This window comes from Streptomyces sp. NBC_00457 (assembly GCF_036014015.1).
Lineage (GTDB): Bacteria > Actinomycetota > Actinomycetes > Streptomycetales > Streptomycetaceae > Streptomyces.
Genome location: NZ_CP107905.1, coordinates 7,268,026 through 7,323,862, shown reverse-complemented (window position 1 = coordinate 7,323,862; position 55,837 = coordinate 7,268,026). Strand labels below are relative to the sequence as shown.

Here is a 55,837-nt window from a genome sequence, read left to right as displayed (position 1 = left end):
CCTGCTGACCGGCATGCCGGAGATGAGCTTGCGGAACCGCTTGCGGCCGCCGTGCTTCTCGCGGGTCTTCTCCGCGGTGAAGTCGAGGTCCTCGACCGCGATGGACAGACCACGTCGTTTGGCCCAGTGCAGTAGGCGGATCAGTGCGTGGCGGACTTGCGCGTCGCGGTGGCCGGCGGTACCGGACAGGTCGTAGCCGAACCGGAGCGGTTCGCCGGTGGGGTTGCCGTGGTGGTCCAGGCGCCAGGCGGCGAGGTGGTCGGCGTTGGTGTCCACGCCGACCAGGCCGTGCGCGCGGGCCGCCTCCAGCGGCACGAGGGCCACGGGCCGGTTCGTCCATGACGCGGTCAGGTACCAGCGGCCCCGCACGGTGTCTTCGTGGATGCGGTAGGCGACGGCCCGGTTGGCGGCGACCCGGTCGGCCCACTGCTCGCCCCGGTGCGCGAAGCTCACCCGGGCGGTGAGCGCGTAGCGGCCGTGCGGCGCGTTCGCCAGGTGCGCCAGCGGCGCCGGGAGCTTGAGGGAGACCTCGCCGTCGGGCGTGACGCGGATGGTCTCGTTGCCGTACCGCTTGCCGGACTCGCCGTCCGCCTGCAGGAACCGCCGCCCCGCCTCCCACCGGGCACGCCATCCGGCCTCGGTGAGCTGGGCTTCCTGAAGGTGGTGCCGGGTGTTCAGCAGCCGCTTGCCGCCCCGCACCACGCGCACGATTCCGGCCTCGCGGTCGGCCCGCGCCGCGTCGAGCCGGTCTTCGAGTACGTGCAGGCGGCGGGACTTGGCGAACCACTCCTGCCGACTGCGGTACCCGCCCGGAGCGCGCTTGCTGCCCTTCTCACCGATGGGCCTCGACAGCCGGTGGGTGATCGTCTCGATCCCGGCTTGAAGGCTGTGGATGTGTGCGAGCTGGCCGCGGCGGGCGAGCGCCCACTGATCGTGGGTGGCCTTCGTGATCGCCCCGGCCCAGCGGGAGGAGGACTGCTTGGTGAGGGTGCGCTTGCGCTCGGCCCATCGCTCGGCGTCGTGATCCGTCCCGGCCGCACACCGCGCTTTGAGGTCGCGGGAGGCGAGCGTGCCGAGCAGATCACCGACCAGCCGAAGAACCTTCTCGTCCTCGGCGCTCAGGTGCTTGAACCGGGTACGGACCGCGACCCCTGAGGGACCGGGCACCACGAACGGCGCCGCCACCTCCCGCAACCCACCCACCCCGTTCCCCCCGCACTACACAAGCCGAAGAACCCACTGCCCCACCCAACGACCCACCGCCCGCAAGGGTCACGCATTCGATGTAGGAACCTTCGTTCCCATCCCGGACGCCCGCACCCGCCGCCAGGACACTCACTCATACACACCAGAACGCGCCCGTGCGCAGTCGATCGACAGCAGCTCATTACCCCCCAACCACCCCACTGGCCGGACCCGGCCGCCCCGCGCCGCCATCACCTGGAGTTCGCCGTCGACGAGGACATGCCCACGATCGAACGCCGCCTCCTCGAACTCGGCGCGACCATGCACGAACACCAGTCGGGCGCCGACCAGTTCCGGATGTTCACCGACCCCGCCGGTCACCTGTTCTGCCTGGCGCCGCGCGAGACGACGTATGTGCACGGGGAGTTGCTCGACGCCGAGCACTGAAGCGGGATCGGGCGGACGCCGACGCTCCGGGGCCAGGTGGCGTGGCCCAGCGCTGATCCAAACGAAAAGCCCTGGTGGGGTGTCTCCCCGATCGGTGCCGGTACGTTGGCCCGATGGACGAGGCATGGAGCGAGTTCCGTGACCGGCTGCGGGCGGAAGTGGCCGGTATGCGCGAGAGGGACACCCTGGTGGTCTCCGAGCCCGACCCCGAGCCGGCGCCCGATGCTCCGGGCCGGCACTGGTGGCAGCGGCGCCCCAAACCTCGGCAGGATACGGGGCGTTACGTGCAGTTCATGAGGTGGGACGACGGGTTCGGCGCCGAATGCGTCTCATTGGCGTACCGGAAAATGACCGAGGCACAGAAGCAGCGGCTGCTGTCGCTCGGCTGGTCCGACCCGGACGCCCACCCGCCGCGCAGCGGGCGCTCGGAGAATCACGAGATGTGGTTCGGCCTCGACGAGGTCGACCGACTTGCCCAGATCTCCACCGACTCGCTCCGGGTACTGGGCGAGGAGCCGCCCGACGCGCACTGGACCTGGCGGAAGGACCCGCCGGCGTGAGCGGCCGGACAGCACACCTAGTCGCGCTTGGGCCAGATGAGGCCCTGATCGGTCCAGATGACACCCTTGTTGCGGCAGAGGCAAAAGGGGTGGCCGATGGGGTCGGTGTAGACGCGGAAGCCGTAGCCGTCGGGGCCGACGCAGTCCCGCTCCAGGGTCGCGCCGAGGGCCAAGACCCGGCGCTGTTCGGCCTCGACGTCATCGACTTCGAAGTCGAGGTGGAACTGCTTGGGGTGCTCGCTGTCGGGCCACTGCGGGGCGCGGTAGTCCTCCACCCGAATGAAGGCCAGTTCGATCTCGCCGCACTTGATACCGGCCCAGTCCTCGTTACTGCCCTCCTTGACCGGGAGCCCGATCACCTCGGAGTAGAAGGCTGCCAGCTTCATCGTGTCCGGGCAATCGATGATGAAGTCGGTTAGTCGCAGCATCCGGCGATCTTGCCACAAGATCCGAGTGCTCGACTGCTTGCTCCGCCGGCGCGGCCGGTCTTGGCAGCGGGCAAGGTTATGCGAACGCCCAGCCGCTCCACCGCTCGACCCGAATGGCGGCCACGGGACCCTGGGGAGGAGAGTCCCGGTACTGGTCGTACTTGTCGCGCAGCAACTCCACCGCGCGATGCCGCTCTTGCCCGTCCTCCAGTACTTCCCCGCGGCCATCAGCACGAGCCCACCACAACGTCGACCAGTCCTCGGCGTAGTGGTCGACCAGGACCGTCACCGAGGGATTCTCCCGAATGTTGCGGAGCCGCCGCAGTTGCCATGTGCTCTTGGGTTTGTGGTCCACCGCGAAATACACGACGTCGTCCAGGACGGCGAAGGTCACCGGCACGGCGTGGGGCACTCCATTGGCGTCGGCGGTCGCCAGCCGTGCGACAGGTGATCCGGCAAAGCGTTCCCGGGCGACGAGCGGTGAGAGCTTCACGCATTCCACGGTAGAGCTGAAGCATCACCGGCTTTACAGAACGCCAAGCCATGAGCGGAGAGCTACCGTCCAGTCACGTCACGTTCGCATCACGTGTCCGGTGTTTCGCCGCGCCATCAGCAGCCCCCCAATACTTTCGTCACCTCATATCCGGCCGATTGCCTCTGTGTGATCAGGCGTATGGATACCCGCGCACATTGAGGGGGCTCCCCGTGAAGTCGTTCCGCAAGCCGGCCGCCGTGGCTGTCGTCGCGTTGGCACTGGCCGCTCTGCCTGTCACTGCCGAGGCGCATGACGGCAATCACCCGTTCGAGAACTGCTCCGAGGCGTACGAGAACGGGTACTCCAATATCAAGGAGGGCGACGAGCACTACGGGGAGCACCTGGACCGCGACCAGGACGGCATCGGCTGCGACAACCCGCCCGCCGGCTTCGTCCCCGCCGAGGACGAGGGCACCGACGGAGCCGAGGACACGGCGGGGCAGGAGGACACCGACCTCGCGGAGACCGGCGGCAACAGTGCCACGTCGTACATCGCGGGTGGCGGTGCCGCCGTTCTGCTCGCCGGGGGTGGGCTGCTGGTTGTGGTGCGTCGGCGTCGCGAGGTTCGCTGAGCCGCGGAATCGGCGGGTCTGTCGGCGAGTTGACGGGAACGTATCCGCGATCTTCAAGGAGCAGGCCGACATGTCCGACGAACCCGCCGTCCGTGAACTCCGTCTCGTCGTCACAGCGGACGACTACGACGCCGCCCTGCACTTCTACCGCGACGTTCTGGGCCTGACCGAACAGGCCGCGTTCTCCTCGCCCGGCGGGCGCGTCACGATCCTCGATGCCGGGCGGGCCACGCTGGAGCTGACCGATCCGCATCATGCGGCGTTCATTGATGACGTGGAGGTCGGGCGGCGGGTGGCCGGGCATATCCGGGTGGCGTTCCAGGTGGGTGACTCCGCCGCCGTCACGGCGAAGCTGGCCGCCGCCGGTGCCGAGGTGGTCGCCGAGCCGACGCGGACGCCGTGGAATTCGCTCAACTCCCGGCTGGAGGCGCCCGGTGCGCTCCAGCTGACCCTCTTCACCGAGCTGGGCGAAGGCGAATAGGAAGGGCGAGAGGGCGGCACCCCCCGCACGGGGTGCCGCCCTCTCGTCGTGCGCCGGAGCCGCCGCCCATCGGTGAGGGTCGGGGACGGACGACGGCTCCGGGGACTAATGGCTAGGCGGGTCGGGCTAAGTCAGCTGCGGTTCGGCAGCGCCCCGAAGGGGCGCGGGGCTGTGTCGATATGCGGCTCCGCCGCGTGGGCGCGACCAGCCACGACGGCGCCGCAGACGACCAATGGCACATCGCGGCATCCAGCGGGCGGCGCCTACCTGTGATCGCTCCCCTGCGACTGAGACGCCGCCCGGCCCGCCTCCAAGCGCGCCACCGGGATGCGGAACGGGGAGCAGGAGACGTAGTCCAGGCCCACCTCGTGGAAGAAGTGGACGGACTCCGGGTCGCCGCCGTGCTCGCCGCAGACGCCGAGCTTGAGGTCGGGGCGGGTCGCACGGCCCGCCTCGGCGGCCAGCTTCACCAGCGAGCCCACGCCGTCCCTGTCGATCGTCTCGAAGGGCGACACTCCGAAGATGCCCTTCTCCAGGTACGCGGTGAAGAACGAGGCCTCCACGTCGTCCCGGCTGAAGCCCCACACCGTCTGGGTCAGGTCGTTCGTGCCGAAGCTGAAGAACTCCGCCGCCTCCGCGATCTGCCCCGCCGTCAGTGCGGCGCGCGGCAGCTCGATCATCGTGCCGATCGCCAGCTTGAGGTCCGTACCCGTCGCCGCCTGCACCTCCGCGACGACCTGGTCGGCCTCCTCGCGGACGATCTCCAGCTCCTGGACCGTGCCGACGAGCGGGATCATGATCTCGGCGCGCGGGTCACCCTTGGCGTTCTTGCGCTCGGCGGCGGCCTCGGCGATCGCCCGTACCTGCATGGTGAAGAGGCCGGGGATCACCAGGCCCAGGCGCACACCGCGCAGGCCCAGCATCGGGTTCTGCTCGTGCAGGCGGTGGACGGCCTGGAGCAGGCGCAGTTCGTTCTCGTGCGGCTCCTGGCGGGACTCGGCGAGCGCCACGCGGACCGACAGCTCGGTGATGTCGGGGAGGAACTCGTGCAGCGGCGGGTCGAGGAGCCGGATCGTCACCGGGAGGCCGTCCATCGCCGAGAACAGCTCCACGAAGTCCTGCTTCTGGAGCGGGAGAAGGGCCTTCAGGGACTCCTCGCGCTCCGTCTCCGTGTCCGCGAGGATCAGCCGCTCGACCAGTTCGCGGCGGTCGCCCAGGAACATGTGCTCCGTACGGCAGAGTCCGATGCCCTGCGCGCCGAACCTCCGCGCCCGCAGCGCGTCCTCCGCGTTGTCCGCGTTGGCACGCACCCGCAGCCGGCGCTTGCGGTCGGCGAACGCCATGATCCGGTGTACGGCCTCGACCAGTTCGTCGGCGTCGTTGGCGCCGGCGTGCATCCGGCCCTCGAAGTACTCGACGACGGGAGACGGGACCACCGGCACCTCGCCCAGGTAGACCTTGCCGGACGAACCGTCGATCGAGATCACGTCGCCTTCCTCGACCACGTGACCACCCGGCACCGTCATCCGGCGCCGCTTGGTGTCGACCTCCAGCTCCTCCGCGCCGCACACACACGTCTTGCCCATGCCGCGCGCCACGACGGCCGCGTGGGACGTCTTGCCGCCGCGCGAGGTCAGAATGCCCTCGGCCGCGATCATGCCGTCCAGGTCGTCGGGGTTGGTCTCCCGGCGGACCAGGATCACCTTCTCGCCCGAACGCGACCACTTCACGGCGGTGTACGAGTCGAAGACCGCCTTGCCGACCGCCGCACCCGGCGACGCCGCGATGCCCCGGCCGACCGTCTGGACCTTCGTGTCCTCGTCGAAGCGGGGGAACATCAACTGGGCCAACTGGGCGCCGGTGACGCGCTGCAGCGCCTCGGCCTCGTCGATCAGCCCCTGGTCCACCAGCTGGGTCGCGATACGGAAGGCCGCGCCCGCCGTCCGCTTGCCGACGCGCGTCTGGAGCATCCACAGCTGGCCGCGCTCGATGGTGAACTCGATGTCGCAGAGATCCTTGTAGTGGTTCTCCAGGGTCTCCATGATCTGCATCAGCTGGTCGTACGACTTCTTGTCGATCGACTCCAGCTCCGCCAGCGGGACCGTGTTGCGGATGCCGGCGACCACGTCCTCGCCCTGCGCGTTCTGCAGGTAGTCGCCGTACACGCCCTGGTGGCCGCTGGCCGGGTCACGGGTGAAGGCGACGCCCGTACCCGAGTCCGGGCCCAGGTTGCCGAAGACCATCGAGCAGATGTTGACCGCGGTGCCGAGGTCGCCGGGGATGCGCTCCTGGCGGCGGTACAGCTTGGCCCGGTCGGTGTTCCAGGAGTCGAAGACGGCGTGGATGGCGAGGTCCATCTGCTCGCGCGGGTCCTGCGGGAAGTCCCGGCCGGCCTCGGTCTTGACGATCTTCTTGAAGCGGGTGACCAGCTTCTTGAGGTCGGCGGCCTCCAACTCGGTGTCGACCGTGACCTTCTTGGCCTCCTTGGCCTTCTCGAGCGCGTCCTCGAAGAGGTCGCCGTCGACGCCGAGGACGGTCTTGCCGAACATCTGGATGAGGCGGCGGTAGGAGTCCCAGGCGAACCGGTCGTCGCCGGCCTGCTTGGCGAGGCCTTGCACGGACTTGTCGGAGAGGCCGATGTTGAGGACCGTGTCCATCATGCCGGGCATCGAGAACTTCGCCCCGGAACGTACCGATACGAGGAGGGGGTTATCGGCCTGTCCGAGCTTCTTGCCCATGGTCGCTTCGAGGGCGTCGAGGTGCGCACTCACCTCGTCACGCAGTGCCACCGGCTCCTCGCCGCTGTCGAGGTAGACCTTGCAGGCCTCGGTGGTGATGGTGAAGCCCGGAGGGACCGGAAGGCCCAGATTGGTCATCTCGGCGAGGTTCGCACCCTTTCCGCCGAGGAGGTCCTTGAGTTCCTTGTTGCCCTCGGTGAAGTCGTAAACGAACTTTTGATTTTCCGACACGGGTCCCAACTCCTCGAGGACGCGGTGGCTGCCCTGACGGCGAGGAACATACCCAGTTCGAAGGCGCCTGGGTACGTCCACTTGTGCGTCATGAGCCTGTAACCAGCCGTCCGCCACAGGATCGAAAGTCAAAGCTTGGCAAGGAATAGCCCGGCCATGTGTTCACTTCTTGAACGGGCTCAGCCCCGCAGGCCGCCATTATCGCTCACCTGAGCGGCTCTCGGCACGTCTGATTTCGATCGATGAACGATCAAGGGGTGGCACTCAGTGCCACCCCTTGGAGAAGTGCAGTCGCCCAAGATCCGCTCATCTGAGCACAACCCTTATCAAGGGTGGCGAGAATCACGCTGCCACACGCGACGGAATTTCACCATGCGGACGACCCGCGGACAGGTATCCGGACCGAAACGTGCTGCTTACACACCCAGTGCCAGCAACCGCTCCTCCACCCGCTCCGGCGCATACAGGTACTCGACGACCAACGCCCCCGCCCCCACCAGCCCCGCCCGCTCACCGAGCCGCGAGGTCACGACCTCCAGATGAGCGGTGGAACGCGGCAGCGCCCGCTGGTACAGCAGCTCCCGTACGCCGGTGAGGAAGGGAGTTCCGGCCAGATCCCCGGCGATCATCAGAACCCCGGGGTTCAGCAGCGTCACGACGGTCGCCAGTACGTCTCCGACCGCCCGCCCTGCCTCCCGCGCCAGCGCCGCCGCCTCCGGATGCCCGGCCGCCAGCAGATCCCGTACGTCCGAGCCGGACGCGGCCGGCACCCCGGTCTGCGCCAGCCGCCGGGCCACGGCACCACCGCTGGCGACGGCGGCCAGACAGCCGTACGAACCGCACCGGCACAGCGCCTCCGCGCCCACCCGGATGTGCCCGAGGTCGCCCGCGCCCCCGTCGATGCCCCGGTAGACCGAGCCGTCGACCACGACGCCCGCGCCGATACCGGTGGACACCTTGACCAGCACGAAGGCCGAGCAGTCGGGGTGGCTGGTGCGCTGTTCGCCGTACGCCATGAGGTTCGCGTCGTTGTCGACGAGGACGGGGACGGGTGCGGCGCCCGTGTGCTCGGCGAAGGCCCTGGCGAGGCGGCCCCGTATGTCGTAGCCGTCCCAGCCGGGCATGATCGGCGGCTGGACGACGCGGCCGGTGTCGCGGTCGACGGGGCCGGGCACCGCGAGTCCGATGCCGCAGACCTCGTCGGCCCGGTGACCGGCCTTCTCCAGGAGCTCGGCGAACCAGTGGCCGAGGTCGCCGAGTACGGCGTCCGGGCCGTCCTCGACAACCAGCGTGCCGGAGTGCTCGGCGAGGATCTCGCCGGTGAGCGAGAGGACGGCGGCGCGGGCGTGCCGGGTGTCCAGGTCGGCGGCGAGGACGACGGCGTGCTCGTCGTCGAATTCCAGGGTGATCGAGGGGCGACCGCCGAGCGGGGACTCGACCCGGCCGCCGGCTCCCTCGCGCAGCCAGCCCGCGCGGAAGAGGCGGTCGAGACGCTGGCCGACGGTGGCGCGTGAGAGACCCGTCACTTGTTGGAGGGCACCACGAGTCGTCGCACGGCCGCTGCGCACCAGTTCCAGCAGCTCTCCGGCGCTCGCCTGAGTCCGACCGGCCATGCACACCCCCTTGTGTTTCTCAAGCCTGCATTACATATTGAGTTTTGCGTGTTAAATAGACGTAACTCTACGGTAGCCAGCGCCGAACCGATCGGCCGGACGTCTTCGGGGAGCCCCGAGTGGATCGCACTGCCCAACTCACAGCACGCCGCACCGAGCGTGAGCTCGTATACGATCCGCCCCGCACGAAACCTTCGCTGCACCTCAGGGCCGCGCGGGTGCTGGAGACCAACTGGACCGGCACCAACACGGTGCCCTCGCGCAGCCTGTATCCGCACCAGTGGTCGTGGGACTCCGCGTTCATCGCGATCGGTCTGCGGCACATCTCGCCGTTACGGGCGCAGACGGAGCTGGACACGCTGCTCGACGCCCAGTGGGGCGACGGCCGGATCCCGCACATCGTCTTCAACCCCTCCGTACCGCTCGATGCCTACTTCCCGAGCCCCGACTTCTGGCGCTCCTCGACCGCGGGGCGCGCTGCGGGCGCCCCGCGCACCGTACAGACGTCCGGCATCGTGCAGCCACCGGTGCACGCGCTGGCGGCCTGGCTGGTGCACTGCGCCGACCCCGGCTTGTCCCGCGCGCGCGGGTTCCTCTCCCGGGTGTATCCCCGGCTGGCCGCCTGGCACCGCTATCTGCTGCACCGGCGGGACCTGGGCGGCGGCGGTCTCGCGTCCGTCGTGCACCCGTGGGAGCAGGGCATGGACAACTCCCCCGCCTGGGACGCTCCGCTGAGCCGCATCACACCCGCCCCGGCCCGCTCCTTCCGCCGCGCCGACCTCGACCACGGGGCGGCCGAGGACCGGCCGACGGATCTGGACTACGGGCGGTATGTGCGCCTGGCGACGGACTACCGGGACCGGGGGTACGCAGACGGGGGCGGCGACTTCGCGGTGGAGGACCCTGCCTTCAACGCCCTGCTCATCGCCTCCGAACACGCCCTCGCCCGCATCGCCCACGAGCTGGGGGCGACAGGGACGGCCCGGCACGCGCGCGCGGAACGGCTGACGGCGGCGCTGGTGGAGCGGCTGTGGGACCCGGAGCGGGGCATGTTCTTCTGCCGGGATCTGCGGGGTGGGGAGTCCGGCCGTGACCTGCACGGCAGGGAGTCCGGCCGTGACCTGCAGGGCCGGGAGTCCGGCCGGGATCCGCACGGCGGCGTCCTGATCCCCGAGCGCACTGTCTCCGGCCTCGTCCCGCTCCTCCTGCCCGGCCTCCCGCGTGACATCGCCGCCGCCCTCGTGCGCACGGCGAGCGGCCCGCACTTCGGCCTGGGCGACACGACCCGCCTCATCCCGTCCTACGACCTCCTCGGCGAGGCCTTCGACCGGCACCGCTACTGGCGCGGCCCGGCGTGGTTCAACACGAGCTGGCTGCTGGAGCGCGGGCTGCGGATGTACGGCGAGCGGGAGCGCGCCGGTGCGCTGCGCGAGGCGGTGCTGGAGCTGGCCGACTCGTCCGATTTCGCGGAGTACGTCGACCCGTACACCGGCGAGGCCTGCGGAGCCACCGGCTTCGGCTGGACCGCCGCGCTCGCGCTCGACCTGCTGCACAGCGACACCTCAGTCAGCGGCACCTCAGTCAGCGATACCTCAGTGAGCGGCACCTCAGTGATGGCCGGCGCGGCGGCCAAGGGAGGGGACCAGGGATGACGGACCGGCATCATCTGCTCGTGCACGGCGGGACGTTCGCCGCCGTGGGCGACGGCGGCGACATCAGCGGCGTACGGGGCGGCAGTTCCCCGGACGGCTTGTTCGTGCGTGACGCCCGGCACCTCAGCCGCTGGCAGCTGACGGTCGACGGGGCCGTGCCCGAAGCCCTCAGTCCCGTCGCCGACGGGGACACCGCGCGCTGTGTCCTGGTCCCGCGCGGGGGCCGCCAGGAGCCACCGGCGTACACGATCTTCCGTGAACAGGCCGTAGGGGACGGCGCCTTCGTCGAGTTACTGCGGGTGACCAGCAACCGTGCGGTGCCGACCACGGTCCGCCTCGCGGTCACCGCGGACGCCGACTTCACCGACCAGTTCGAGCTGCGCTCCGACCACCGCACCTACACCAAGATCGGTGCCACCCGCACCCGCCAAGTCCTCGACGGCGGCGTGGAGTTCACCTACCGGCGCGGCGAGTGGCGCTCCCTGACGACGGTGACGGCCGAGCCGGTGCCGGACGGCGTCGAGGAGACGGGCACGGGCGCGCGCCGCCTCGTCTGGACCCTGGAACTGGCACCGCACGGCACGGCGGAGCTGTCCCTGCGGGTCATGGCCCGCCCGCACGGCGACAAGCGGGCCCTCCGGGTGCCCCGCTCCCCCGCCGCGCTGACCGACCAACTCCTGGCCATGGAGGGCGAATTCGTCGAAGGCGTGGCCTTCCCGACCGGCTGGCCGGAGCTGGCCGCGGCCTGCGCGCGCGGCCTCGCCGACCTGGCCTCGCTGCAGATCCCGGCGGCGGGCCTGGACGGCGAGGAGGTACGGGTGCCCGCGGCCGGAGCGCCCTGGTTCCTGACGCTGCTGGGCCGCGACGCGCTCCTGACGTCCCTGTTCGCCCTCCCCTACCGCCCCCAGCTCGCCGCCGCCACCCTCCCCGCGCTCGCCGCCGCCCAGGCGACGGAGACCGGCGCGGACTCGGTCGCCCAGCCCGGCAAGATCGTGCACGAGGTACGGCACGGCGAGCTGGCGCACTTCGGACAGGTGCCGTACGGGCGTTACTACGGGTCGGTGGATGCGACGCCGCTGTTCCTGGTACTGCTCGGCGCATACGTAGAGCAGACGGGCGACGCGGAACTGCCCCGCCGCCTTGAGCCCCACGCCCGCGCCGCGATCGGCTGGATGCTGGACCACGGCGGGCTCACCTCCCGCGGCTACCTCGTCTACCGCGCCGACCAGGGCGGCCTGGCCAACCAGAACTGGAAGGACTCCCCCGGCGCGATCTGCTCCGCCGACGGTACGAGGGCCTCCGGCTCGGTGATGGCGGCGGGCGCTCAGGGTTATGCGTACGACGCCCTGCGCCGCACCGCGTGGCTGGCCCGCACGGTGTGGGACGACGAGGTGTACGCGGCGCTCCTTGAGCAGGCGGCGGGCGATCTCCGCGACCGTTTCCAGCGGGACTTCTGGATGCGCGACCGGTCCTTCCCCGCCTTGGCCCTGGACCGCGAGGGCCGACATGTCGACGCGCTCGCCTCCGACGCCGGGCATCTGCTGTGGTCGGGGCTGCTCGACAAGGAGTACGGCGCGATGGTCGGGCGGCGCCTGCTGGAACCGGACTTCTTCTCCGGGTGGGGCGTCCGCACGGTGGCCTCCGGCCAGCCCGCGTACCATCCGCTGTCGTATCACCGGGGATCTGTGTGGCCGCATGACAACGCGCTGATCACGCTGGGGCTCGCACGGTACGGGCTTCATGACGAGGCCCGTACGGTGGCGCACGCGCTGGTTGACGCGGCGGCGGCGACGGGGCATCGGTTGCCGGAGGTGCTTGCCGGGTACGGGCGGGATACTCATGGGGAGCCGGTGCCGTATCCGCATGCGTGTGTGCGGGAGTCTCGGTCTGCGGCGGCTCCATTGGCGCTGTTGACGGCTGTTGGGGGCGCCTAAAAGCTCGGGCGGCGGGGCTGCGTGGCGAGTGCGGCCAGGTTGTGGCTGGTCGCGCAGTTCCCCGCGCCCCTAACGGGGCGTCTTGTTTGCCCGGAGTTTGCTGAGTGCTGGGCGAATGTGCTGAACACGAGCCACAGCCCGGCCGTACGGGATGGCGTAGTTCCTGGGCCTTGCACGGAAGGACTTCGGGTGCCCGTCTTCACGCGCCAACGTCAACAGCCTGCTACGACTGACGAGCCGGCACCCGCCGACGGCGATAAACCCCTGGAGGGGCCACCCGCACCCGACGACGAAAGTGGTACGGGTGGTGCGGGTGGGAACGAAAAGGCCGAAGGCGAAGCCGAGGCCGCAAAGCTACCCACCATCCTCAGCTGGACCACGACCATCCTCGCCGCAGCCCTCGTCATCGCCGCCTTCCTCCTCCCGAACGCCTGGGCCGCCCTGCGCCCGAACAGATTCATGCGACTCCCGGCGGAGGCGATCGTAGGAGCCGTGCTCCTGCTCGCACTCCCCCGCCGCCCCCGCACCATCGTCGCCGCGCTGATCGGAGCCGGCCTGGGTGTCCTGACCGTGCTGAACTTCCTGGACATGGGCTTCCGGGAGTACCTGGGCCGGGGCTTCAACCTGGTCCTGGACTGGGAGTTGCTGGACGACGCGCAGTCGTACATGGCGGACTCGATGGGCGGTACGGTCGCGACGCTCGCCGCCGTCGGAGCCGTACTCCTCGTGGTCGTACTGATCGCCGTGATGGCGCTGGCGACGGTCAGGCTGGCGAATCTCCTCGGCCGGAACACCGCGCTGGCGACACGCGGCACGCTGATCGCGGGCACCGTCTGGATCATGTGCTCGGCGATGGGGGTGCAGCTGCTGGGCGTGCCGGTGGCTTCCGACCGGGCGGTGAGCGCGTTGGCGGTCCAGGCGCGGCGGGTGAAGGACACGCTGCGGGACGAGGCGGCGTTCGCCAAGGAGGCCAAGGCGGACCGGTTCGGCAGTACGCCCGGCGCTCAGCTGGTGCCGGATCTGCGGGGCAAGGACGTCATCTTCACCTTCATCGAGAGCTACGGCCGCAGCGCGCTCGAGGACCCGGACATCTCGCCCGGCGTGAACAAGACGCTCGACACGAGCGCCGAGGCGCTCACGAAGGCCGGTTTCGCCGCCAAGAGCGGCTGGCTGACGTCGGCGACCTTCGGCGGCAGCAGCTGGCTCGGCCACTCCACGTTCCTGTCCGGCCTGTGGATCGACAACCAGCAGCGCTTCCGCACCGTCATGTCCAGCGACCGGCTCTCCCTCACCAAGATGTTCCAGAAGACCGGCGCGTGGGACACGGTCGGCATCATGCCGGGCATCCAGAAGGGCTGGCCGGAGGAGAAGTTCTACGGCCTCGACAAGGTCTACAACGCCTTCGAACTGGGCTACAAGGGCCCGAAGTTCAGCTGGTCGACCATGCCGGACCAGTACGCCCTGGAGGCCTTCCAGCGCCAGGTGCACGGCAAGAAGCGCGACAAGCCGCTGATGTCGGAGGTCATCCTGACCTCCAGCCACCAGCCGTGGTCCCCGATCCCCAAGATGGTCGGCTGGGACGAACTGGGCGACGGCTCCATCTTCAACAGCATCCAGAAGGCGGGCACCAACCCGTCGGACGTCATGTCCGACAGCGCCAAGTCCCGTGAGGAGTACGGCAAGTCGATCGAGTACTCGGTCACTTCCCTCACCCAGTGGCTCGAGCGCTACGGCACCGACGACACCGTCCTCGTCTTCCTCGGCGACCACCAGCCGATCGCCCGCGTCAGCGGCAACAACGCCAGCCGCGACGTCCCGATATCGATAGTCGCCAAGGACCCCAAGGTCCTCGACAAGATCTCCTCCTGGAACTGGACCGACGGCATCAAGCCCGACGCCAAGACCCCCGTCTGGAAAATGGACACCTTCCGCGACCGCTTCCTGATGGCATACGGCTCAACACCGGCCCCCAGCAAGGGCTGAGCGGTTCGGCAGCGCCCCGAAGGGGCGCGGGGAACTGCGCGACCAGCCACGACGGACCCGCAGCGGAAAACTCAGCCGCCGGACGTATCCAATTCCGCGTCCTCACCGATGCCCGCGCAGTCATACGGATCCTTCAACCACCCATCCGGCAGAACGACCCGATTGTTCCCGGACGTACGCCCCCGAGGGCCATCCGCACCGGTCGGCCACGCCTGCTCAAGGTCCAACTCGTCCAAACCAGAACGGAGTTCCTCCAGCGAGGACGTGATCGCAAGACGCTTCCGCATCTCCGAACCGACAGCAAAGCCCTTCAAGTACCAGGCCACATGCTTACGGAAGTCGATAACGCCGCGCGCCTCGTCACCGATCCACTCGCCGAGGAGCGTGGCATGGCGGACCATGACGTCGGCCACCTCCCGGAGGACGGGCCTGCTGAAGTCCGTCCGCCCCTCGAACGCCGCCACCAGGTCGGAGAACAACCACGGCCGCCCAAGGCAACCCCGCCCGACAACCACCCCGTCGCATCCGGTTGCCCGCACCATCCGCAGCGCGTCCTCCGCCGACCAGATGTCGCCGTTGCCGAGCACGGGGATCTCCGGCACGTGCTCCTTCAGGCGGGCGATGGCGTCCCAGTCCGCCGTACCCCCGTAGTGCTGCGCAGCCGTACGACCGTGCAGCGCGATGGCCGTCACGCCCTCCTCGACGGCGATCCGCCCGGCGTCGAGGTAGGTGATGTGATCGTCGTCGATGCCCTTGCGCATCTTCATCGTGACCGGCAGGTCCCCCGCCCCGCTGACCGCCTCCCGCAGGATCGCCCGCAGCAGGTTCCGCTTGTACGGCAGCGCGGAACCCCCGCCCTTGCGCGTCACCTTGGGGACCGGACACCCGAAGTTCAGGTCGATGTGATCGGCCAGCCCCTCCTCGGCGATCATGCGCACGGCCTTGCCGACCGTCGCCGGATCGACGCCGTACAGCTGGATCGACCGCGGCTTCTCACTCTCATCGAAGTGGATCAGCTGCATGGTCTTCTCGTTGCGCTCGACCAGCGCCCGGGTGGTGATCATCTCGCTCACGAACAGGCCCTTGCCCCCGCTGAACTCCCGGCACAGCGTGCGGAAAGGCGCGTTGGTGATCCCGGCCATGGGGGCCAGGACGACGGGCGGCTGGACGGTGTGCGGGCCGATCCGCAGGGTCGAGTTCATCGTGGACGTGGGCGTGGGCATTCACCCATTGTCACGTACCGAGGGGGGTGCAGCCAGATTCATTAGTTAGGCGTACTATTGATGGATGCCCGAGCTGAGCCCTCGTCGCCGCAAACTGGTGCTCGCGATCTGCTGCATGAGCCTGCTGATCGTGAGCCTCGACAACACGATCCTCAACGTGGCCCTGCCCTCGATGCAGCGCGAGTTGCAGGCGAGTACGGCGGGCCTGCAGTGGACCATCGACGCCTACACCCTCGTACTCGCCTCGCTGCTGATGCTCGCGGGCTCCACCGCCGACCGGATCGGCCGCAAACGCGTCTTCATGGCGGGGCTCGTCGTCTTCACGATCGGATCGGCGCTGTGCTCGATCGCGCCGAACCTGGAAGCGCTGGTGGCGTTCCGCATGGTGCAGGCGGTGGGCGGTTCGATGCTGAACCCGGTCGCCATGTCCATCATCACCAACACGTTCACGGACCCGCGTGAGCGGGCCCGGGCGATCGGCGTATGGGGCGCTGTCGTCGGTATATCGATGGCCGCGGGCCCGCTGGTCGGCGGACTGCTCGTGGAGTCGGTGGGCTGGCGGTCGATCTTCTGGGTCAACCTGCCGGTCGGGCTGGCCGCGCTGCTGCTGACCCTCCGCTACGTCCCCGAGTCCCGTGCGGACCGGGCCCGCCGTCCCGACCCCGTCGGCCAGCTCCTGGTGATCGCGCTGTTCGGCTCCGCGACGTACGGGATCATCGAGGCGCCGCACGCGTCGGCCGCCACGGTGCTGCCGTTCGCGGTGGTCGCGGTCGCCGCGCTGATCGGGCTCCTCGCGTACGAGCCTCGTCGCGCCGAGCCCCTCATCGATCTGCGGTTCTTCCGGTCGGCACCGTTCAGCGGGGCCACCGTGATCGCGATCAGCGCGTTCGCCTCGCTGGGCGGGTTCCTGTTCCTGTCGACGCTGTATCTGCAGAACGTGCGAGGGCTGGACGCGCTGCACGCGGGGCTGTGGATGCTGCCGATGGCTGTGCCGACGCTGGTGTGCGCTCCGCTGGCCGGGCGGCTGATCGGGAGCCGGGGGCCGCGGTTGCCGTTGCTGATCGCGGGGGTGGCTATGACGTGCAGTTCGCTGTTGTTCGCGGTCTTCGATGCGGAGACCTCTGACGTGACGCTGTTCCTGGGGTACGCGCTGTTCGGCATCGGGTTCGGGTTCGTGAACGCGCCGATCACCAATACGGCCGTGTCCGGGATGCCGCGAGCGCAAGCCGGCGTGGCCGCCGCCGTCGCCTCGACGAGCCGCCAGTTGGGGCAGACGCTCGGTGTCGCCGTGGTGGGGGCCGTGCTGGCTGCCGGTGTGGGGGCGGCGGCGTACGAGGACGCGTTTGTGGATGCCGCCGTGCCGGGGTGGTGGATTCTGACCGGGTGCGGGGTGGTCGTGCTGGTGGTGGGTCTGCTGAGCAGCGGGCGGTGGGCTCGGGGAACCGCCGAACGCACGGCCGAGAAGCTGGACGCCGCGGAAGTACGTCAGACCGTAGGGGCTTCTGAGCGTCATTGAGGGACGTGAACACTGGGAGCTCTTCGACAGAAACTGGTGAAGGACCACCTGTTGATGTTGGTCTTCCTGCACACTCCTCCTTGACTCTCCCGGGACGACTTTCCCAGGACGCTGGAGGCGTCATGCCGCAGATCGACTCGAGCAAGGTAAGCCGCTGGGACCAGCACGGCCGTGAGCACGTGGTGCGGGTGCAGCGCACCGGAGTGCAGCGCACGATCAAGTGCGACACGTGCGGCTGGCGCAAGCCGGCGCAGTTCCTGCCCTGGCTGAAGGCGGAGGAGCATCTGGCGGAAGCGCATCAGGCGACGGTGGATCCATCGGCGGCATAGAGGACGCGGTGGCGATGACTTTCCGTGGCGGCAGCGGTCGTACGTACAAAGGCATACGACGATCAACGCGGAAGGGCTGCCGATGAGCGCTCTGCACGACACCCTGCGACGGCACGTCGACGGCGGATCTGTGCCGGGAGCCGTCGGTCTGGTGGACCGCGGCGACGAGGTCGAGGTGGTGACCGTCGGTTCGCTGACCGCCGGCGGGACCGCACCGCTGCCCCGGGACGCGATCTTCCGGATCGCCTCGTTGACCAAGCCGATCACCGCGGCGGCGGTGCTGATGCTGGTGGAGGACGGGCGGATCGGGCTCCATGACGCCATCGACGAATGGCTGCCGGAGCTGTCGAAGCCGATGGTGGTGCGTACGCCGTCGAGTCCCGTGGACGACGTGGTTCCGGCGGTCCGCCCGATCACGGTCGAGGATCTACTCACCTCCCGGACGGGCTGGGGCTACGCGTCCGACTTCTCGCTCCCCGCGGTGCAGGCCCTCTCCGCGGTCCAGAAGGACAGCCGGGAGCCGCACACCTATCCCGACCCCGACACCTGGCTACGGCAGCTGGCCCAGGTCCCGTTGCTCCACCAGCCGGGCGACGGCTGGCTCTACCACACCGCGTCCGACCTCCAGGGCATCCTGATCGCCAGGGCGTCGGGCCGTACCCTCCCGGACTTCCTCGCGGAACGGATCTTCGAACCGCTGGGCATGAAGGACACGGCCTTCGAAGTTCCGGAGACGAAGCGGGACCGCTTCACGACCTACTACCGCGCGGACCCGACCGGCGCCCTTGAACCGGCTGACACCCCGGACGGCGACTGGAGCCGCCTGCCCGCTCTCCCGTCGGGCGGCGGCGGACTGGCCTCCACGGCCGACGACCTGCTGGCCTTCTTCCGCCTCCTCCGCTCCTCCGGCGAATCCGGTAAATCCGGCGAACCTGGTGAATCCGGCGGCCACCGCCTCCTCACCCCCGCCTCCGTCAGCCGCATGACCACCAACCACCTCACCGCCCACCAGCGCGAACTCGGCACCCTCTTCCTCCAGGGCCAGGGCTGGGGCTACGGCGGCCAGGTCGACGTCACCCCCAGCCAGCCCTGGAACACCCCGGGCCGCTACGGCTGGGTCGGCGGCACCGGCACGACGGCCTACCTCGTCCCGCCCACCGGCACGATCACGATCCTGCTGACCCAGGTGGGCGTGGAGAGCCCGGAACCGGTGCGGTTGCTGGTGGACTTCTGGCGGTGTACGGCGGAGGTCAGGCCCTGAGTCCGCGCACCAGCAGATCCACCATCGCCTCGAACTCCCCCTGGATCTCCGCCCGTTCCCACTCCCGGTAGTACCGCGGGTCGTGGAAGAGGGCCGTGGCCTGGAAGAGGGCGGTGGCGGTGGTGGCCGGGTCGGCGGTGGTGAAGGCGCCGGACTCGGTGCCGGCGCGGACGATGTCCGTGAGCTGGCCGGTCAGGTCGGTGAGGTGTTCGTCGACGGTGTGGCTGTTCTCGCTGGTGAGGACGGTGTAGGTGGCGAAGAGTTCGGGGTCGTCGCCCGCCTTGTGGCGCTTGGCGTCGAACAGGGCCCGCAGCCAGTCGCGGACCCGGGACTCCGGGTCGCGGTCGGTCGCCGCGACGATGCCGGACAGGGACGCCGACGTACGGTCCAGCCACCTCTTCGTCACGGCCTCCCGCAACGCGGCCTTCGTGCGGAAGTGCCGGTACACGCTCCCGTGGCTGACGCCGAGCGCGCGGGCCACGTCGACCACGGTGGCCTTGGCGGGGCCGTGGCGGCGCAGCACCTCCTCGGTCGCTTCGAGGATGCGCTCGGCGGTCAGTGTCTCGGAGGTGGGTGACATGGTCAGACCGTACCTGGCGGCCCGGTCGTCACTTGCTGCCCAGGTGGGACATCATTGCTGCCGGGTAGCGCTCGCCCGCCGCCGCGTCCGCCGGTACGGCCTCCTCGACGGCCCGCAGATCGGCCTCGTCCAGCGTGACGTCCAGCGCGCCGAGGGACTCCGTGAGCCGGTCCCGGGTGCGGGCGCCGACGAGCGGCACGATGTCGTCGCCGCGCGACAGAGCCCAGGCGATGGCGATCTGGGCGACCGAGACGCCCTTCTGCTCGGCGATCTTCCGCAGGGCCTCGACCAGGTTCAGGTTGTGCTGGAGGTTCTCGCCCTGGAAACGGGGCGACACCGACCGGAAGTCGTTCGCGGCGAGCTGTCGGTCGGCGGAGAAGTGGCCGGAGATCAGTCCGCGGGAGAGCACGCCGTACGCCGTGATGCCGATCCCCAGCTCGCGCGTGGTCGGCAGGATCTCGTCCTCGATGCCGCGTGAGATCAGCGAGTACTCGATCTGCAGGTCGGCGATGGGGGCCGTGGCGGCCGCCCTGCGGATGGTGTCCGCGCCGACCTCGCTCAGGCCGACATGGCGCACGTACCCCTTCTCGATCAGCTCCGCGATCGCGCCGACCGTCTCCTCGATGGGGACGGCCGGGTCGAGCCGGGCGATCCGGTACACGTCGATGTGGTCGACGCCGAGGCGCTGGAGCGAGTACGCGGCGAAGTTCTTCACCGCGGCGGGACGGCCGTCGTATCCGCTCCAGCCGCCCTCCGGGTCACGCAGGGCGCCGAACTTCACGCTGACGACCGCCTGTTCGCGCCGGGCCGCCGGCGCGGTGCGCAGGGCCTCGCCGATCAGCATCTCGTTGTGGCCCATGCCGTAGAAGTCGCCGGTGTCGAGCAGGGTCACGCCGGACTCCAGTGCGGCGTGGATGGTCGCGATCGACTCGGCCCGGTCCGCGTCGCCGTACAGCGCGGACATGCCCATGCAGCCGAGGCCGAGGGCGGAGACCTGGGGTCCGGTGGTTCCGAGGGTTCGGGTTCGCATCGTCATGTGCTCCACCATGCCACGGCGACTGACAGATATCAATATCTGTCAGCTGTCATTCGTCAGCCACCGCGACCGGTCACCCGCCGCGAGGTGAGTGGTCCAGACCTATTGACTAAAGGTCTGGACCGCGCAACTGTCATGCCTACGACACCTCACCGCACCCCCCACCGGGAGGCCTCGCATGGTCCGCCGCGCCCTCAGCCTGCTGGCCGCAGCAGTCACCACCGCCTGTCTCGCCCAGATCCCGCTCACCCCCACCGCCTCCGCCGCCGACACCTGCGCCGTGAAGTCGAAGCCCGCCGGCAAGGTCCTCCAGGGCTACTGGGAGAACTGGGACGGCGCCGCGAACGGAGTCCACCCGCCGTTCGGCTGGACCCCCATCACCGACTCCCGTATCGCCGCGCACGGCTACAACGTGATCAACGCGGCCTTCCCCGTCATCCGCTCCGACGGCACCGCGCTGTGGGAGGACGGCATGGACACGGGCGTGAAGGTGGCGACGCCCGCGGAGATGTGCGCGGCGAAGGCCTCCGGCCAGACGATCCTGCTCTCGATCGGCGGCGCGACGGCCGGAATCGACCTCAACTCGACAGCCGTGGCGGACAGGTTCATCGCGACGATCGTCCCGATCCTGAAGCAGTACAACTTCGACGGCATCGACATAGACATCGAGACGGGTCTCGTCGGCAGCGGCAATATCGGCCAACTCTCCACGTCCCAGGCCAACTTGATCCGCATCATCGACGGGATCCTCGCGCAGATGCCGTCGAACTTCGGCCTCACCATGGCCCCGGAGACGGCGTACGTCACCGGCGGCAGCGTGACGTACGGCTCGATCTGGGGGGCATACCTCCCCGTCATCAAGAAGTACGCCGACAACGGCCGCCTGTGGTGGCTGAACATGCAGTACTACAACGGCAGCATGTACGGCTGCTCCGGCGACTCCTACTCCGCCGGCACCGTCGAGGGCTTCGTCGCCCAGACCGACTGCCTCAACAAGGGCCTGGTCATCCAAGGTACGACGATCAAGGTCCCGTACGACAAGCAAGTCCCGGGTCTACCCGCCCAGCCGGGCGCCGGCGGCGGCCACATGTCACCGTCCCTCGTCGCCGAGGCCTGGCGCCACTACGGCACCAGCCTCAAGGGCCTGATGACCTGGTCCATCAACTGGGACGGCTCGAAGAACTGGACGTTCGGCGACAACGTCAAGACACTCCAGGGCCGTTGACCGGCTTCGCGGAAGGAACCCCGAGCACATCGAGCATCGCCCGGGTGGCCGGACTCGGATTGAACCGGCTCCACGCGAGCACCTCGATACGACGCGGCCCGCCCACCACCGGGACCAGCACCAGCTCGGGGTCGCCCTCCGCCAGCGGCCGGGCGAAGGCCGACGGCAGCAGCGCGACGCCCAGGGCCCGGGCGGTCAGCCGGGTGATCAGCTCGACGACCCCGACCTCGTAGGCCACGTCCCGCGCCAGCCCTGCCGCGGCGAACGCCCGGTCGGACTGGGCCCGGGCGGGTGTGCCGTGCATGAAGTCCACGAAGGTCTCCTCGGCGATGTCCCGCAGGGTGACCCGGGAAGCGCCCGCGAGCCGGTGCCCGGCCGGCACGACCAGCACATGCTCGTCGTGATCGAGCACCAAGGTCTCCACCTCGGACGGCCGCTGGTCCTCGGGCAGACCGAGAAAGGCGATGTCCAGTTCGCCGTCCCGGATCGCCGCCACCAGATCGTCGCTGCGCCCGGAGCGCAACACGATCCTGACCTCCGGGTGCAGCGCGCGATACCGCTGCAACAGCTCCGGTACGTCGACGGCGGCGGTGGTCACGATCACGCCGACGGCGAGCCGGCCCCGTACCACCCCGGCCGCCGCGGCGGCGTCGGCAGCCGCGAGGTCGGCGGCCGTCAGGCACTCGCGGGCCCGCGCGACGAACGCCTCGCCGGCGCTGGTCAGCTCCACCCGACGACTGGAGCGGGCGAACAGCCGGACCCCCAGCTCCCGTTCCAGGCCCGCGATCCGGTGGCTCAGTGACGACTGCACCACGGAACACCGCTCCGCGGCCCGCGTGAAGTTGCGGGTCTCGGCGACGGCGACGACGTAGCGCATCTGCTGAAGGTCCATCCAGCCATCGTTCTGATTCATCGCTGCCATGGCAACCATGCTTTGGAGTCATGACGCGGTGCGGCCGAGACTGCACCCCATGCAGAGGAATTCGTCCGCGCAGCACGCGGCGACCGTCGCCCTGACCGCACTCGCCCCGGCCTCCTGGGGCACCACCTACGCCGTCACCACAGAGCTGCTGCCGCCCGGGCATCCGCTGTTCGCCGCGCTGTTGCGTGCCCTGCCCGCCGGGCTGCTCGCGCTGGCGCTCACCCGTGTGCTGCCGCGCGGCGACTGGTGGTGGAAGGCCGCCGTCCTCGGCACCCTCAACATCGGCGCGCTGTTCCCCCTGCTGTTCGTGGCCGCCGAACGGCTTCCCGGCGGTGTCGCCGGCACCCTCGGCGCCGTCCAGCCGCTGCTGGTCGCCGGGCTGGCCATCGCGGTGCTCCACAGTCGGCCGACCGCCTGGACCTGGATGTGGGGTGTGCTCGGTGTGGTCGGCGTCGGGCTCGTGGTGCTCGGTCCCGACGCCCGGCTGGACGCCGTCGGCGTGCTCGCCGGTCTCGGCGGTACGGCGGGCATGGCGGCCGGGGTGGTCCTCACCAAGCGCTGGGGCCGCCCCGCGGGAGTCGGTCCGATGACCCTGGCGGGCTGGCAACTGACGGTCGGCGGGCTGGTGTTGCTGCCCCTCACCGTCGTGTTCGAGGGAGCGCCGCCTTCGATCGACACGGAGGCCGTCGTCGGCTATCTGTGGCTCGGCAGCATGGGCGGGCTGATCTCGTTCACGCTGTGGTTCCGCGGCATCGGGAAGCTGCCGGTCAGGGCGTCCGCCCCGCTCGTGCTGCTGTCACCGCTGGTCGCCACCGTCGTAGGTCTCACGCTAGGCGAGACGCTGAACCCGCTCCAGGCCCTCGGTTTCACCCTCGCCCTGGCCGCCCTGCTGGCCGCGCAGTTCAACGCCCCACGTACAAGGAGAGCGCAATCCATGACGACAGAGACGACGGGCATGACGATCGCCGTGCTCGGCGCCACCGGCATGGTCGGCAGCCGGGTGATCAACGAGGCCGTCGCACGCGGACACCACGTGCGCGCCCTGTCCCGGAAGCCTGCCGACGAGGACCCCGACGTGACGCCCTTCGCCATCGACGCGAACGACACGGACGCCCTGCGCGAGGCGCTCGCCGGCACCGACGCCGTTGTGGTCGCGGTGCGGACCGATCCGGTCGACCAGGACTTCCTCGTCGGTACGACCCGTGCGGTGCTGAACACCGGGATACGCACCCTCGTGGTCGGCGGCGCGGGGGTGCTGCGCAGCCCGGAGGACCGTGAGCTGCTGGTCGCCGACAACCCGGTGTACGTGCCGGAAGAGGTGAAGCCGGTAGCCGCGGCCGGGGTGGCTCAACTGCGGGCCTGCGAAGGGCACGGCGGCAACTGGGCCTATCTCGCGCCGCCCGCCCTGCTGGTCCCCGGCGAGCGCACCGGCCACTACCGGCGGGGCACCGACACGCTGCTGACGGCCGCGGGCAGCCGTTCCTGGATCAGCGCGGAGGATCTGGCTGTCGCCGTACTCGACGAGCTGGAGGCTCCCGGGGCCGACCGCGTGTTCACCGTCGTCTGCTGCGGCGCCGTCGTGGCTGGTCGCGCAGTTCCCCGCGCCCCTTCGGGGCGCTGCCGAACCGCTTAGCGGGCCGTGAACGCGAGCTTCGCCCCCAGTGCCACGAACGACCCCGCGAAGCTCCTCCGCAGCCACGTCATCACCCTCGGCCGTGAGGTGACGTGGTTGCGGACGGACGCGGCGAGGATGCCGTAGACCGCGAAGACGACGAAGGTCGCCAGCATGAAGACGCCGCTGAGCGCGAGCATCCGGAGCACCGAGTTGGGCTCCCCCGGGCTCACGAACTGCGGCAGGAACGCGAAGAAGAAGATGGTCAGTTTCGGGTTGAGGATGTTGATCAGCACGCCCCGGACAATCACCCGGCCCGCGGAGAGGGGAGCCTGCTGATCGTCCACCGCGATCGCGTCGCGGTCCTTCAGCGTCGCCCATGCCATGTAGAGGAGGTAGGCGACACCGGCGTACTTCAAGACCTGGAAGGCCGTCGCGCTCGCGTGCAACAGCGCGGCGACTCCGGTGATCGTGGCCAGCATGTGCGGGACGATGCCGAGGGTGCAGCCGACCGCCGCGACGACGCTCGCCCGGCGGCCGCGAGACAACCCGGCCGCGAGGGTGTAGACGACGCCGGTGCCGGGAGTGGCGACCACGACCAGGGTGGTCAGCAGGAACGCGATGCTCATGCCGTCCACCCTGTCGGGGCCGCCACGGACCCGTACAGGACCAATCACACGTCCCGTACGGGGACCACTCAGCCCTGCTTCAGCGGCAGCGCCAGGTCCACCACGGCCCGGCCGCCGTCGAAGGTCCCGGCCCGCGTGACCGAGCCGTTCAGCAGGTCCACGCGGTACAGCCGCTGTGCGCCGCCGACGCTGAGGACGCCGTACGCCGTGTTGGAACCGCTCCTCGTGGACGTGTAGATGTCGAAGCCCGCGCTCGGGCCCGCGTCGACGCCCAGCTTGCCGGTGGGGGCGAGGTTGCCCGCGTTGGCCGGGGACTGGATGGAGACCTGGTCATTGACCGTGTCCACGTCGAAGAGGGTGGTGGCGGTGGTCTGGGAGAGGTCGTTGTTCGTGTACGCCGCTCCCGTCACGCCCTGTGCCGTGGCACCCGCCGTCGCGGGCGGGACCGGCGGGTTGGTCAGGGTGCCGTCGACAGCCGTGGTGCCCGCCGCCGGGGCGCCCGCCGGGTCGTCGATGTTGTGGCGGAGGTTCTGGCCGGTGTCGCTGATGACGCGCAGGCGGTTGGCGGCCGGGTTGAAGTCGACGCCGTACGACCCGCCCTGCAGCGCCACGCTCAGCTGGCTGACCTTCTTCGCCTTCGCGCCGATCTCACGGACCGTGTAGACGCCACCGCGGTCGCCGACGCCGTACAACTTGCCGTTCTGCACGCGGTAGTCGATGCCGACGAGCTTGGTGTCGCCCTGGAGGCCGTTCACCTTGCCGAGCGGGAGGACGCGGTCGGGACGGTCGGTGCGGAAGGTGACGAGCCGCTGGTCGGCGGTGAGGCCGATGGCGGTGAGCCGGTCGCTCTGCGCCGCGCCCGCGCCGGCGCCGATCAGTCCGCCCTTGTTCTCGATGGCGGCGGGGGAAGACTCGGCCTTCGCCGCCCCGTCGCCCATCGCTCCGCAGCCGACGGTGCCGATGGCCAGTGCCATGGCGGATACGGCGATGACTGCTTGCTTGCGCATTGGTGCCCCCGTGAAGGTTCTCTCCGCGACCCGCCCGCTGCGGGCCGCGCATGTCCCCTCTTCGGAGCCGGATGGGCACTGGATGGGAAAAACCCCGGTTCCGTTACGTCTGTTACGTCCGTAACGAAACCGGGGTTTTTGCCGACGCTTACGCGCCGATGAGGCGACCCGCCAGGTAACCCTCGATCTGGTCCAGCGACACCCGCTCCTGCTTCATGGTGTCGCGCTCGCGCACCGTCACCGCGTTGTCGTCCAGGGTGTCGAAGTCGACCGTCACGCAGTACGGCGTGCCGATCTCGTCCTGGCGGCGGTAGCGGCGGCCGATGGCGCCGGCGTCGTCGAACTCGATGTTCCAGTTCTGCCGGAGCGCCTGGGCGAGACCCTTGGCCTTGGGCGACAGTTCCGGGTTGCGGGACAGCGGCAGTACGGCCACCTTCACGGGCGCCAGACGGTGGTCCAGGCGCAGCACCGTCCGCTTCTCCATCTTGCCCTTGGCGTTGGGCGCCTCGTCCTCGATGTAGGCGTCGAGGAGGAAGGCCAGCATCGCGCGGCCGACACCGGCGGCGGGCTCGATGACGTACGGCGTCCAGCGCTCCCCGGCCTCCTGGTCGAAGTAGGAGAGGTCCTGGCCGGAGGCCTTGGAGTGGGCGCCGAGGTCGTAGTCGGTGCGGTTGGCCACACCTTCCAGCTCGCCCCACTCGTTGCCGCCGAACTGGAAGCGGTACTCGATGTCAGCGGTGCGCTTGGAGTAGTGGGAGAGCTTCTCCTTCGGGTGCTCGTACCACCGCATGTTCTCCTCGCGCAGGCCCAGGCCGGTGTACCAGTTCCAGCGCTGCTCCATCCAGTACTCCTGCCACGTCTCGTCCTCGCCCGGCTTGACGAAGAACTCCATCTCCATCTGCTCGAACTCGCGAGTCCGGAAGATGAAGTTGCCGGGCGTGATCTCGTTGCGGAAGGACTTGCCCATCTGCGCGATGCCGAACGGCGGCTTGCGGCGCGAGGTGGTCTGCACCTGGGCGAAGTTGGTGAAGATGCCCTGCGCGGTCTCGGGACGCAGGTAGGCGATGGAGCCGGAGTCCTGGGTGGGGCCGAGGTGGGTGGAGAGGAGGCCCGAGAACTGCTTGGGCTCGGTGAACTGGCCCTTGTTGCCGCAGTTGGGGCAGTTGACGTCGGCGAGGCCGTTCTCGGGGAGGTGGCCCTTCTTGGCCTCGTACGCCTCCTCCAGGTGGTCCGCGCGGAACCGCTTGTGACAGGAGGTGCACTCGGTGAGCGGGTCCGTGAAGGTGGCGACATGGCCGGAGGCGACCCACACCTCGGGGGCCAGGATCACGGACGAGTCGATACCGACGACGTCCTCGCGCGAGGTCACCATGTAGCGCCACCACTGGCGCTTGAGGTTCTCCTTGAGCTCGACACCCAGCGGCCCGTAGTCCCAGGCGGCGCGCTGTCCGCCGTAGATCTCACTGCAGGGAAATACGAAGCCACGGCGCTTGCTCAGGCTGACGATGGTGTCGATCTTGTCGGCGGCCACGGTGCTCTCTTCATTACGACGACGGGCGACGAAGCGAGGTGCTTCCAGCGAATGCTTCAGGTTACCGGCGCAGGCTCCCCCTCAACCAAATCGGGTTGTGCTCAGGGCCACCCCGGACCTTTGTTGACAATCGTTTCCAGAACCATTGAAAATGACTGTCATGAACGCACGTCGTCGTCTGATACCCACAGCCGTGGTAACCGCCCTCGGTCTCGCGGCCCTCTCCGCCTGTTCCAGCGCCAGTGCGGGCTCCGGCAACACGGACAAGTTCGACGTCGTCGCGTCGTTCTACCCGATGCAGTTCCTCGCCGAGCAGATCGGCGGGGACCATGTGAACGTCACCACGCTGACCGAGCCCGGCCAGGAGCCGCACGACCTCGAGATCAGCGCCAAGCAGACCGCGGCACTCCAGGAGTCCGACGCGGTGCTCTATCTCAAGACCCTCCAGCCCGCCGTCGACGAGGCGGTGGAGCAGTCCGCCGTCAAGACGAAGATCGACGCGGCGACCCTCACCAGGCTCGAGAACCACGGCGAGACCGGCCACGCCCATGAGGGCGAGGAAGACCACGCCGAGGAGGAGCACGCGGAGGAGGAGTCGGCGCTCGACCCGCACATCTGGCTGGACCCGGTGAAGTACGCCGAGGTCGCCGAGGGTGTCAGCGCCGCCTTCGAGAAGGCCGACCCGGACAACGCGGCCGACTACCGGAAGAACACGGTGGACCTGGTCGCGAAGCTGAACACACTGAACACCGACTTCGAGACCGGCCTGAAGAACACCGACACGAAGGTGTTCTTCACCAACCACTCGGCCTTCGCCTACCTCGCCGAGCGTTACGGCCTGACCCAGGAGTCCGTCACCGGCGTCGACCCGGAGAGCGAGCCCAGCGCGGCGCGCATGAAGGAACTCCAGGCGGAGGCCAAGGCGGACGGCGTGACCACCGTCTTCTACGAGACCCTGGTCTCCGACAAGACGGCCAAGACCCTGGCCGCCGACGCCGGGCTGAAAACTGATGTACTCGACCCGCTCGAGGGCATCACCGACAAGTCCAAGGGCGACGACTACTTCGAGGTCATGCAGGCGAACCTGACGGCCCTGGAGAAGGCGCTCGGCGCGAAGTGACCAGCAGCACACAGCAGTTCGGAGGCGCACGCCATGACGGCACGTAAAGCCGGCGACCCCGTCATATCCCTGCGGAGCGTGACGGCGGAGCTCGGCTCGCGCCCCGTGCTGCGCGGCATCGACCTCACCGTGGGCCACGGTGAGGTCGTCGCGCTGCTCGGGGCCAACGGCTCCGGCAAGTCGACCGCGGTGCGCACGATCATCGGCCAGGTCCCGGTGTCCGGCGGCGAGATAGAGATCTTCGGCACCCCGCGGCGCCGGTTCCGGGACTGGGCGCGGGTCGGCTACGTCCCCCAGCGCACGACCGCCGCGGGCGGTGTCCCCGCCACGGTCACCGAGGTCGTCTCCTCGGGCCGCCTGTCCCGCACCCGCTTCGGCGTCCTGCGCAAGGCCGACCGGGACGCGATACGGCACGCCCTGGAGCTGGTCGGCATGGCGGACCGCGCCAAGGACTCCGTCGACGCGCTCTCCGGCGGCCAGCACCAGCGGGTGCTGATCGCCCGCGCGCTCGCCTCCGACCCCGAACTGCTGATCATGGACGAGCCGATGGCAGGCGTGGACCTGGCCAGCCAGGAGGTGCTGGCCCGGACGCTCACGGAGCAGGTGTCCCAGGGCACGACGGTCCTGCTCGTCCTGCATGAACTGGGCCCCCTGGAGCCGCTGATCGACCGCGCGGTCGTCCTCCGCGACGGCTGTGTCCTGCACGACGGCCCGCCCCCGAAGGCGGTCGGCCAGCACGCGCTGCCGGGCCACGACCACGTCCACCCGCACTCGGCCCACGACGCCGAACCGATCCGCACAGGACTGCTGAGCTGATGGAGATCCTGGACTACGCCTTCATGCAGCGGGCCCTGCTCGCCGCCGTCCTGGTCGGCATCACCGCCCCCGCGATCGGCATCTACCTCGTCCAGCGCCGCCAGGCCCTGATGGGCGACGGCATCGGCCACGTGGCGATGACCGGCGTCGGCCTCGGCTTCCTGCTCTCCACCTCGCCGGTGTGGATGGCGACGGCGGTCGCGGTGATCGGCGCGGTGCTGATGGAGCTGATCCGCTGGTACGGCCGCACCCGCGGTGACATCGCCCTCGCGATGCTCTTCTACGGCGGTATGGCCGGCGGCGTGATGTTCATCAACCTCGCGCCGGGCGGCTCCAACGCCAACCTGAACTCGTATCTGTTCGGTTCGCTGTCCACGGTCTCCGAGGACGACGTGACGGCGATCTGTCTGCTGGCGGCGTTCGTGGTGCTGGTCACCGTGGGCCTGCGTCGCCAGTTGTTCGCGGTCAGCCAGGACGAGGAGTTCGCGCGGGTCACGGGGCTCCCCGTCCGCGCCCTGAACCTGCTGACGGCGATCACGGCGGCGGTGACGGTGACCGTCGCGATGCGCGTGGTCGGGCTGCTGCTGGTGTCCGCGCTGATGGTGGTGCCGGTCGCCGCGGCGCAGCAGCTCAGCCGGAGCTTCGCGCTCACGTTCGCCATCGCGGTGGCGATCGGGGTGAGCGTGACGATCGGCGGGACCGTGACGTCGTACTACCAGGACGTGCCGCCCGGCGCGACGATCGTGCTGCTGACCATCGGCGCGTTCATCGTGCTGACCGCGACGGCGGCTCCGCTGGCCCGGCGCCGCGCGCGGGCCCTGGCCGCGGCAGACCCCGTGGGAGATCCCGCGGAGTGTGCGATTCCGGCCAGCCGGGAACGCGACGGAAAGGTCGGTGTCTGACCGCGCACATGTCGGACTGGCACAATGGCCGGGCACGGCAAGCGCAGATGTGAGTCGCTCGGTCGACACCGGCGCAAGCGCCCCTAGGCGACCGAGCAATGAAGGAGGACCGGTGACGACCGCTGGACAGCCGGTGAAGGGCCGAGCCACCCGGCAGCGTGCCGCCGTGGCGGCGGCGCTCGACGAGGTCGACGAGTTCCGCAGTGCGCAGGACCTGCACGACATGCTGAAGCACAAGGGCGATTCCGTCGGGCTCACCACGGTCTACCGCACCCTGCAGTCCCTCGCCGAGGCCGGCGAGGTCGACGTCCTGCGCACCTCCGACGGCGAGTCCGTCTACCGCCGCTGCTCCACCGGCGAACACCACCACCACCTCGTCTGCCGCGTCTGCGGCAAGGCCGTCGAGGTCGAGGGCCCTGCCGTCGAGAAGTGGGCGGACGCGATCGCCGAGGAGCACGGCTACGTCAACGTGGCACACACGGTGGAGATCTTCGGCACGTGTGCGGAGTGCGCGGCGGCCAACGCGTAAGGCACCCGACGCACCGAACGCACCTGGGGCGCCCCTCACGGGACGCCCCAGAGCCGTTCACTCCTGCCTGCCCTCCATGGCCAGCAGCTCCTCGTTCGGGATCGCCCCGCCGAACCGCCGGTCGCGGGAGGCGAACTCCAGGCACGCGCGCCACAGGTCGCGGCGGTCGAAGTCCGGCCACAGCACATCCTGGAAGACCATCTCGGCGTACGCGCTCTGCCAGAGCAGGTAGTTGGAGGTGCGCTGCTCGCCGCTGGGCCGCAGGAAGAGGTCCACGTCGGGCATGTCCGGGTAGTAGAGGTACTTCGCGAAGGTCTTCTCGTCGACCTTGGACGGGTCGAGCCGCCCGGCCTTCACATCCTCCGCCAGCGCCTGCGCGGCGTCGGCGATCTCCGCGCGGCCGCCGTAGTTCATGCAGAAGTACAAGGTCAGCTTGTCGTTGTCCTTGGTCTGCTCCTGGGCGATCTGGAGCTCCTTGGCGACCGACTTCCACAGCTTGGGCATCCGCCCCACCCAGCGCACCCGCACACCCAGCTCATCGAGCTGGTCGCGGCTCTTGCGGATGAAGTCGCGGTTGAAGTTCATCAGGAAGCGCACCTCGTCGGGCGAGCGCTTCCAGTTCTCGGTGGAGAAGGCGTAGAGCGAGATCGCTTTGACGCCCATCTCGATCGAGCCCTGCAGCACGTCGAGCACGCGCTCGGCACCGACTTTGTGGCCCTCGGTCCGCGGCAGCCCGCGTGCCTTGGCCCAGCGTCCGTTGCCGTCCATGACGATCGCTACATGGCGGGGGATCAGCTCGCCCGGGAGCTTCGGCGGGCGGGCACCGGACGGGTGCGGTTCCGGCGTCGTGTACTCGCGGCGCTGACGCCCCAGAAACCCGCGTACGGCCATGTGTTTCTCGTCTCCTCGCTCCGTGCATGTTGTGCGTGTTGCACGTGTTTCGCGTGTCTCGCTACTTCTCTACGTACCTGAGTGAGCGCAGCCCGCGCTCCAGGTGCCAGTGCAGGTAGGCGGAGACCAGCCCGCTGCCCTCCCGCACATACCGCGGCTCGCACGCGTCCGCGGTCTCCCAGTCTCCCGTAAGCAGCGCGCCGAGGAGTTCCAGGGTCTGCGGCGAGGGTACGACGCTCCCGCCCACCCGGCAGTCGACGCAGACGGAGCCGCCGGAGGCCACGGAGAAGAACCGGTTCGGCCCGGGCAGCCCGCACTTCGCGCAGTCGCTGAAGCTGGGCGCGTAGCCGTTGACGGCGAGCGAGCGGAGCAGGAAGGCGTCCAGGACGAGGTGGGAGGCGTGCTCGCCCCGGGCGAGCGTGCGCAGGGCGCCGACGAGCAGCAGATACTGCTGGACCGCCGGCTCGCCCTCGTGGTCGGTGAAGCGCTCGGCGGTCTCCAGCATGGCCGTCCCGGCGGTGTAGCGGGCGTAGTCGCTCACGATCCCGCCACCGTACGGAGCGATCGTCTCGCTCTGCGTGCACAGCGGCAGCCCGCGCCCGACCAGCTCACTCCCCCGCGCGAAGAACTGCACATCCACATGCGAGAAGGGTTCCAGCCGCGCCCCGAACTTCGACTTCGTCCGCCGCACCCCGCGCGCCACGGCGCGTACCCGCCCGTGACCGCGGGTGAGCAGGGTGATGATGCGGTCGGCTTCCCCGAGCTTTTGCGTCCGCAGGACGATGCCGTCGTCCCGGAAGAGACTCATGAACCCATTCTCGCCTACCGCGTGCGCGCATCCGCCCGGTTGTGGCCCAGCCCACCCGGATCCGGTGCGTCGGCCGTTTCCCCCATGGGACGGATCAGCGGCCCCATTGACGGCATGGCCAACACCGGCGGACCGGAACAATAAAGTCCGGATTTCGATCCCGTAACAAGAATCGTCGGGTCTCGTGAAAATACCCGCCCTCGCGCGACCCACCTGCGGAGAAGCCATTAATCAACCGCCTTTACGACCAGATTCAACATCTCCATCCTGACCGAAACGAATCAGCGGGTACGTGTAGCATCGATTGCCAGCGACCCGCCAATTCAACGGCGAAGGAAGCCGGGCCGCCAACGGGGGCACCACATGCTGCGCCCGCGCACTCTCTTCACGCACGCGAACGTCACGCGAACGAAGGGAAAGCATGTCATCGATACGAATCCTGCTCGTGGACAGTGAACGTTTAGTGGCCGAGGGATTCCAGAAGCTGTTGGAAGGTTTCTCCGAGTTTTCCGTCGTCGCAGTAGCCCGTGACGGGCTGTCGGCGCTGAGGGAGGTACGCCGGGAACAGCCGCACCTCGTCATCATGAATCTGAGCCCGGCCGGGTCCAACTCCACGCAGGTCGCCCGGGAGATCCGCCGCGACTTCCAGCACGTACGGATCGTCGTCCTCGCCACCAACCAGCAACCGGTCTACATGCGCGAGGCGTTCGCGGCCGGCGCCAACGCCTACCTCTCCCGCAACATCGGCGCGGACGAGCTGCGCGACACCCTGCTCACGGTGCACCGAGAGGGCGCCGCCCTCTCGACCGTCGCGGCGGGGCAGGTCCTGGAACTGCTGTCGGGGCGCCCGCCGGACGGCGGCTCCCCGCTCTCCCTGCTCACCGAGCGCGAACGGCAGATCCTGTTCCTCGTGGCCGACGAGCAGGCGACGCACCGCATCGCCAAACGTCTGGGCATCAGCCCGAAGACGGTCCGCAACTACCTGAGCCGTATCTACGCCAAGCTCGGCACCCAGAACCGCGTCGAGACGGCGCTGTACGCCAAGCGCTCCCTGGACCGTCGGCCGGAGCCGGTCGCGGAGTTCTGACCTGCTCCCTCCGGACGCCCTGTTCCCTCTTGGGTAAATACGCTACGCTACTCGTAGCGTATTTAAATGGTCTGGCATTGAACAACCCAAGGAGGGGGCATGGCGCCCAACCGGTGGTGGACACTGACCGTGGTGTCGGTGGGCAGCTTCATGCTGCTGCTCGACGTCACGATCGTGAACATCGCACTGCCCGACATCGAGGAGGCCCTGGACGCCACGCTCACGGACCTGCAATGGGTGGTGGCGGCCTACGCCGTGGCGCTGTCGGCCGTCCTGCTCACGGCGGGCTCCCTCGCCGACCGGTTCGGCCGACGCGCGGTCTTCTCCTGGGGCATGGCGGTCTTCACGCTTGCCTCACTGCTGTGCGGAGTCGCCCAGGACCCGCTCACCCTCATCGTGGCCCGGGTGCTCCAAGGGGTGGGCGGCGCCGCCCTGCTCGCGACCTCGTTGGCCCTGCTCGCCGCCGCCTACCCCGACCACCGCGACCGGCATGTCGCCCTCGCCGTCTGGGGCGCCGTCAGCGGGGCAGCGCTCGCCGTGGGACCGCTCGCCGGCGGGGTGCTGGTCGAAGCGGCCGGCTGGCGGTGGATCTTCCTGGTCAACCTGCCCGTCGGCATCCTCGCCCTGATCGCCACCGCACTGCGCGTCGCCGAGTCCCGGGCTCAGAGCGCCGGGCGGATCGACTGGCCCGGCTTCCTCACCTTCGGCACCGCGCTCGGCGCCCTGTCCTTCGCCCTGCTGCGCGCCAACGAGGAGGGCTGGGACAGCGCCCCGGTGGTCAGCGGCTTCGTCCTGTCCGCCGTGTCGATGACCGCGTTCGTCCTGGTCGAACGCACCCGGCGGGACCCCATGCTCCCCGGCGCCGTGTTCCGGAAGATCACCACCACGGGTGCCGCTGTCGGCGTCCTGGCCATGAGCTCCACGGCGTTCGCGCTGCTGCTGTACCTGACGCTGTATCTGCAGACGGTCCTCGGGCACGAACCCCTGGCGGCCGGGCTGCGGCTGCTGCCGCTGACCCTCTCCATCTTCGTCGCCTCGGCGATCGCCGCCCGGGTGGGCACCGTGCTGCCGGCCCGCTGGCTCGTCTCCGCCGGCCTGGCCTGCGTAGGGCTCGGGCTGCTGCTCATGGGCGGCCTCGACGCGTCCGACGACTGGACCGCTCTGCTCGCCGGGCAGTTGGTGACCGGGCTCGGCGTCGGACTGGTCAACCCGAACGTGGTCGCCGCCGCGATGGGCGCGGTCGAACCGGCCCGCGTCGGGGTGGCCTCCGGGCTGAGCAACACCTGCCGGTCCCTGGGCATCGCCGTCGGCATCGCCGCCTTGGGCGCGGTCTTCGCCGACCGGGTGCGCGACGCGGTGCACGACGCCGTCGCCGGCACCCCGCTCCAGGAGCGGGCGGGCGAGCTCGGCCACGCCGTCTCCTCCGGGCAGATAGGTCCCGCCCTCGCCCAGCTCCCGCCCGAGCAGCGGGGCATCTTCACCGACGCGGCGCACTCCGCGTTCGTCCACGGGCTGAACTCGATCCTGACGGTGGCGGCGGTGGTGGCCTTCGCGGGTGCCCTCGCCGTCATCCCGCTCATTCGCAGCCGCGACCTTTCCACCACCGGGCCGGACGGCGAGCCCCTGCCGATCGCGGCCGGGCACTGACCCGCGCCCGCACGCAACCCAGGAGCGATCCATGAAGACCGAGACCACCCAGTGCGTCGTCGTGGGCGGCGGCCCTGCCGGGATGATGGCAGGACTGCTGCTCGCCCGGCAGGGTGTGCAGGTCACCGTCGTCGAGAAGCACGGCGACTTCCTGCGGGACTTCCGCGGCGACACCGTGCACCCCTCGACCCTCCAGGTCATCGACGAACTGGGGCTGCTGGACGAGTTTCTGCAGATCCCGCACACCAAGGTCACCGACATCACGGTGAGCACAGCCGCGGGGCCGACCACGTTCGCCGACTTCTCCCGGATCCGCAGCCGCTACCCGTACATCGCGTTCATGCCGCAGTGGGACGTCCTGGACTTCCTGGCCCGCAAGGCCGGGGAGCTGCCCGGCTTCCGGCTGCTGCAGAAGACCGAGGGCACCACCGTGATCCGCGAGGGCGACCGGGTGCTCGGGGTGCGCGCGGACACCCCGGAGGGGCCGCTGGAGATCAGGGCCGACCTGGTGATCGCCGCGGACGGCCGCCACTCGGCCATGCGCAAGGCCGTCGGACTGCGCGTGGCGGCGAGCGCCGCGCCCATGGACGTGCTGTGGTTCCGGCTCGGCCGCGAACCCGAAGAGACCATGACCTTCCTGCACACCGGGAAGGGCTTCGTGCTGATCACCATCGACCGGGGCTCCTACTGGCAGGTCGCGTACGTCATCCCGCAGGGCCAGTACGACGCCGTACGGGCGGAGGGCCTCGGCCGGCTGAGGGCCGACGTGTCCTCCGTGCACCCGCCGTTCGCCGAGCGGGCCGAACGGGAGATCCGCGACTGGGACGATGTGAAACTGCTCGGCGTCCGGGTCGACCGGCTGCGCAGCTGGTACCGGCCCGGCCTGCTGTGCATCGGGGACGCGGCGCACGCCATGTCTCCGGCCGGCGGGGTCGGCATCAACCTCGCCGTGCAGGACGCGGTGGCCGCCGCGCGGATGCTCGGGCCGGTGCTGCGCACGGGACGTACGCCGACCCTTAAGGAACTGCGCCGGGTCCAGCGGCGGCGTGAGCTGCCGGTACGAGCCGTGCAGTTGGCGCAGGTGCACATGCTTGCCGACCTTTATCCGAAGGACCGGCGGTCGGTGGTGGAGCGGCCGTTCGCGGCCCGGCTGGTGCGGCGCTTCCCGTTCCTGAACCGGTGGACAGCGCAGTTCATCGGCGTGGGGCTGCGGCCGGAACACGTGTCCTGAGGGGCCTGCCCTCAGGTGGCCCGGATGGCCGGCCAGATCGTGTCGACCACCACGTCCGCCCAGTCGGCGGGTGGCGGCGCGCCCCGGACCGCGAACCGGGCGATGAAGGAACCGGCCAGCATGCTGACGACCGTCTCATAGTCGGCGTCCGCCCTCAGTTCGCCGCTCTCCACTCCGGACCGGAGGGTCTGGAAGATGACCTCCAGCCGCGGCCCCAGAATGGTCTCCCGGAACACCTGGGTGAACTCCGGGTCCTCGTCGCCGTGCAGCAGGGCGACGAGGGCCCGGAGGCCGACCACCTCTTCCAGACCATGCCGGAATTGCGTGAGCAAATAGACAAGCCGTTCCCGCACCGGAAGACCGGGGGACGGCTCGGGAATGTCCTCGACGAAAGCGAGCGAGGACCGCAGAAGTTCATAGCGGTTCTTGTACCGGCGGTAGATCGTCGTCTTCGCGGAACCCGAATACTGGGCCACCGCCTCGACCGTGACGCCCTGCGGGCCGCGTTCCCGCAGCAGGGCGAGAGCGGCCAGATTGATTCCTCTGGACACTTCCGCACTGCGCGGGCGGCCCGGAGCGGACCGGGCGATATCTTCTTCAACCATTGCCGCCAGTATAAGGAAAACCCGGAACGGCTATACGACGGAACGGGACCCGGGGTAGACACGGCTCCAGCCCACCGGCACACCCGCCGTGTACAGCCGCCCCAGCGCCATGAGCATCGGTCCGGTGCCGTCGGTGCTCCTGCCGAGCGAGGCCAGCCACAGCCGCCCCTCCCCCGGCAGGCAGCGTGCCCCGAGCCCGACCAGCGCCCGGCCGGGTCCGGCCTCCACATGGGCACGGATGCCGAGTCCGTCGAGGACACGGACGGCGTCCAGGAATCGCACCGGGCCGCTCAGATGCCGGGACCAGTGCTCGGGGGCGAGTGGGCCGGTGATCCTGGCGCCGGTGACCGTGGACACGAAGGGGATGCGGGGCGGATGCGTGGGGATCCTCTCCGCCACGGCCCGCAGTTCGGCCGACGCCGGTTCCTGGAGCGGTGAGTGCAGACCCGAAGACACCGGCAGGCTGCTGGTCCGGACGCCGGCGGCCGTGAGGCGCTCCACGATCCGGGCCAGTTCCGTGGCCCGGCCCGAAAGGGACACCTCGCCCGGTGAGATGACCGCCGCGAGCCCCACCGACGGCCCGGTCTCCGCGAGGAGGTCCAGCGCGGCCTTCTCCTCCAGGCCGACCACCGCCATCGCACCGTCCGTGACCCGCTCGGCAAGGGTGACCTGCGTGCCCAGCAGCAGCACCGCGTCCTCCGGGGTGAGGACCCCCGCCCAGCAGGCGGCCGCATATTCACCCGAGCTGAAGCCGAGCACGGCCGCGGCCTCTATCCCCCAGCTGCGCCACAGCTCGCCCAGCGCGAAGTTGACGCAGAACGTGCCGAGGGCCGCGTGAGCGAGCCGGTACACCACGGCCGGCCCGGCGCCGGGGTCGAGCAGGTCCTGGAGAGGAATGCCGAGGTAGGGCCGGGCCGCCTCCGCGCACCGGTCGAAGGCCGCCCGGAAGACGGGTTCGGTGCGGTGGAGGCCCCGGCCCATGCCCGCGTACTGCGCCCCCTGGCCGCTGAACAGCAAGGCGACCGGCGGCCGACGGACCGGGTCCGCGTGCCCGACGGACACCTCCCGGACCGGCTCGCCCGCCAGGTGAGCGCCGATCCGGTCGGCCATCTCACCCGCCGTGCGGCCCACCACGCCCATCCGATGGCCGGCATGCGGGCCTGCGGCGGCCTCGGCGCACCACTGGGCCAAAGCGGCGTCGCCGAGCCGGGCGAGCCGGGCGGCGGTTTCGCGAGCGCCGGCGGTCAGGGCGTCCGAGGTGTCGGCGGAGAGGGTGAGGAGGTGCGTGGCGCGGGGGTCGTACGTCATGGTGGGAGGCCTTTCGCTGCGGGCGGGCCGGAGCCCGGTCACTGTGGGGCGGGACCGGGCTCCGGGAACCCGGTGCGCGCCACCGCCCGGCACCATGCCGCCCCCGCGTCGGCGAGAGCGACGGGGAACGCCATGAACGTGAACGGGCCGTCCGGCAGCGCCCGTAGCCGGGCGAGCCCCTCGATCTGGATGAACTCCCGCCGCCTGCCGTGCAGATGGGTGGGCCACAGGGCGCCGGAGTCGCCCGTGGCGAAGAAGTCCTCGACCATCCGGCGGGCCGGCCCGTCGAAGCTCCAGCAGTCCGTGCCGAGCACCTTGACGCCGAGGTCCAGGAGGAGGTCGACGGCCTCGGGGGTGATCGCCGTGGATTCGGTGTGGTACGCCGGTGTACCGAGCCTCAGGTCGGAGTCGCTGCGGAACAGCACCACCCAGCCGGGACCGACCTCCGGACCGGCCGTGCGCAGCGCCTCCTTGACGTCGGCGGCCGTCACCCGGCCCCCGCAGCCGCGCACGTCGAGGACGACACCCGGGCCGTGGAACCACTCCAGGGGCAGGTCCATGACCTTCTTCGCGGGGCGTCCCTCGCACTGCGGGCCGTAGTGGAAGGGAGCGTCGACGTGGGTGCCCTGGTGGACGGACATCCGGTAGAACTCGTTGGACATGAAGCAGCCGTCGGGCAGGTCCTGTTCGCGCAGCCGTCGGCTGCCGGTGAGCCAGCGCAGGTGGTTGACGAACCGGTCCCGGCGGCTGTCACCGGGCAACGCCCGGATCCGGCGGGAGAGATGGCGGATGCCGTCCCGGTGGAGCCACTGTTCGAACTCGACGCCGGGGGCCCGGCGGCTGACGGGGATGCTCAGATCGACGAACACGGCTGCTCCTCTACTCCTCGGTCGGTTCCGGCTGCCTGCGCACGGCCCTGCGCCCGGTGCCCGCCGCGGTGCCGGGGATCCACGCGGGCACGGCACGCCGGTAGGCGGCGTACTCGGCACCGAAGGTCTCCGACAGCCCCGGCTCCTCGATCCGGCGGGCGGTCGTCCAGGACACGGCCAGCACGAACGCGGCCCACAGGGCGATGCCCGGCGCGGACCACAGCAGGCTCTCGCCGGCCAGGACGAGGGTCATCCCGGCGGCCATGGGGTTGCGGATCACCGCGTACCAGCCGGACCACACGAGATGCTCGGGCGGCCGGTCGCCGAGCGGGGTGGGCTGGCGCAGGTAGACTCGGTCCACGGCGTCCACGGTCATCCAGGCACCGAGGAGGACGAGAACGGCCCCGGCGGGCAGCAACAGCCAGCGGGCGAGCGGCAGTCGCGGCCCGGACAGCCACATCCCCAGCACGCTGGGCACGATCCCGGCGACGGTCAGGGGAATCAGCAACGGGCCGGGCCGGACCCGACGACCACGGCTCACGGCGGCCTCGCCGGAATTCACGAGAGGCCTGCCTTCTGCGTCCTGGGCGTGAGCCCTGGCACCGGTGCCAGTTCCGCCAGTGCACGGTCGCCATAGACCTCGCGCACCCGTCCCGCCACCGCCCGTGCCCTCGGCGCGTAGGTCTGGGTGCCGATCGACTCCAGGGCGAAGGACGCGAGGGCGCATCCCAGCCGGGCCGCCGCCTCGGCCGGTACGCCGAGGGCGAGGGCGGCGAGCATGCCCGCCCGCAGCGCGTCTCCCGCGCCCGTCGGATCGGCCACCGGGACATCGGGGACCGCGGGCACGACGACCGGTCGGTGGCCGGCACGTTCGAGGCGTACGCCGCTCGCGCCGAGGGTGGTCACCCAGGTGCCGACCCGCTCCAGGACGCTCGCGGCGCCCCAGCCGGTGCACTCCTGGAGCAGCGCGGCCTCGTACTCGTTGGTGAACAGCCAGCGGGCCTGACCGAGCAGGAACCGGACGTCCGCCCGGTCCATGCGGGCGAGCTGCTGGGAGGGGTCGGCGACGAACGGCAGTCCGGCGCTACGGCACTCCTCGGTGTGCCGGAGCATCGCCGCGGGGTCGTTGGGCGACACGACCACCAGGCCGAGTCCCCCGACCCGCGCCAGGACGTCCCGCAGGGCGATGGTGTACGCCGCCCGCATCGCGCCCGCGTGGAACGTGGCGATCTGGTTGTGGTCCGCGTCGGTCGTGCACACGAACCGTGCCGTGTGCTCGCCCGGCACGACCAGCACGGAGTCGGTGTCGACGCCGTGCTGCTTGAGCCAGACCTGGTAGTCGCAGAAGTCGGCCCCGGCCGCGCCGACCAGCACCGGGGACATCCCGAGCCGCCCGAGGCCGTAGGCGATGTTGGCGGCGACGCCGCCGCGCCGTATCTCCAGCCGGTCGGAGAGGAACGACAGGGAGACGCTGTGCAGCCGGTCTGCGACGAGCTGCTCGGCGAAACGGCCCGGGAAGGACATGAGGTGGTCCATGGCGATGGACCCGGTGACGGCGATACGCGGCGAGGACGGGGGTCGGGTCACGGCCCCACGGCCCCCGACTCGATCTTCTTCTTGATCCCGGCCTGGTTCTGCCGCGTGTGGGTGTTCATCCGCTCCAGGACGGTCGCGAGCGGGACGTCGAACTTCTCGTCGAGCTCGAAGTCCTGGACCCAGGTCATCCGCGTCCCCTCCGGGACCGCCTGGTAGCTCCACCGCAGGTGCATGTAGCCGAACGGGTAGAGCGGGTCGCGGCGTTCGGCGACCGCGACGAGCTCCCGGTGGTCCAGGATCCGCCAGGAGCGCCAGCTCGCCCCCTCCTCGTTGGTCAGCTCGAACACGATCTCCGTCCAGCGGCCCTCGCGTTCCTCGGAGAGGACCTTGGCGTCGCTGTACTCGTCGAAGATCTCCGACCAGCGGGCGATGTCGTTGGTGACGTCGAAGACGAGCCGGGGGTCGGCTCCGATCACGATGCTGTTCTCGATCCGCGGCATCCCGTCACCTCCGCGCGGCGGTGCCGGCGGACAGCAGCCGTCCGACGCAGCCCACCAGGTCGCCGGCGGTGGTGAAGCCGCCCTCGGCGTCCGCGTCGATGGCGATGTCGAAGTGCTGCTCCAGGGCGACGACGATCTCCACCAGCTCGGTCGAGTCGATGTCGAGGTCCTCGGCCAGCCGCTTGCCGGCCTCCAGTTCGTCCCCGTCGAAGCCGACGCCGCGCAGCACGGCGAACACCTGCTCTTGTACGTCCATGACTCCTACGTCCTCCGTCTCGTGGTCGGGGTGGTCCGGTTCGTCTAGACGGCGAGGGCGATCGCCAGGGCGAGCCCCGCCTCGTGCGTGATGCTCAGGTGCAGTCCGGTGAACGAGGCCTGCCGAAAGGCTTCCTCGGCCCGCCCGGACACCCGCGGCAGCGGCTGCCCGGACTCCGCCCGGCCGATCTCGACGTCCAGCCAGCCGCACCCCTGCCCGTGCGCGCCGAGGGTCTTGCGGACGGCCTCCTTGGCGGCGATCCGGCCGGCCAGTCGGCGGGCGCGGTGGTGCGGCGAGCCGCCCTCGCACAGGGCCAGTTCGGCGGGCGTGAACAGCCGGTCGTACAGCGGCCGTCCACGGCGTTCGAGCATGGCCCGCAGGCGCTGGACGTCCACGACGTCGATGCCGATCCCGCGTACCGTCGCGGGGGTGTTCAGCAGGGCTTCCGCGATCAACGCCTCAGTAGGAGACATGCGTTCACACCTCCCAGGCCTCGGGACACGACCAGCGTGTGCTCCCACCGAGGGGCCGGCCGCGCCTCGCCCCGCACGATGTCCAGCTCGATGCCCGGCGCCTGCCGGTCGAGGTTCACTGTGGGCGGCACCGAGCCCGCCGCCATGGCCCGCAGGGCGAGCGCCACGTCGGCGGGGGCGGCCGCGCCGAGCAGATGCCCGAAGCCCGACTTGGGCGCGGTGACGGGCACGTGTGCGGCGCTCTGCCCGAACGCCTCCTGCAGGCCGTAGCCCTCGGTGACGTCCTCGAAGGGGATGCCGGAGCCGTGTGCGAAGACGGCGCCCAGGTCACCACCGGAGATCCCGGCGCGCTCGGCGGCGGTGCGCATGGCCCGGCCCAGCACCTGGCCGGTCGGTTCGACCGTGTAGTACGGCATGTAGCCGTCGGTGCTGACGCCCCAGCCGGCGAGTTCGCCGAGGATGCGTGCCCCGCGCCGCTCGGCGTGCTCGCGGCGCTCCATCACCAGGAACACCGAGCCCTCGGCGAAGACACTGCCGCCGTGCCCGGCGTCGAAGGGCCGGTACAGCTCGTGCGGGGCGAGGGAGCCGCGGGCCTTGGCGACCAGCCCGCTGGTTTCCAGGCACAGCCAGCCGTACGGCGACAGCGGGGCCTCGACACCGCCCGCGAGGACGACGTCGGCCCGGCCTCGCAGCAGGGTCTCGGCAGCTCCGATCAGCGCGTATGCGCCGCTGGCCCGGTCGGCGACGAAGGTGCGGGCCGGGCCCTTGATGCCCTGGTCGATGCAGATGTTGCCCTGCGGCGCCGCCGGGAACCAGGCGGTCGCCTGGTACGGGCTGACCGCGCGCGGGCCGTCGATCCACAGCTTGCGCAGCTCGCGCTCGGCGAACTCCCAGCCGCCGAGGATGTTGCCGACCATGACGCCGGTGCGCTCCGGGCTCACGTCGGTGCCGACGGCGACCCCGGCGTCCGCGAGAGCCCGGCGGACGGTGTGCACGGCGAGGTGGGTGAAACGGTCGGTGCGCTTGACGAAGCGGGAGGGCAGCTCGGCGTCGGCGTCGAAGTCGGCCTGGCCGGCGACGGGGCAGGCGTAGTCCCCGGCGTCGAAGCGGTCGATGGTGGCGAGGTGCGAGGTGCCCGCGCGGGCGCTGTTCCACAGGGGTTCGACGCCGTCGCCCGCCGGGGTGACGGCACCGGTGCCGGTGATGACGATGCTCATGACCGGCCCCCGTCCCGCACGGTCCGCGCGACCATCGCCGCGTGCAGGCCCGCGAAGCCGCTGGCGTCCTTGAGGATGACCTCACCGTCCCAGGGACGGCCCGTGCCCGGCACATAGTCGAGGTCGCACGTGGGATCGGGCGTCTCGTAGTTGGCCGTGGGGTGCACGAAGGAGTGCCGGCCGGCCAGGGCGCACAGCACGATCTCCATGGCGCTGGCGGCGGCCAGGGCGTGACCGAGCATGGACTTCGCCGAGTTCACCGGGATCTCCCGTGCGCGCTCGCCCAGTGCCAGCTTGAGCGCGCTGGTCTCGCAGGTGTCGTTCTGCCGGGTGGAGCTGCCGTGCGAGCTGACGTGGTCGATCGCGCCGGGCGCCACCCCGGACACGTCGATGGCCTGGCGCATGGCCCGGGTCAGGTCCTCGCCGTCGGACAGCAGGTCGGTCATGTGGATGGCGTTGGACGTGTGCGAGAAGCCGCTGATCTCGAGGTAGGCGGTGGCGCCGCGGCGCAGGGCGTGCTCCTTCTCCTCCAGGACGACGACACCGCAGCCCTCGCCGAGGACGAAGCCGTCGCGGTCCGCGTCGTAGGGGCGGGAGGCGGCCTCGGGGTGGTCCCGATGGGCGCGGGAGAGGCAGTTGATGATCTCGAAGGAGGCCACGGTCACCGGGGTGATGGGGGCCTCGCTGGCGCCGGCGATCATGACGTCGGCGTCACCGTGGGCGATCGTCTCGAAGGCGTGGCCGACCGCGTCGATGCCGCCGATGCAGCCCGTGGACAGGGTCACGCAGGGGCCCTGGGCGCCGAGCAGGGCCGACAGGACGGCCCCGGGCGTGTTCGACATGGACGCGAGATACAGGTCCCGGCCCGCCTTGGCCGGGTCGATGGGCTTCCGGCCCTCGTCGGTGACGGCGAGGAACTCCTCCTCCATCTTGGGCGTGCCGCAGATCGCCGTGGACAGCGAGATGCCGGTCCGTTCCGCGTCGTAGCCGCCGTCCTGGAGTCCCGCGTCCCGTATCGCCTGCAGGGCCGCCGCGACCGCGAACTGCACATACCGGTCGAGGCGTTGCACTTCGGGCGGCAGCGAGGGTATCTGCTCCTCGAATCCGGGGACCTCGGCTATCGCGTCGGAGGCGAAGTCGAAGGACTTGAAAAGGGGAGAGCTCGTAATGTCGGAAAGGGATTTCGTGACGCTTTTTCCCGCCGAGACCGTGTCCCAGAAGGCTTCTTTCCCGATTCCCGCCGGGCTGATCACGCCGAGCCCGGTGACGACCACTTCTCGCATGGTTACCGCCTTTCTCCTGTCTGGGCCGTCACCAGCCCGTGCGTTACGCATTCCTTCGCCGTCACACCGGCGTCTTCCATGAGGGCGCGGTAGTCCTCCGCCGCGAGTACGGCCCCGTCCGCGGTGTTGACCAGGAGGCTGAGCCCGAGCATCGGCCGGCTCAGCGCGGGCCGCCCGGGCTCCGGCCGCATGACGTCGGCCAGCAGCAGCGTGCCGCCCGGGCGGAGCAGCCGGGCGCACTCCCGCACCAGCCGGGCCGTGGCGGTGGGCCCCGCGAAGCGGCCCGCGTGTGCCAGCACCACGGTGTCGAAGCCGGCGTCGGCGAACGGCGGTGCGGCGAAGTCGGCGGACACGAACCGGAACCTGTCGGCCACCCCGAACTCCGCCGCCCGCGCCCGGGCCGACCCGAGCAGCACCGGATCGTCGTGCGCGGTCACCTCGGCCCGCGGATCGGCGGCGGCAAGGGCGATGCCCCACTCGCCGCCCCCGCAGGCCAGGTCCAGCACCCGGCCCGCGCCGCGCAGCCCCAGGGCCTCGACCGCCGCGAAGGCGACCCGGACGGCGAGCGGGAAACCGCCGCCGAACAGTCCGGGGTGACGACCGCGCGAGGCGGGGGCGCCGAAGTCCCCGGAGCGGTCGCCGGAGCGGGTGACCGAGGTCAGCGCACTCCACCGGTCCCACTGGCCGAGCACCTCGGTGAAGTGGTCGCCCAGGTAGGTCGGCTCGCCCTCGACGAGGTAGGCACGGGACAGCTCGGTCAGTCCCCGCCCGTCACCGGTGAGCAGTCCGAACTCGGTGAGGGCGGCCAGCAGGTCGCCCAGGGCCCGGGGGTCGCAGCCGAGTGCGCCGGCGAGGTCCTCGGTGCCGCGCGGGCCCCGGGCCAGCTCGGTGAACACGCCCAGTTCCAGGGCCGTACCGAGGGCTCTGGCCCTGGCGAAGCCGAAGTTGAGGGCGAGCAACGGGCCTGGGTCGGGGGCGGTCGTGTAGCGGGCCAACGCCGCGGCGGGGGGCGAGGCCTGCACCGGGGTGTCCGTCATCGTGGCGTCCTACTTGGTTGCCGTGAGCAGACCGGAGAGCAGGGACACGTTGCGGGTGCCGATGTCCCGGAACCCGGCGCCCTCCACCCAGGCGCGGATCTCGTCCACGTCCCGGACCTCGCCCTCCTCGGTGTTGACCAGGAGGATCAGCCCGAACATGGCCGGGAAGAGCCCGGTGGCCAGGGCGGGCATGTGGGAGTGCACCAACAGCCGTCCGCCGTCGGGCAGATGGGCATGGATGCGCTTGACCAGGTGGGCGGCACGCTCGGGACCGTAGCCGTCGAGGACGTGGGAGAGGAGGACCGCGTCGGTCTCGGGCCAGGCGTCCTCCATGATGTCGGCGGGCCTGACCTCGATCCGGTCCTCGAGTCCTGCCTCGCGCACGTTGGCGCGGGCCAGGTCGGTCACGGCGGGGTAGTCGAGGGCTGTGACGCGCAGCTCGGGGTGGTGCGAGGCGAGGGCGATCGAGTAGTCGCCCGAGCCGCAGCCCAGGTCGACGACGCGGCCGACGCCGGCCAGCGGGGCCGCGGCGGCCAGCTTGCCCGCCTGGAGCCGGGAGCTGACCCGCATGGCCTGGATGAGCCGCCCGGTGCCCTCGCGGCCCTCTCCGGCCGCGGCGCCCTGGTCGCGGTAACCCTGCTTGAGGACCCGCTGGTTGAGGGAGGTGTTGGTGCGTACGGCCTCGTCGAGGCGGGAGAAGTGGCCGAAGTGGGAGTTCTGGTGCGCGGCGAACCCGCCCATGTACTCGGGCCGCCCGGCGACGAGATAGCGGCTCGTCTCGTCGGAGTTGCAGTAGCCGCCGTTCTCGGCGCGCACCAGGTCCAGGCCCTTGAGGGCGACGAGGAGGGCACGGGTGGGACGTTCCTGCAGGTTCAGTTCGCGGGCCAGTTCGGCCACGGTGCGCGGGTTCTTCTCCAGCGTCTCGAAGACCCCGAGCTCGAGGGCCGTGAACACGGCCTTGGACTGGAGGTAGGCGGTCAGGATGGTGTGGACCCGCGAGGAGTCGCCGTCGGGTGCGGGGGAGCCGGCCTGGGTGTCGAGGTCCTGAGTGGTCGTCACTTGTTCTCCAGGAGGCTGGTGTACTCGGGCATCTGCGTGTACTCGTAGGGGTCCTCGGAGAGGAAGACGTTGCGCACCGGCGGCCGCTCGCACGGGGCGACCACGAGGAACCGGCACGTCTGCTCGGGGCCGGTGACGAAGCCGTGCTGCTCGCCCCGGGGGATGAAGATGGCCTCGCCCGGCCCGACCTGCTCGGTGCGGCCCTGGTCGGGCAGGACCAGGCCCATGGAGCCTTCGAGCACGTAGATCTCGTGCTCCCAGTCGTGGAAGTGGGGCGGGGTGGACCCGTTCGGCGACACCTCGAACTCGGTGAGGACGAAGCGGTCCGCGCCGTCCGGGGTGTCGATCAGTTTGCGGTGCGTCGTTTCCTTCGCTCCCGGTTCCCTTACGATTTCCGCCTTCACATCGGTTCGGTGCACGCGTTTCATCGGCCGCCTTTCCGCTCTGAGGGACCCGTCATCCGGTGATTCGGAGCCTCGTTCGGAAAGCGACTCTAGGGCTGACATTAGAAAACCCTCTACGGACAACCGTCACCGCATATCCGTGACAATCACCCATTACCGACCGGGACATGTGCCCACCCGACGGGGACATCCACCCAGGGGGCCATCACCGGCCAGTGCTCAGCCGGAATTCGGGGGTGGCCGGCATATCGCCGGCCACCCTGGGTGAGCGGCCCCTCAGGGGATCTCGCCACGGCTGCGTGCGTTGGCATAGGCCGTGGCGGCACTGAGCCGCTCGGCGGGGGTGGCATGCCGTACGACGCTTGGCTCGGCGTCCCACTCCTTGCCGCCGCCGTACGGTCTGAGTTGTACGTATGGACCCTCGTGCCCCATGACGAGGCCGACCCGTCCAGTGCGGGTGTCCACCACGTACGACCCGACCGGCGGCTTCATCGCAGGACCGCCGCGAGTCGCTGCGCGGCCTCGACGGAACAGCCGCCCGGTTCGACGAGCGGACATGGGGTCTCCCGCGCGAGACTTGCCGGGTCGAGCCGCAGGGACGGCAGAATGATTCCTGCGTTTTCCAACGCTGCCCGCAATTCTTTCACTGCTTCCTCCGCCTCTTCGACGCAGAGCGCCGAGTGCTGTGCCTTCACGTGGTTCCCCTCCCATTTCGGGTTTTACGCTTCGCATCTCAAGGATCGCGCACCACATCTACACTCGGCAGGAGTCTGTGCTCTACAAGTGCGGGGCAGCACAAGGGGGTTGAACTGTGGCCAACGGTTCACGTCAGGCGGCATGGGAGTTCTTCGGCACGGAACTGAAGCGGCACCGGGAGGACAGGGGGCTCACTCAGGTCGAGTTGGGGGCGCGCGTCTTCGTCTCGGGCGCCTATATCGGCCAGTTCGAGCAGGCGATTCGAAAGCCGCAGCTGGATATCGCCCAGCGGATTGATGAGGTGCTGCAAACCGACGGTATTTTCGAGCGGGCGTGGCGCAAGCTCATCGACGACAAACGCTATGCCGATTACTTTGCGGCCGTCGTGGAACTGGAGCGGACGGCAACGAAGATTGCGGAGTTCGCGCCCACCGTGGTGCCGGGGCTGTTGCAGACCGCCGCCTACGCACGGGCGGTCACCATCGCGGCCAATCCGTTCGTCACCGACGAGTACGAGGAGGAGAAGGTTACGGCCCGCCTGGAGCGCCAGCACATCCTCAAGGACGCTACAAGGCCGGAGTATTGGGTGATCCTGCATGAGGGGGTGCTGCGCCCTCCGGTGGGCGGGCCGGAAGCCATGGCCGAACAACTGGAGCACATCGCAGGGCTGATGCGGGAGCGCAAGGTGTGGGTGACTGTGGTGCCTTTCGCGGCTGGAGCGCATGCATCGATGGGCGGGTCCATGAAGCTCATGGAGTTCGAGGACGCGCCTCCGGTCGCCTATACAGAGACGGAGTATTCGGGGACGCTCATCGACGACCCGGCCATGGTGAAGCGCACCCAGCGCACATACGATCTGCTCAGGGGCACCGCACTGTCGCCGTCGGCGTCCCTGGCCCTGATCGAATCGGCGGCTGAGGACTTCAGACGATGCGCGAGTACGACCTGAGCAACGCCCACTGGCGCAAGAGCAGCTACAGCAACGGGCAAGGCGGCGACTGCGTCGAGGTCGCCGACGGAGTCCCCGGCGTCGTACCGGTCCGGGACAGCAAAGTCGCCGACAGCCCCGTCATCCTCCTCGGCGCCACCGCCTGGGCGGCCTTCGTCCGCGCCTGCTAGTCTCCCCGAGCCTCCTGCGGGGGAAGTCCGGTGAGAGTCCGGCGCTGACCCGCAACGGTGTGTGCGTGGGCCCCTGGGGCCGACGTGCAAGCCCGATTACCCGCAGGCGGTTGCCCAGCCCATTGACCGCTCGCCGAGGACTGCGAGCCGAGGCGAAGGACCGCCGAGCGTGCGCCTCTCCCCAGGCCGAATATCCGTGCCGCTGTTGGCTGTCGCCCTTGCGGTCATACTCCTTGTCTCCCTTGTCGCCGGTGTCGGGCTGGGGGCCGCCGGCGTCGGCTGGGGTGACGTCCTCCGGTTCCTCGGGGCCGGGTTCACCGGCGGAACCATCCCCGCAGGGGACGCGGCGTCGTACACCATCGTCTGGGAGATCCGGCTGCCGCGTGTCGTGCTGGCCGGCGTCGTGGGGGCGGGGCTCGCGACCGTCGGGGTGGCTGTGCAGGCGATGGTGCGTAACGCGCTGGCCGATCCGTTCGTGCTGGGGATTTCGTCCGGTGCCGCCGTGGGGGCCAACGCGGTCATCCTGCTCGGGGCGTTCGCGGGGCTCGGGGTGTGGGCGCTGTCGGTGTCGGCGTTCTGTTCGGCGCTGGTGGCGATGGCGATCGTGTACGCCGTGGCGCGTTCCGCGACGCACGGGCTGACGCCGCTGCGGCTGATCCTGACGGGGACGGCGCTGGCGTACGGCTTCGAGGCGCTGACCACGGTGATGGTGTTCGGCGCGGCCCGGGGTGAGGCGGCCCGGTCGGCGATGATGTGGCTGCTGGGGAGTCTGGGCGGGGCGACGTGGCCACGGGTGCCGATCGCCGCCGTGACCGTCGTCGCCGGGTGGGTGTGGCTGCGGTGGCGGGCTCAGGCCCTGAACGCGCTGGCGATGGGGGACGAGACGTCGGCGACGCTGGGGGTCCAACCGGGGCGGCTGCGGCGGGAGTTGTTCCTCGTCACGGCGGCGGTGACCGGGACGGTAGTCGCGGTGAGCGGGGCCATCGGGTTCGTCGGGCTGATGGTGCCTCATGTCGTACGGATGCTGGTGGGCGCCGATCACCGGCGGGTACTGGCCGTCGCGCCGCTCGCCGGGGCCGTACTGCTGGTGTGGGCGGATGTGCTGTCCCGGCTGCTGCTGGCGCCCGCGGAGTTGCCGGTCGGGGTGATCACGGCGGTGGTCGGCGTCCCGGCCTTCCTGCTGCTGATGCGGCGCGGCGGCTATGCGTTCGGGGGGCGCTGATGCGGCTCGATGTGGAGGGCGTGACGGTCGAGGCCGCCGGAAAGCGGCTCGTCGACGAGATCAAGCTCAGCGTGGACAGCGGGGCGTTCGTGGGGCTCGTCGGGCCCAACGGGAGTGGAAAGTCGACGCTGTTGAGGTGCGTGTACCGGGCGCTGCGGCCGGCGGCCGGGGTCGTACGGCTGGACGGGGACGACGTACACACGCTGGATCCTCGTGCCACCGCACGGCGACTGGCCGCGCTGCCGCAGGAGTCGTCGTCGGAGTTCGACTTCACCGTCGCCGAGGTGGTCGGGATGGGGCGGTTGCCGCACCGGGGACGTACGGCGGCGGAGGACCGGGCGATCTGCGCGGAGGCGATGCGGTCCACCAGCGTGGAGCATCTGGCCGCCCGTGGCTTCCTGGCCCTGTCCGGCGGCGAGCGGCAACGCGTGCTGATCGCGCGGGCGTTGGCGCAGCGCCCCCAGGTGCTGGTCCTCGACGAACCGACCAACCACCTCGACATCGCCCACCAGTTGGACGTGCTGTCCCTGGTCCGGGCGAGCGGCCTGACCGCGCTGGCCGCGCTGCACGACCTCAATCTGGCCGCCGCGCACTGCGATCTGCTGTACGTCCTCTCGGCGGGCCGGGTCGTCGCGTCCGGGCCGCCGCACGACGTCCTGCGCCCCGACCTGCTCGCCGAGGTGTTCGGCGTGCGCGCACATCCCGTACGGCATCCGGAGACCGGTGCCGTGCAGCTGCTCTTCGACCTTCTCCCGCCGTCCGACTGAGGAACTCCCCACATGCGTAAGCCAGTTGTCGCCGCCGCCGTCTGCCTCGCCGTGCTCAGCGCGGGCTGCGGTGCCGAGGTCGAGCCCTCGCCGGACTCGAAGGCCGCGTCGTCCGTCACGCTCACCAACTGCGGGCGCAAGGTGACGTACGACAAAGTCCCGGAGCGGGTCGTCACCAACGACGTCGGCATCACCGAGCTGATGCTCGCGCTCGGCCTTGAGGACCGGATGGCCGGGTTCGCGATGCCCGACGACAAGGGGGACCTGGGCGGCGTGCCGTGGAAGGACGGCTACGACAAGGTGACGTGGCTGTCGAAGGACCAGCTCACCAAGGAGAACGTCCTCGACGCCCGCGCCGACTGGGTCTTCGCCGGCTGGAACTACGGCTTCCGCGAGGACGACGGCTTCACCCCGGACGCCCTGCGCAAGCTCGGCATCCCCTCGTACATCCTCACCGAGTCCTGCCGCAACGGCCGTACGGAGTCCTCGCGGGGCATCATGCCGCCGCTGGACGCGCTGTACGAGGACCTCACCAACCTGGGCAAGCTGTTCGGCGTGGAGAAGCGGGCGGCGGCGCTGATCTCCGACTTCAAGCGCGAGGTGGCGGAGGTGAAGGCGAAGGCCCCGTCCGCTTCCCCCAAGGTCTTCCTCTACGACAGCGGCGAGGACCAGCCCTTCACCTCCGGCCGCTACGCCGCGCCCGACCAGATCATCAGCGAGGCCGGCGGGGTCAATGTCATGCACGACCTCCAGGACTCCTGGACGACGGTCGGCTGGGAGACCGTCGTGGAACGCAACCCGGACGTGATCGTGATCTGCGACTACGGGGACGTGAGCGCGGAGCAGAAGAGAAAGTTCCTGCTGTCGTACGCCCCGCTGCGGAACGTGTCGGCCGTCAAGCACAAGCGGATCTTCACGCTCGACTACGTCGACCTGGTGGAGAGCCCGCGGAACCCGTCTGCCATCACCCGCCTCGGGGAGTACCTGCGGACGACGACGCCCTGACTCGGAGGCCGGGACCGGTCCCGGCCCGCCCATGGTCGAATCTGCGCCCGTCAGCAGTGCAAGGTCACGGAACGCGGAGAGTCGGATGAGAAGTCGAAGTCCGGTACGTGCAGGTGTCATCGCTCTGGCTGCAGTGGCTCTGCTGGCCGCGTGCACCGGAGGATCGAGCGGGGAAGGCGACAGTCCTGCGGCCTCCGGCTCGCCCACCCGCAAGGCCCTCGACCTCAGCGGCGATCCACGGGCCGCGGCGCCCTTGGCGTTCGAGAGCAAGGCGGCCCATGTCCTGCCGACCGGCCCGAAGGGCTTCCCTCCCCTCACTCTGTACGGGCGTGCGGCCTGGCTCACGCACGCGTCCGGCCTGACGATGTACAACCTGGCCACGGGTAAGGCCGTCACCGACATCAAGACCCAGAACACGCCCACGTACGACCTGCCTGCGCCAGGCGATCTGAGCAAGAAGCAGGCCGAGATGATACGCAGCCGCGTGTCGTTCCCTGTCCCGGTGGAGATCGGCGGAGTACAGGCCGTGGTCGCCGCCGTGCCGGTCAAGCTCGCCAAGCAGGGCAGCGGTTCGGCGCAGGCCGGGTTCGAGGTGATCGCCGCCCGGGCGGACAACGGCAAGCCGATCTGGCGGCTGCCCGTGGACATCTACGGTGACCCGGCCGGCAAGCTCGGCGCGCTCGTGGTCGAGCCCGGGGACGGCGTGGTGAGCGTCACCTGGACGGAGGACGACTACACGACAGGCAGCTTCGCTGTCTCCCTGGACGACAAGCAGCCCCAAATGCTGTGGCAGCGTGCGGACTTCTGGACTGTCGCCGGATACGGCGACGCCGTTCTGGGCTTCCGTGAAGAGCCGGACGAGCAGTACTCGGTGGCCGGCGTCGCCGCGTCCAGCGGCCGCGACCTGTGGGTCAAGGGGCTGCCCGCCGGAGCCACCTGGGCGGTCAAATCGAACGACACGCCCTTGGCCAAACTCGACGACGACAGCAAGCAGGCGCGGCTGATCGAGATCGCGACCGGCGACTTCGTCCTGTCCAAGCAGGCCGGACTGACCAAGGGCATGAGCTGCCTGCACGGCGACGGCGGCACCGTCCTGCTGTGCTCCTCGAAGCAGGACGGGGCGCTCGCGGTGGACAAGACCGGCAAGGTCCTGTGGCGCCGGGCGGCGGGGGACGGCCCGGGCAAGTGGAACGCCACCGTGGAAGCCGAGTTCAAGGATCGGTTCTACGCCAAGGGCAAGGACGGAGCGTTCGTCGTCGACGGGCGTACCGGACGAACGGTCAGCGCAGACGCGGGGATTGTCCCCGATCGCGTCGACGCCTACGCCGCGCTGGTCTACACGGACAAGGGCACGGAGGTCCATCTCCCTAGCGCTCCGGGGGTGCCGCGATAGGTCGTTGAGCGGCTGCGGCTGCGTCGTGGCTTGTCGCGCAGTTCCCCGCGCCCCTTCGGGGCACGACCGGTGGCGGGGTTTACCCGCCACCGGTCCTTTCGCGCGTTCTACGAGGCGCCCGGGCCGACGTCCGTCGCGGTGAGCGGGGTTCGTGTGACCGGGGACGTGGACCGTTCGTCGGCGCCCGCGTCGATGGTGCCGGCTCGGGGCTGGCCGTCCATGTCGTCGGTCACGAAGGCGTGGCCGCCGGTGCCGGTGTCGATCGCCGGGCTTCCCGGGCCGATCCGGTAGAGCGATCCGTCGGAGGCGAGCAGCGGGTCGACCGCCCTGACGGAGCCGGAGGGCAGGGACACGCCGACGGTCGCCGATCCGGTCGGCCACGCGATGTTGCCGGCGTAGGTCATGTTCACGGGTTTCTTGACCTCGTTGAGCAGCTTGCCCCGGCTGCCCGTGATGACGTTGTCGGCGATGACCGAGTCGACCGGGGCGAGGTTGTAGTTGGCGCCGATCTCGATGTTCGACACGTTGTTCACGAAGGTGTTGTTCACGACGGTCGCCCGGTAGACACGCCAGTGCGCGTTCAGCGCACCCGAGGTGTCCACGTCGCCGCCGTCGATCTGCAGCGCGGCGTCGAAGCCGCTGCCGGTCAGGCCCTCGAAGTAGTTGTTGTAGATCTTGTGGTCCTGGCCGTAGATGCGGATCCCGCCGGTTCCCGCCTTGCCCTCCCCGAAGAAGAAGTTGCCGTAGAACTCACCGCGGTTTCCGTGCCGTTGGGACAGGACGCCCTGCGAGGCGCGGAAGGTGTTGTGGCGGACGATGTTGTCGTTGCTCTTCACGGAGACGATCTCCGGGTCACCGTCGCACCTCTCGAAGAGGTTCGACTCGACGACGGTGAATCCGCTCGACTGGGACATGCCGCTCCAGCCGACCCGGACGGCCTCCATCTCGTTCGCCACGCGGGGGCCGATGTCTCGGAAGTGGTTGTGGTCGATGCGGTCGTGTTGTGACTGCTGCGTCCCGGACCCGTCGATGGTGATGAAGTTCCCGGGCTGGTGCTTCTCCTCGAACAGGCTGTGATCGATCCGGTTGTGGTGGCTGTTCTCACCCTGGATGATCACCCACTTCAGCGAGGACTCCCCCTCCGTCAGCCGGAAGTGGTTGCGGGTCAGCCGTACGTTGTTCGAGCTGGTGATCTTCAGGGTGTTGCTGTTCGTGAACTTCAGCCCCTGGAAGGTGACGTAGGAGGAGTTCGCCACCTCCAGCTGCCCGTCGCCGATCACCGCCTTGCCGCGGTTCTCCGCGACGACGGTGATGGGCTGGGCGGCCGTTCCGCTCTTGCCGGTCAACTTGCCGATCGAGTACGTGCCGTCCGCGAGGACGATGCGGTCGCCGGAGCGCGCGTCGCTGAACGCGCTCTTCAATGCGGTGGAGTCCGAGACGCGGACCGTGCGGACGGGGGCCGGGTCTGTTGGGTCGGTCGGGTCCGTTGGGTCGGTCGGGTCCGTTGGATCTGTCGGATCCTCGCCGCCGTCACCGCCCCCGTCGGCTCCGTAGATGTCGGTCTCGGTGATGCTGGTCCAGTCGTTGACCGTGTTGCCGTGGCCGACGATCCTTACGTAGCGGGCCGAGGCGTCGGCGAAGTCGTACTTCTGCTGCTCAAGTGTGCTGCCGCTGCTGGTCTTCCGGGCCAGCATGGTCTTCCACGACGATCCGTCGTCGGACAGCTGGACGTCGAAGGTGTTCGTCCTGCTGTTCCCCTGGTGCCAGGCGACGGACGCCGACCCGACGGTCTTCGGCGAGCCGAGGTCGTAGCGGATCCACGCCCCGTCGCCCTGCGACGACCAGCGGGTGCTCAGGTTGTTGTCCAGGGTGTTGGCGGGGACGTTGCCGTCATCGGGACTTGCCGTGACGCCCGCGACCTGAACCGGGGAATCCCCGGAGGGGTCCTCGCCCGCCGCGTCGACGTCGTACGTCCGGACCCAGTCGACCTCGAACACGGCCGGGCGCGGAACGCTGTTTTTGGCGAAGTTGTCCAACTGGATGACGAGGTTCCCCAGGGGCATGTCCTGGATGTTCCCCCGGTCGGCGTTCGCGCCGTCCGCCAGCCGGAACCATTCGACACCGTCGACGTAGCCGACCAGCGCCTTGGACGTCCACTCGAACGCGAAGTTGTGCCACTTCGTCATGTCCACGGGGCAGTGGTCTTCTTGTTCCTTCTTGTCCGACGGGCTCTTCGGGTAGTGCAGGAACGCCCCGAGGCACTGCGCGTCGGGGTCCGAGTACTCGACCCAGTCGTACTCGCCGTTTTCGAACCGGTCGCCCGCGGTGGGCCAGATCAGGTGCAGCGGGTGGTAGGGCACGCCCTCCGGGCCGGTGTTCCGTGAGCGGGACCGGATTTCCCACCGGCCGTACTGGGTGGGCTCGTGCTGCCTGATCCACCCCGTGTCGCCGTTCGCCTCACCGCGCATGGTCATGATGCCGTCGGCGACGGTGCTGTTCTTCCCGCACCGGCGGCCGTTCTTTTCGTGGCCGTCCCAGCATTGGGGTGTGCCGCCGACGCTGCCCGACGGTACGTCCCACTTCGCGGGGTCGACCGGGCCGGTGTAGTCGAACTCGTCGGATATCGGCAGCGGGTTGCCCCAGCCGTACCGCTTGGCGGCCTCGGTCGAGTCCCCGTCGCCGCCGTCACCATCGCCGTTGCCGTTGCTGTGCGTGACGTTCAGATCGTAGATCTTCACCTGGCCGTAGTTGTCGGCGCTGCACGGCTCCGAGTTGCCGCAGTTGGCCTGCGTGTACGCGCCCGCCTTGAAGTAGGCGCCGGAGAAGT

55 protein-coding genes and 1 riboswitch (2 of these 56 running past the window's edge) are annotated in these 55,837 nt (G+C 70.0%); of the genes, 25 read left to right on the top strand and 30 right to left on the bottom strand.

Annotation, left to right across the window (positions count from 1 at the left end; all coding sequences use genetic code 11):
* Window positions 1–1,203 carry the 5' portion of a transposase gene (locus OG828_RS33350; RefSeq protein WP_328503237.1) on the bottom strand. 426 nt of this gene lie to the left of the window's left edge, so 1,203 of the gene's 1,629 nt are visible here — the first part of the coding sequence; it begins with the start codon at window positions 1,201–1,203; its stop codon lies off the left edge, out of view.
* A 36-nt stretch (window positions 1,204–1,239) separates the two neighbouring features.
* On the opposite strand from OG828_RS33350, the gene OG828_RS33345 reads away from it, so the two are divergent.
* Window positions 1,240–1,632 (top strand): VOC family protein, encoded by a 393-nt coding sequence (locus OG828_RS33345; RefSeq protein WP_328504982.1) that lies wholly within the window; start codon window positions 1,240–1,242, stop codon window positions 1,630–1,632.
* 113 nt (window positions 1,633–1,745) lie between these two features.
* Window positions 1,746–2,192 (top strand): TY-Chap domain-containing protein, encoded by a 447-nt coding sequence (locus tag OG828_RS33340; protein WP_328503236.1) that lies wholly within the window; start codon window positions 1,746–1,748, stop codon window positions 2,190–2,192.
* A 17-nt stretch (window positions 2,193–2,209) separates the two neighbouring features.
* On the opposite strand, the gene OG828_RS33335 is transcribed toward OG828_RS33340, so the two are convergent.
* Together OG828_RS33335 and OG828_RS33330 are read right to left on the bottom strand one after the other, a co-directional pair.
* Window positions 2,210–2,620 carry a VOC family protein gene (locus OG828_RS33335; RefSeq protein ID WP_210574277.1) on the bottom strand — a complete coding sequence of 137 codons (411 nt, stop codon included), beginning with the start codon at window positions 2,618–2,620 and terminating at the stop codon, window positions 2,210–2,212.
* 76 nt (window positions 2,621–2,696) lie between these two features.
* Window positions 2,697–3,113, bottom strand: a complete 417-nt coding sequence (locus tag OG828_RS33330) for a TIGR03668 family PPOX class F420-dependent oxidoreductase (protein WP_328503235.1) — start codon at window positions 3,111–3,113, stop codon at window positions 2,697–2,699.
* 212 nt (window positions 3,114–3,325) lie between these two features.
* Here OG828_RS33330 and OG828_RS33325 point away from each other — a divergent pair, with 212 nt between their 5' ends.
* Both OG828_RS33325 and OG828_RS33320 read left to right on the top strand, forming a co-directional pair.
* Complete coding sequence (locus tag OG828_RS33325) at window positions 3,326–3,727, top strand: excalibur calcium-binding domain-containing protein (RefSeq protein ID WP_328364785.1); 402 nt, start codon at window positions 3,326–3,328, stop codon at window positions 3,725–3,727.
* A gap of 70 nt (window positions 3,728–3,797) precedes the next feature.
* A complete protein-coding gene (locus OG828_RS33320) occupies window positions 3,798–4,208 on the top strand; it encodes a VOC family protein (protein ID WP_328364784.1) in 411 nt (136 codons plus the stop codon).
* 263 nt (window positions 4,209–4,471) lie between these two features.
* Here the strand turns inward: OG828_RS33320 and ppdK are convergent, their stop codons facing one another.
* Window positions 4,472–7,177: a pyruvate, phosphate dikinase gene (ppdK, locus tag OG828_RS33315; RefSeq protein ID WP_328503234.1), complete on the bottom strand. Its 2,706-nt coding sequence runs from the start codon at window positions 7,175–7,177 to the stop codon at window positions 4,472–4,474.
* Window positions 7,178–7,593: 416 nt separating this feature from the next.
* A complete protein-coding gene (locus tag OG828_RS33310) occupies window positions 7,594–8,790 on the bottom strand; it encodes an ROK family protein (protein ID WP_328503233.1) in 1,197 nt (398 codons plus the stop codon).
* Window positions 8,791–8,909: 119 nt separating this feature from the next.
* Between OG828_RS33310 and OG828_RS33305 the strand changes: the two genes are divergently transcribed.
* The 3 genes from OG828_RS33305 (at window position 8,910) to OG828_RS33295 (ending at window position 14,359) form a co-directional block, all read left to right on the top strand.
* The gene (locus OG828_RS33305) at window positions 8,910–10,442 is read left to right on the top strand and encodes an MGH1-like glycoside hydrolase domain-containing protein (RefSeq protein ID WP_328503232.1); all 1,533 of its coding nucleotides are present in this window, start codon (window positions 8,910–8,912) and stop codon (window positions 10,440–10,442) included.
* Window positions 10,439–12,376, top strand: coding sequence for an amylo-alpha-1,6-glucosidase (locus OG828_RS33300; protein WP_328503231.1), 1,938 nt, complete (start codon window positions 10,439–10,441; stop codon window positions 12,374–12,376). The genes OG828_RS33305 and OG828_RS33300 overlap by 4 nt, the downstream gene beginning before the upstream one ends.
* A gap of 189 nt (window positions 12,377–12,565) precedes the next feature.
* Entirely contained in the window at window positions 12,566–14,359 is a 1,794-nt protein-coding gene (locus tag OG828_RS33295) for a CDP-alcohol phosphatidyltransferase (protein ID WP_328503230.1), read from the top strand.
* Between the two features lie 71 nt (window positions 14,360–14,430).
* On the opposite strand, the gene dusB is transcribed toward OG828_RS33295, so the two are convergent.
* Window positions 14,431–15,582 carry a tRNA dihydrouridine synthase DusB gene (dusB, locus tag OG828_RS33290; RefSeq protein ID WP_328364778.1) on the bottom strand — a complete coding sequence of 384 codons (1,152 nt, stop codon included), beginning with the start codon at window positions 15,580–15,582 and terminating at the stop codon, window positions 14,431–14,433.
* Between the two features lie 64 nt (window positions 15,583–15,646).
* On the opposite strand from dusB, the gene OG828_RS33285 reads away from it, so the two are divergent.
* The 3 genes from OG828_RS33285 (at window position 15,647) to OG828_RS33275 (ending at window position 18,688) form a co-directional block, all read left to right on the top strand.
* Window positions 15,647–17,098, top strand: coding sequence for an MFS transporter (locus OG828_RS33285; RefSeq protein ID WP_328503229.1), 1,452 nt, complete (start codon window positions 15,647–15,649; stop codon window positions 17,096–17,098).
* A gap of 122 nt (window positions 17,099–17,220) precedes the next feature.
* Window positions 17,221–17,427 carry a hypothetical protein gene (locus tag OG828_RS33280; RefSeq protein ID WP_210574306.1) on the top strand — a complete coding sequence of 69 codons (207 nt, stop codon included), beginning with the start codon at window positions 17,221–17,223 and terminating at the stop codon, window positions 17,425–17,427.
* Between the two features lie 82 nt (window positions 17,428–17,509).
* On the top strand, window positions 17,510–18,688 hold the full coding sequence (locus OG828_RS33275; protein WP_328503228.1) for a serine hydrolase domain-containing protein: 1,179 nt from the start codon (window positions 17,510–17,512) through the stop codon (window positions 18,686–18,688).
* On the opposite strand, the gene OG828_RS33270 is transcribed toward OG828_RS33275, so the two are convergent.
* Window positions 18,678–19,268 (bottom strand): TetR/AcrR family transcriptional regulator, encoded by a 591-nt coding sequence (locus tag OG828_RS33270; protein WP_328440753.1) that lies wholly within the window; start codon window positions 19,266–19,268, stop codon window positions 18,678–18,680. The two genes, OG828_RS33275 and OG828_RS33270, sit on opposite strands and share 11 nt — an antisense overlap.
* Before the next feature lie 28 nt (window positions 19,269–19,296).
* The gene (locus OG828_RS33265; protein WP_328440752.1) at window positions 19,297–20,304 is read right to left on the bottom strand and encodes an aldo/keto reductase; all 1,008 of its coding nucleotides are present in this window, start codon (window positions 20,302–20,304) and stop codon (window positions 19,297–19,299) included.
* 178 nt (window positions 20,305–20,482) lie between these two features.
* Between OG828_RS33265 and OG828_RS33260 the strand changes: the two genes are divergently transcribed.
* On the top strand, window positions 20,483–21,529 hold the full coding sequence (locus tag OG828_RS33260; RefSeq protein ID WP_328440751.1) for a chitinase: 1,047 nt from the start codon (window positions 20,483–20,485) through the stop codon (window positions 21,527–21,529).
* Here the strand turns inward: OG828_RS33260 and OG828_RS33255 are convergent.
* Window positions 21,507–22,421, bottom strand: coding sequence for a LysR family transcriptional regulator (locus OG828_RS33255; protein ID WP_328442500.1), 915 nt, complete (start codon window positions 22,419–22,421; stop codon window positions 21,507–21,509). The genes OG828_RS33260 and OG828_RS33255 overlap by 23 nt on opposite strands.
* A gap of 79 nt (window positions 22,422–22,500) precedes the next feature.
* On the opposite strand from OG828_RS33255, the gene OG828_RS49645 reads away from it, so the two are divergent.
* Window positions 22,501–24,084 carry an EamA family transporter gene (locus OG828_RS49645; protein WP_443060214.1) on the top strand — a complete coding sequence of 528 codons (1,584 nt, stop codon included), beginning with the start codon at window positions 22,501–22,503 and terminating at the stop codon, window positions 24,082–24,084.
* Here OG828_RS49645 and OG828_RS33240 read toward each other — a convergent pair.
* From OG828_RS33240 to OG828_RS33230, 3 genes are all read right to left on the bottom strand, one after another.
* Entirely contained in the window at window positions 24,081–24,692 is a 612-nt protein-coding gene (locus tag OG828_RS33240) for a LysE family translocator (RefSeq protein WP_328364772.1), read from the bottom strand. The genes OG828_RS49645 and OG828_RS33240 overlap by 4 nt on opposite strands.
* Window positions 24,693–24,760: 68 nt before the next feature.
* Entirely contained in the window at window positions 24,761–25,699 is a 939-nt protein-coding gene (locus OG828_RS33235) for a DUF4394 domain-containing protein (RefSeq protein ID WP_328503227.1), read from the bottom strand.
* A gap of 148 nt (window positions 25,700–25,847) precedes the next feature.
* Window positions 25,848–27,230, bottom strand: coding sequence for a glycine--tRNA ligase (locus tag OG828_RS33230; protein WP_210574321.1), 1,383 nt, complete (start codon window positions 27,228–27,230; stop codon window positions 25,848–25,850).
* Window positions 27,231–27,390: 160 nt separating this feature from the next.
* Here OG828_RS33230 and OG828_RS33225 point away from each other — a divergent pair, with 160 nt between their 5' ends.
* The 4 genes from OG828_RS33225 (at window position 27,391) to OG828_RS33210 (ending at window position 30,597) form a co-directional block, all read left to right on the top strand.
* Window positions 27,391–28,350 (top strand): metal ABC transporter solute-binding protein, Zn/Mn family, encoded by a 960-nt coding sequence (locus tag OG828_RS33225; RefSeq protein WP_328503226.1) that lies wholly within the window; start codon window positions 27,391–27,393, stop codon window positions 28,348–28,350.
* A 33-nt stretch (window positions 28,351–28,383) separates the two neighbouring features.
* Window positions 28,384–29,166 (top strand): metal ABC transporter ATP-binding protein, encoded by a 783-nt coding sequence (locus OG828_RS33220; RefSeq protein ID WP_328364766.1) that lies wholly within the window; start codon window positions 28,384–28,386, stop codon window positions 29,164–29,166.
* The gene (locus tag OG828_RS33215; RefSeq protein ID WP_328503225.1) at window positions 29,166–30,068 is read left to right on the top strand and encodes a metal ABC transporter permease; all 903 of its coding nucleotides are present in this window, start codon (window positions 29,166–29,168) and stop codon (window positions 30,066–30,068) included. The genes OG828_RS33220 and OG828_RS33215 overlap by 1 nt, the downstream gene beginning before the upstream one ends.
* Before the next feature lie 112 nt (window positions 30,069–30,180).
* Complete coding sequence (locus OG828_RS33210; protein ID WP_328440746.1) at window positions 30,181–30,597, top strand: Fur family transcriptional regulator; 417 nt, start codon at window positions 30,181–30,183, stop codon at window positions 30,595–30,597.
* Window positions 30,598–30,654: 57 nt separating this feature from the next.
* Here the strand turns inward: OG828_RS33210 and OG828_RS33205 are convergent, their stop codons facing one another.
* Both OG828_RS33205 and recO read right to left on the bottom strand, forming a co-directional pair.
* Window positions 30,655–31,488, bottom strand: coding sequence for an isoprenyl transferase (locus tag OG828_RS33205; protein WP_328364760.1), 834 nt, complete (start codon window positions 31,486–31,488; stop codon window positions 30,655–30,657).
* Between the two features lie 61 nt (window positions 31,489–31,549).
* Window positions 31,550–32,296 (bottom strand): DNA repair protein RecO, encoded by a 747-nt coding sequence (gene recO, locus OG828_RS33200; protein WP_210574333.1) that lies wholly within the window; start codon window positions 32,294–32,296, stop codon window positions 31,550–31,552.
* Window positions 32,297–32,717: 421 nt separating this feature from the next.
* Here recO and OG828_RS33195 point away from each other — a divergent pair, with 421 nt between their 5' ends.
* The 3 genes from OG828_RS33195 (at window position 32,718) to OG828_RS33185 (ending at window position 36,261) form a co-directional block, all read left to right on the top strand.
* Entirely contained in the window at window positions 32,718–33,383 is a 666-nt protein-coding gene (locus OG828_RS33195; protein ID WP_328364757.1) for a response regulator transcription factor, read from the top strand.
* Between the two features lie 99 nt (window positions 33,384–33,482).
* Window positions 33,483–35,030, top strand: coding sequence for an MFS transporter (locus OG828_RS33190; RefSeq protein ID WP_328503224.1), 1,548 nt, complete (start codon window positions 33,483–33,485; stop codon window positions 35,028–35,030).
* Window positions 35,031–35,061: 31 nt separating this feature from the next.
* Complete coding sequence (locus tag OG828_RS33185; protein ID WP_328364753.1) at window positions 35,062–36,261, top strand: FAD-dependent oxidoreductase; 1,200 nt, start codon at window positions 35,062–35,064, stop codon at window positions 36,259–36,261.
* Window positions 36,262–36,272: 11 nt separating this feature from the next.
* Here the strand turns inward: OG828_RS33185 and OG828_RS33180 are convergent, their stop codons facing one another.
* The 15 genes from OG828_RS33180 to OG828_RS33110 all read right to left on the bottom strand — a co-directional run bounded on the left by OG828_RS33180 (window position 36,273) and on the right by OG828_RS33110 (window position 47,503).
* A complete protein-coding gene (locus OG828_RS33180; protein ID WP_210574341.1) occupies window positions 36,273–36,866 on the bottom strand; it encodes a TetR/AcrR family transcriptional regulator in 594 nt (197 codons plus the stop codon).
* A gap of 30 nt (window positions 36,867–36,896) precedes the next feature.
* Entirely contained in the window at window positions 36,897–38,174 is a 1,278-nt protein-coding gene (locus OG828_RS33175) for an acyltransferase domain-containing protein (protein ID WP_328440744.1), read from the bottom strand.
* Between the two features lie 38 nt (window positions 38,175–38,212).
* A complete protein-coding gene (locus OG828_RS33170) occupies window positions 38,213–39,043 on the bottom strand; it encodes a cyclase family protein (protein ID WP_328440743.1) in 831 nt (276 codons plus the stop codon).
* Between the two features lie 10 nt (window positions 39,044–39,053).
* Window positions 39,054–39,605, bottom strand: coding sequence for a methyltransferase family protein (locus OG828_RS33165; protein ID WP_328440742.1), 552 nt, complete (start codon window positions 39,603–39,605; stop codon window positions 39,054–39,056).
* Complete coding sequence (locus OG828_RS33160; RefSeq protein WP_328372380.1) at window positions 39,602–40,579, bottom strand: carbohydrate kinase family protein; 978 nt, start codon at window positions 40,577–40,579, stop codon at window positions 39,602–39,604. The genes OG828_RS33165 and OG828_RS33160 overlap by 4 nt, the downstream gene beginning before the upstream one ends.
* 47 nt (window positions 40,580–40,626) lie before the next feature.
* Window positions 40,627–41,079: an SRPBCC family protein gene (locus tag OG828_RS33155; protein ID WP_328364743.1), complete on the bottom strand. Its 453-nt coding sequence runs from the start codon at window positions 41,077–41,079 to the stop codon at window positions 40,627–40,629.
* 4 nt (window positions 41,080–41,083) lie between these two features.
* On the bottom strand, window positions 41,084–41,335 hold the full coding sequence (locus tag OG828_RS33150; RefSeq protein ID WP_328364742.1) for an acyl carrier protein: 252 nt from the start codon (window positions 41,333–41,335) through the stop codon (window positions 41,084–41,086).
* A gap of 44 nt (window positions 41,336–41,379) precedes the next feature.
* Window positions 41,380–41,808 (bottom strand): holo-ACP synthase, encoded by a 429-nt coding sequence (gene acpS, locus OG828_RS33145; RefSeq protein ID WP_328364740.1) that lies wholly within the window; start codon window positions 41,806–41,808, stop codon window positions 41,380–41,382.
* The gene (locus OG828_RS33140; RefSeq protein ID WP_328503223.1) at window positions 41,787–43,025 is read right to left on the bottom strand and encodes a beta-ketoacyl-[acyl-carrier-protein] synthase family protein; all 1,239 of its coding nucleotides are present in this window, start codon (window positions 43,023–43,025) and stop codon (window positions 41,787–41,789) included. Before OG828_RS33140 ends, acpS begins: the two co-directional genes overlap by 22 nt.
* Entirely contained in the window at window positions 43,022–44,308 is a 1,287-nt protein-coding gene (locus OG828_RS33135) for a beta-ketoacyl-[acyl-carrier-protein] synthase family protein (RefSeq protein ID WP_328503222.1), read from the bottom strand. The genes OG828_RS33140 and OG828_RS33135 overlap by 4 nt, the downstream gene beginning before the upstream one ends.
* A 2-nt stretch (window positions 44,309–44,310) precedes the next feature.
* Window positions 44,311–45,345: a class I SAM-dependent methyltransferase gene (locus OG828_RS33130; RefSeq protein WP_328364734.1), complete on the bottom strand. Its 1,035-nt coding sequence runs from the start codon at window positions 45,343–45,345 to the stop codon at window positions 44,311–44,313.
* A 9-nt stretch (window positions 45,346–45,354) separates the two neighbouring features.
* Window positions 45,355–46,404 (bottom strand): methyltransferase, encoded by a 1,050-nt coding sequence (locus OG828_RS33125; RefSeq protein ID WP_328503221.1) that lies wholly within the window; start codon window positions 46,402–46,404, stop codon window positions 45,355–45,357.
* Complete coding sequence (locus OG828_RS33120) at window positions 46,401–46,832, bottom strand: cupin domain-containing protein (protein WP_210574365.1); 432 nt, start codon at window positions 46,830–46,832, stop codon at window positions 46,401–46,403. The genes OG828_RS33125 and OG828_RS33120 overlap by 4 nt, the downstream gene beginning before the upstream one ends.
* 252 nt (window positions 46,833–47,084) lie before the next feature.
* Window positions 47,085–47,300, bottom strand: a complete 216-nt coding sequence (locus OG828_RS33115; RefSeq protein WP_210574367.1) for a hypothetical protein — start codon at window positions 47,298–47,300, stop codon at window positions 47,085–47,087.
* Complete coding sequence (locus tag OG828_RS33110; protein WP_328503220.1) at window positions 47,297–47,503, bottom strand: hypothetical protein; 207 nt, start codon at window positions 47,501–47,503, stop codon at window positions 47,297–47,299. The genes OG828_RS33115 and OG828_RS33110 overlap by 4 nt, the downstream gene beginning before the upstream one ends.
* Before the next feature lie 116 nt (window positions 47,504–47,619).
* Here OG828_RS33110 and OG828_RS33105 point away from each other — a divergent pair, with 116 nt between their 5' ends.
* The 6 genes from OG828_RS33105 (at window position 47,620) to OG828_RS33080 (ending at window position 53,010) form a co-directional block, all read left to right on the top strand.
* Window positions 47,620–48,453 (top strand): helix-turn-helix domain-containing protein, encoded by an 834-nt coding sequence (locus OG828_RS33105; protein ID WP_328503219.1) that lies wholly within the window; start codon window positions 47,620–47,622, stop codon window positions 48,451–48,453.
* A complete protein-coding gene (locus OG828_RS33100) occupies window positions 48,435–48,623 on the top strand; it encodes a DUF397 domain-containing protein (protein ID WP_328503218.1) in 189 nt (62 codons plus the stop codon). Before OG828_RS33105 ends, OG828_RS33100 begins: the two co-directional genes overlap by 19 nt.
* A riboswitch (cobalamin riboswitch) is annotated at window positions 48,604–48,745 on the top strand. (Overlaps the previous gene by 20 nt.)
* A 47-nt stretch (window positions 48,746–48,792) precedes the next feature.
* Window positions 48,793–49,845 carry a FecCD family ABC transporter permease gene (locus OG828_RS33095; RefSeq protein WP_328503217.1) on the top strand — a complete coding sequence of 351 codons (1,053 nt, stop codon included), beginning with the start codon at window positions 48,793–48,795 and terminating at the stop codon, window positions 49,843–49,845.
* Window positions 49,845–50,612, top strand: coding sequence for an ABC transporter ATP-binding protein (locus tag OG828_RS33090; protein WP_328503216.1), 768 nt, complete (start codon window positions 49,845–49,847; stop codon window positions 50,610–50,612). The genes OG828_RS33095 and OG828_RS33090 overlap by 1 nt, the downstream gene beginning before the upstream one ends.
* Before the next feature lie 12 nt (window positions 50,613–50,624).
* Window positions 50,625–51,617, top strand: a complete 993-nt coding sequence (locus tag OG828_RS33085) for an ABC transporter substrate-binding protein (RefSeq protein WP_328503215.1) — start codon at window positions 50,625–50,627, stop codon at window positions 51,615–51,617.
* A gap of 85 nt (window positions 51,618–51,702) precedes the next feature.
* Window positions 51,703–53,010 carry a hypothetical protein gene (locus OG828_RS33080; RefSeq protein ID WP_328503214.1) on the top strand — a complete coding sequence of 436 codons (1,308 nt, stop codon included), beginning with the start codon at window positions 51,703–51,705 and terminating at the stop codon, window positions 53,008–53,010.
* A gap of 107 nt (window positions 53,011–53,117) precedes the next feature.
* Here the strand turns inward: OG828_RS33080 and OG828_RS33075 are convergent, their stop codons facing one another.
* A protein-coding gene (locus tag OG828_RS33075; RefSeq protein WP_328503213.1) for a chondroitinase-B domain-containing protein crosses the window boundary here: on the bottom strand, window positions 53,118–55,837 show its 3' portion. It continues 1,048 nt past the right edge of the window; 2,720 of the gene's 3,768 nt are visible here — the last part of the coding sequence; the start codon falls outside the window, past its right edge; it ends in the stop codon at window positions 53,118–53,120.

Coding starts and splice junctions, on each gene's coding strand:
- OG828_RS33275 (WP_328503228.1), top strand. CDS start 17,510: ATGAGCGCTCTGCACGACACCCTGCGACGGCACGTCGACGGCGGATCT.
- OG828_RS33140 (WP_328503223.1), bottom strand. CDS start 43,025: ATGAGCATCGTCATCACCGGCACCGGTGCCGTCACCCCGGCGGGCGAC.
- OG828_RS33155 (WP_328364743.1), bottom strand. CDS start 41,079: ATGCCGCGGATCGAGAACAGCATCGTGATCGGAGCCGACCCCCGGCTC.
- OG828_RS33090 (WP_328503216.1), top strand. CDS start 49,845: ATGCGGCTCGATGTGGAGGGCGTGACGGTCGAGGCCGCCGGAAAGCGG.
- dusB (WP_328364778.1), bottom strand. CDS start 15,582: ATGCCCACGCCCACGTCCACGATGAACTCGACCCTGCGGATCGGCCCG.
- OG828_RS33135 (WP_328503222.1), bottom strand. CDS start 44,308: ATGCGAGAAGTGGTCGTCACCGGGCTCGGCGTGATCAGCCCGGCGGGA.
- OG828_RS33150 (WP_328364742.1), bottom strand. CDS start 41,335: ATGGACGTACAAGAGCAGGTGTTCGCCGTGCTGCGCGGCGTCGGCTTC.
- recO (WP_210574333.1), bottom strand. CDS start 32,296: ATGAGTCTCTTCCGGGACGACGGCATCGTCCTGCGGACGCAAAAGCTC.
- OG828_RS33115 (WP_210574367.1), bottom strand. CDS start 47,300: ATGAAGCCGCCGGTCGGGTCGTACGTGGTGGACACCCGCACTGGACGG.
- OG828_RS33270 (WP_328440753.1), bottom strand. CDS start 19,268: ATGTCACCCACCTCCGAGACACTGACCGCCGAGCGCATCCTCGAAGCG.
- OG828_RS33100 (WP_328503218.1), top strand. CDS start 48,435: ATGCGCGAGTACGACCTGAGCAACGCCCACTGGCGCAAGAGCAGCTAC.
- OG828_RS33205 (WP_328364760.1), bottom strand. CDS start 31,488: ATGGCCGTACGCGGGTTTCTGGGGCGTCAGCGCCGCGAGTACACGACG.
- OG828_RS33175 (WP_328440744.1), bottom strand. CDS start 38,174: ATGACGTACGACCCCCGCGCCACGCACCTCCTCACCCTCTCCGCCGAC.
- OG828_RS33285 (WP_328503229.1), top strand. CDS start 15,647: ATGCCCGAGCTGAGCCCTCGTCGCCGCAAACTGGTGCTCGCGATCTGC.
- OG828_RS33300 (WP_328503231.1), top strand. CDS start 10,439: ATGACGGACCGGCATCATCTGCTCGTGCACGGCGGGACGTTCGCCGCC.
- OG828_RS33340 (WP_328503236.1), top strand. CDS start 1,746: ATGGACGAGGCATGGAGCGAGTTCCGTGACCGGCTGCGGGCGGAAGTG.
- OG828_RS33080 (WP_328503214.1), top strand. CDS start 51,703: ATGAGAAGTCGAAGTCCGGTACGTGCAGGTGTCATCGCTCTGGCTGCA.
- OG828_RS33085 (WP_328503215.1), top strand. CDS start 50,625: ATGCGTAAGCCAGTTGTCGCCGCCGCCGTCTGCCTCGCCGTGCTCAGC.
- OG828_RS33280 (WP_210574306.1), top strand. CDS start 17,221: ATGCCGCAGATCGACTCGAGCAAGGTAAGCCGCTGGGACCAGCACGGC.
- OG828_RS33310 (WP_328503233.1), bottom strand. CDS start 8,790: ATGGCCGGTCGGACTCAGGCGAGCGCCGGAGAGCTGCTGGAACTGGTG.
- OG828_RS33235 (WP_328503227.1), bottom strand. CDS start 25,699: ATGCGCAAGCAAGCAGTCATCGCCGTATCCGCCATGGCACTGGCCATC.
- OG828_RS33215 (WP_328503225.1), top strand. CDS start 29,166: ATGGAGATCCTGGACTACGCCTTCATGCAGCGGGCCCTGCTCGCCGCC.
- OG828_RS33240 (WP_328364772.1), bottom strand. CDS start 24,692: ATGAGCATCGCGTTCCTGCTGACCACCCTGGTCGTGGTCGCCACTCCC.
- OG828_RS33160 (WP_328372380.1), bottom strand. CDS start 40,579: ATGGACCACCTCATGTCCTTCCCGGGCCGTTTCGCCGAGCAGCTCGTC.
- OG828_RS33220 (WP_328364766.1), top strand. CDS start 28,384: ATGACGGCACGTAAAGCCGGCGACCCCGTCATATCCCTGCGGAGCGTG.
- OG828_RS33120 (WP_210574365.1), bottom strand. CDS start 46,832: ATGAAACGCGTGCACCGAACCGATGTGAAGGCGGAAATCGTAAGGGAA.
- OG828_RS33130 (WP_328364734.1), bottom strand. CDS start 45,345: ATGACGGACACCCCGGTGCAGGCCTCGCCCCCCGCCGCGGCGTTGGCC.
- OG828_RS33190 (WP_328503224.1), top strand. CDS start 33,483: ATGGCGCCCAACCGGTGGTGGACACTGACCGTGGTGTCGGTGGGCAGC.
- OG828_RS33180 (WP_210574341.1), bottom strand. CDS start 36,866: ATGGTTGAAGAAGATATCGCCCGGTCCGCTCCGGGCCGCCCGCGCAGT.
- OG828_RS33335 (WP_210574277.1), bottom strand. CDS start 2,620: ATGCTGCGACTAACCGACTTCATCATCGATTGCCCGGACACGATGAAG.
- OG828_RS33265 (WP_328440752.1), bottom strand. CDS start 20,304: ATGACGATGCGAACCCGAACCCTCGGAACCACCGGACCCCAGGTCTCC.
- OG828_RS33225 (WP_328503226.1), top strand. CDS start 27,391: ATGAACGCACGTCGTCGTCTGATACCCACAGCCGTGGTAACCGCCCTC.
- OG828_RS49645 (WP_443060214.1), top strand. CDS start 22,501: ATGCAGAGGAATTCGTCCGCGCAGCACGCGGCGACCGTCGCCCTGACC.
- OG828_RS33255 (WP_328442500.1), bottom strand. CDS start 22,421: ATGGACCTTCAGCAGATGCGCTACGTCGTCGCCGTCGCCGAGACCCGC.
- OG828_RS33185 (WP_328364753.1), top strand. CDS start 35,062: ATGAAGACCGAGACCACCCAGTGCGTCGTCGTGGGCGGCGGCCCTGCC.
- OG828_RS33195 (WP_328364757.1), top strand. CDS start 32,718: ATGTCATCGATACGAATCCTGCTCGTGGACAGTGAACGTTTAGTGGCC.
- OG828_RS33320 (WP_328364784.1), top strand. CDS start 3,798: ATGTCCGACGAACCCGCCGTCCGTGAACTCCGTCTCGTCGTCACAGCG.
- acpS (WP_328364740.1), bottom strand. CDS start 41,808: ATGTCTCCTACTGAGGCGTTGATCGCGGAAGCCCTGCTGAACACCCCC.
- OG828_RS33260 (WP_328440751.1), top strand. CDS start 20,483: ATGGTCCGCCGCGCCCTCAGCCTGCTGGCCGCAGCAGTCACCACCGCC.